This window comes from Rhizobium sp. X9, assembly GCF_018873185.1.
GTDB lineage: Bacteria > Pseudomonadota > Alphaproteobacteria > Rhizobiales > Rhizobiaceae > Agrobacterium > Agrobacterium oryzihabitans.
Genome location: NZ_CP071312.1, coordinates 2,128,874 through 2,184,980, shown reverse-complemented (window position 1 = coordinate 2,184,980; position 56,107 = coordinate 2,128,874). Strand labels below are relative to the sequence as shown.

Sequence of the window (56,107 nt, the reverse complement as noted above, 5' to 3'; positions counted from 1 at the left end):
CAGCAATAATTCGAAGCGACGTTCCGCAAGCCCTTCACCAGAACTTGCCATCAGGGGCCGCATCACCCGCGCCAGAAGCGTGACGACGGAGGCCAGCTGACCTTCGATCATGGCGTCGCGGCCGATTTCGCGGGCCTCATATTCCCCGGAAATATGTTCGAAGCCGCTGCGCAGCCGATCGCCATCCGTGAAGCCCTGCAATGGCAACAGGACCGGCTGCTGGAAATTCCTGAGCAGCAGCGCCTGCACGGATGCAGGAAGGGCACCGGGCAGCACCGTGACGATCACCCCGCCAATATCACGCGAAAACCGAAAGCCGTGTTCGAAACCCGGCGGCACGACAATGGCCACCGGCGGGCGGATGGCCTCGATGCGGCCGTCCAGCAGCGCATCGCCCTCGCCGCCCCAAATGTACAAGATTTGCAGAAACGCCGAATGGCGATGAAGACCGATTTCGAAGCGATGCAGGCTGCTTCGCGAAAAAAGCGTCTCGCAATGAAAACGAAAATCAGTGCCTTGTAGCGCTTCTTCGCCATATAGCCCTTCACTGGCCACAACCCGCATATGAACCCGCCTCCCAGCATCGTGGTCGAATTGTGCAATTTACGGATCAGAAAGTCCATTGAGCTTGTGAGCCGCCTTGGTCAATTTCCTGACAGGAGACAATTCCGGGAGGAAACAATGCGCACAAAAGTCGTCATCATCGGGTCCGGCCCCTCAGGCCTGCTTCTCGGCCAGCTGCTTGCCAAAGAAGGCATCGGCACCGTCATTCTCGACCGCGCCGGCAAGGACTATATCCTCGGCCGCGTCCGCGCCGGCGTGCTGGAAGAAGGCACGGTGCACCTTCTGGAAAAGGTTGGCGCTGATAAACGCCTGCATAGGGAGGGCCTGCCGCATGATGGTTTTTCGCTGACCTTCGACGGGCGCGATCACCGTGTGGACCTCTTCGACCTGACCGGCGGCAAACGCGTGATGGTCTATGGCCAGACCGAGGTGACGCATGACCTGATGGATGTGCGCGAAAAGGCGGGGCTCTCGACGATCTATGAGGCAGCGAATGTCGAGCCGCATGATTTCGATGGCGCCAGCCCCTATGTCACCTATGAGAAAGACGGCGTAACCCACCGGATCGATTGTGATTTTATTGCCGGCTGCGATGGTTTCCACGGCGTCAGCCGCAAATCGGTGCCTCAGGGCGCGATCAAGGAATTCGAGAAGGTCTATCCTTTCGGCTGGCTCGGCATTCTGGCAGAAGTGCCGCCCGTCAGCCACGAACTCATCTATGCCAACCATCCGCGCGGTTTTGCACTCTGTTCCATGCGCTCGCACACCCGCAGCCGTTATTACCTGCAATGTTCGCTGGAAGACCGGCCGGAGGACTGGAGCGACGAACGGTTCTGGGATGAAATCCGCCGCCGCCTGCCGGAAAACCATGCCGATGCCCTGGTAACGGGACCCTCGTTTGAAAAATCCATCGCGCCGCTTCGGTCCTTCGTCTGCGAACCGATGCGTTTCGGGCGGCTGTTTCTGGCCGGCGATGCCGCCCATATAGTGCCGCCGACAGGCGCAAAGGGCCTAAACCTCGCCGCCAGCGACGTGCATTATCTGAGCGAAGCGCTGATCGAATTTTACGGCGAAGGGTCAGAGGCGGGCATCGATTCCTATTCGCAGAAGGCGCTCTCCCGTGTGTGGAAGGCCGTCCGTTTTTCCTGGTGGATGACGACGATGATGCATCGTTTCCCAGATACCGGCGACTTCGGCCAGCGCATTCAGGAAGCGGAACTCGATTACCTCGTCCACTCCCGCGCCGCATCCACGGCACTTGGGGAGAATTATGTCGGGCTTCCTTATTAGGAGGTCCAGGCCGACAAAGCCGTATAAGACAGAGCAGCTTGTTAATCTGTAGCATTTCCGTCTCCGTCACCCCGGACCTGATCCGGGGTCCAGCGCGATCAAGTCCTTGATCGCGGAAGACTCTTTTCACGGCGCAGACGCGCCGTGGCTGGATTCCGGCTCAAGGCCGGAATGACGGCGAGGGATTGCTCGGACTTTGTCATCAGCCTTTGTTTGCTTCTCAGGAGGTCGCTTCCGATTTCGGTTCCAGCAACTCACTCGCGGTTTCGCGGATGGCCTGCATCAGCAGCGACAGCGGCAATGACGGCTGGGTATCGGCCCTGACCGTCAGCCCGACCGGCCCGCTGGTATCGCCGGTATCAACCGGCAGGATTGCCAGAATGCCGTCTGCCACGTCAGCGGCGATCACGCCTTCCGAAATGATCCAGACGGCATCGCTGGTGCGCAGATACGCCCGGCCGAAAGCATCCGATACCGTTTCGATGCGGATTGGCAGGGCTGGCACACCATTGGCGATCAGGAATTGCTCGACGATGGGGCCGATCACCGATTGCCGTGTCGGCATCAGCACGGGAAACTCGTGAAGCCGGTCGAAGATCGAAACGCCGTAAGCGAGCAGCGGATGGCCCGCGCGCACCACGAAACGCACTTTTTCGGAATAAAGATGCTCGAAGGAGAAGCCCGTCATTTTCTGCGGCGCGGCCAGACGCCCGACGACGAGGTCCAGATCGCCGACCCGCAACTGTTCCAGCAGCACCGCGTTTTCACCGGTAACGATCTTGACCGGGCTGCCGGTTTTTTCCGCGAGAAACCCCGCCATCGCCTTGGGCATGATCCGGACTGAAACAGTCGGCAATGCGCCGACCCGGACGGGAGGACCGGCGCGTGCGGCCTCCTGCGAGACCGAATCAACCGCCTGCCGCAGCGCCGTCATCGTCGCGCCCGCATGGCGCAGGAACACTTCGCCATAACGGCTGATGCGGATGCCGCGTCCTTCGCGATCAAACAGCGAGACACCGAGGATTTCCTCCAGTTCGCGGATGGTTTTCGTCACCGCCGGCTGGCTGACATGCAGGATTTCGGCGGCGCGGATGACGCTTTTCTGGCGCGCCACCTCCACGAAGGTTTGCAGGTGCCGGAACTTGATACGTTGATCGACCATCGCTCATATAATCCATGGGTTATGATTTTCATCGATAATGTCATTTTACTTAACCGGAACGCGCTTGCAATATCCTCGGCAGGAGGAGCACATCATGCATTTTCTGCGCTGTGGCGAAAACGCGATCCATTACCGTGCGCACGGATTGGAAAGCGGCAAGCCGGTCATCGCCTTCATTAATTCGCTGGGCACCGACTTCCGCATCTGGGATGCGGTGATCGAAACGCTTGGCGATGATTATGCCTTCATCCTGCACGACAAGCGCGGCCACGGGCTTTCCGATGTCGGGCACGCGCCCTATTCGATAGACGATCATGCCGGCGACCTGATCGCGCTTCTCGATCATCTCGGCGTCAAAAGCGCGATCATCTGGGGATTGTCGGTCGGCGGCCTGATCGCCCAGGGGCTTTATGCCCGCCGTCCCGATCTCGTCCGCGCCCTGATACTCAGCAATACCGCCCACAAAATCGGCACCGCCGAGATGTGGAATGCCCGCATCGACAAGATCGCCGCTGACGGCCTTGGCTCGCTGGTCGATCCTGTCATGGAGCGCTGGTTCACGCCCGCCTTCCGCCGGCCGGACAATGCCGCATATAGTGGCGCGCGCAATATGCTGTCGCAACAGCCGGAAGCCGGTTACAGCGGCACCTGCGCCGCTATTCGTGATGCGGATTTCACGAAAGAGGCAGGCCGCATCGCTGTTCCGACACTGTGTGTGGCGGGCGATCAGGACGGTTCGACCCCGCCCGCGCTGGTTCGGTCGCTGGCGGATATCATTCCCGCCGGCCGCTTCGTCACCATCGGCAGCTGCGGCCACATCCCCTGCCTTGAACAGCCGCTCGCCTACACACAGGCGGCCTCAATTTTTCTGAAGACCTTGCCGGAGCACTGACAGATGGCGGAAAATATCGACAAGAACGACAGATTTGAGCAGGGCATGAAAACCCGCCGCGCCGTGCTCGGCGATGCCCATGTGGATCGCGCGCAGACGGTAACGACCGGGTTCGACCAGCCTTTCCAGCAGCTCATCACTGAAGCGGCGTGGGGCTCGGTCTGGTCCGGCAACCACTGGACGAAGCGCGAGCGTTCGATGGTCACCATCGCCCTGCTTGCCGCGCTGGGCCAGGATGAAGAGCTTGCCATGCATGTGCGCGCCACCATCAATACCGGGGCTACAGAGGCGGATATTCGCGAGGCGCTGCTGCATGTGGCGATCTATGCCGGCGTGCCCGCCGCCAACCACGCTTTCAAGATCGCCAAGCTTGCCCTGACCAGCATGAAAGCCGATAGTTCCCCTGATAATTCTGACGATGGGGAGGAGACGAAATGAGCAACCAAGCGCCCGAGACAGGGCCGTTCTTCGCACGCGACCGCGATATTCATCCGCTACCCTATGCGCCGGGTTACAAGACCTCGATCCTGCGCTCGCCGCAGCGTGCGCTGATTTCGCTTGAAGGTACAAAAAGCGAAATCACCGGCCCCGTCTTCGGGCATGGCATGCTGAACGAGCTGGATAATGATCTCATCCTCAATTACGCCCGCCCCGGCGAAATGCCTGTTGGCCCGCGCCTCCTCGTGCATGGCCGGGTGCTGGACGAGCGCGGCCGCGGTGTGGATGGCGCGCTGGTGGAATTCTGGCAGGCCAATGCCGGCGGGCGCTACCGCCACAAGAAAGAAAGCTATCTTGCCGCCATCGATCCGAATTTCGGCGGCGTCGGCCGCACGATCACGGACGAGAATGGTTATTACTGGTTCAAGACCATCCAGCCGGGTGCTTACCCCTGGCCGAACGGCGTCAATGACTGGCGGCCCGCCCATATCCATTTCTCGGTCTTCGGCCATGGTTTCGCCCAGCGGCTGATCACCCAGATGTATTTTGAGGGCGATCCGCTGATCTGGAAATGTCCGATCGTCAGAACCATACCGGATGAAGATGCGATCAGAAGACTGATCGCGCCGCTGGACATGAATGCGACGCTGCCCATGGACATGCTGGCCTATAAGTTCGACATCGTTCTGCGTGGTCGCCGCTCGACCATGTTCGAAAACCGCATGGAGGGCAACTGATCATGGTCCAGTCCCTCGGTTATCTCAAGGAAACCGCCTCGCAGACGGCGGGCCCCTATGTGCATATCGGCTGCACTCCCAATTTCGTCGGCATCGAAGGCGTATTCGAAAAGGATCTCGGCTCCGGTGCGCTCTATAACGACAAGGCCCGCGGCGAGCGCATCAGCGTGCGCGGCACGGTTTATGACGGCGCTGGCATGCCGCTGAAGGACGCCCTGATCGAGATCTGGCAGGCGGATACGGACGGTTATTACAACAGCCCGAGCGAAACGCGCGGCAAGGCCGATCCGAATTTCATCGGCTGGGGCCGCTCGCCGGGCGACATGGACACCGGCGAATTCATTTTCGAAACGATCAAGCCGGGCACGGTGCCGTTCCGGGATGGCCGGCCGATGGCGCCGCACATCACCTTCTGGATCGTGGCGCGTGGCATCAATATCGGCCTGCAGACCCGCATGTATTTTCCCGAGGAAGAGACGGCCAATGCGGCCGACCCGGTTCTTGCCCGCGTCGAGCAGAAAAGCCGCATCACCACGCTTGTTGCCAGGAAGGAAGAGGGAAACATCTATCGTTTCGATATTCGTCTTCAGGGCGAAGGCGAGACGGTGTTTTTCGATATCTGAGCGAAAGCGAAACCTGAAATGAGCCTTTCCCCCTTCGAACATCCGTTTCTCTCCGGCCTTTTCGGCGACAGCGAGATCGTCGAGCTGTTTTCGGCGAGAGCGGATATCGACGCCATGGTCCGTTTCGAAAAGGCCCTGGCGCAGGCGGAAGCGCAGGCTGGCATCTTTGCGGATGACGTGGCGGAAGCCATCGTTTCGGGGCTTTCAGAATTTGCCGCCGATATGACCGCACTTCGCCATGGCGTCGCAAAGGACGGCGTCGTGGTTCCGGAACTCATACGGCAGATGCGGGCGGCGGTCGCCGGTCAGGCGGCGGACAAGCTGCATTTCGGCGCGACCAGCCAGGATGTCATCGATACCAGCCTGATGCTGCGGCTGAAGATGGCGGCGGAAATCATCGCTACCCGCCTTGGCCACCTCATCGATACGCTCGGGGACCTTGCCTCCCGCGACGGCCATAACCGGCTGACGGGCTATACCCGCATGCAGGCCGCCATCGACATTACCGTTGCCGATCGGGCGGCGAGCTGGACCAATCCGCTCGAGCGACATCTGCTGCGGCTCGAAACCTTTGTGCAGAATGGCTTTGCCCTCCAGTTCGGCGGCGCTGCCGGCACGCTGGAAAAACTCGGCGACAACGCCGGCGCGGTCCGCGCCGATCTCGCAAAGCGGCTTGGCCTTGCCGACAGACCGCAATGGCACAGCCAGCGGGACGGTATCGCCGAATTTGCCAATCTGCTGTCACTCGTCACGGGAACGCTCGGCAAGTTCGGGCAGGACATTGCGCTCATGGCCGAACTCGGCACGCAGATCCGCCTCTCCGGCGGCGGCGGTTCATCGGCCATGCCTCACAAGCAGAACCCGGTCAATGCGGAAACGCTGGTGACGCTTTCGCGCTTCAACGCCGTGCAGATTTCGGTACTGCACCAGTCCCTCATCCACGAACAGGAACGGTCCGGTGCGGCATGGATGCTGGAATGGCTGTCGCTTCCGCAAATGGTGGCGGCAACGGGAGCCTCGCTGCTGATCGCCGAACGGCTCGCCGGGCAGATTGACAGGCTGGGAGCTGACGAAAACTAGCCGGAAGGCCGGATGGTTTTTACTAGAAGACAGTTTCTCGGACGTTTTCGTGGCGGAGCCGAGGCAGCGTCGCCGCGCGTCTAAATTGCTTGCGCTGTTTCGCTTTAGCTATTGATATAAAACAACTTTCTTAAAAGAAGAAAACGAAGAAAAAACCGCTTTGAAGCCGTTTTTAACCGGACACGGCGCTTGACACAAAAATGAACTAACTGGTACAAACATTCACGTTAAAGCCTGCCAGGAAAGAAGAATAAGAGCTTCCGTGGCGGGACGAGACAAATGGAGGGCTTTGGGGCCACAGGGCTTCCAAGGCGATGCGAACAAGGCGAAACGCCTGTTCGGACCCGAATGGGTTTGGGAGGAAGAATGTCTTACAGTCTCGATTTTTCGGCGGTCATAGACCGCCTGCCCGAGCTGCTTTTGGCCTGTCTTGCGACGATCGGCCTTGCTATTGCCGGCATGTCGCTCGCAACCGTCATCGGGGTTCTCGGTGTCGTTGCCCGCCGCTCGCGGTATAAGCTGCTGCGCGGCCTGGTCATCGGCTTTGTCGAGGCCATCCGCAACACGCCGTTTCTGGTGCAGATATTCTTCATCTTCTTCGCGCTGCCGCAGATCGGCATCAAGCTCAACCCCACCGTCACCGCCATCATTGCGCTGGCTCTGAACGGCGGCGCCTATGCCATTGAAATCATTCGTGGCGGCGTGGATTCCATTCCCAAGGGCCAGGTGGAAGCGGGCCTCGCGCTCGGCCTGCACCGGTCGCAGATATTCCGCCATATCATTCTGAAGCCGGCGCTGCGCGCGGTTTATCCGTCGCTGACCAGCCAGTTCATCATGCTGACGCTGACCACCTCGGTCTGCACCTCGATTGCCGCTTATGAGCTGACCTCAGTGGCCCAGAAGATCGAGGCGGACACTTTCCGGTCGTTCGAGGTCTATTTCTCGATCACGCTGCTTTATCTGGTCATTTCCTCGCTGATGATGGGCGTCTTCTCGCTCGTCTCCCGCGCGTCGTTCAGCTATCCGGTCAAGTGAGGAAAAGACAATGGAAACCATCGGTCCCAACCAACTCTTCTTCCTTCTGCAAGGTCTGAAATGGACGCTTGCGCTGACCGTGATCGGCTTCATCGGCGGCGGTGTCTTCGGCCTTTGCGTGGCGCTTGCCCGCGTTGCCGATAATGCCATGATCCAGCGCGCCAGCACCGGCTATATCGCCGTCTTCCAGGGCACACCGCTCCTGATGCAGCTTTTCGTCGTTTATTACGGCGTGGCGCTGGCTGGCCTCAATGTCGACGCCTGGATTGCCGTCGCCATCGCATTCACGCTGCATGCCAGCGCCTTTCTCGGTGAAATTTGGCGGGGCGGCATCCAGGCCGTGCCGAAGGGCCAGACGGAAGCCGCCAATGCGCTCGGCCTGCATTATGTTTCCCGCATGAAGGATGTGATCCTGCCGCAGGCCTTCAAGATTTCGCTGCCCGCCACCATCGGTTTTCTGGTGCAGCTCATCAAGGGCACCTCGCTTGCGGCCATCGTCGGCTTCGTTGAGCTGTCCCGCGCCGGCCAGATCGTCTCCAACCAGACATTCCGCCCGCTCACCGTCTTCGCCATCGTCGGCATCATGTATTTCCTGATCTGCTGGCCGCTTTCCCTGTGGGGCGCCGGCGTCGAAAAGCGGCTGCAGGCCGCGTCCCGCTAAACGTCACTACCATCTCATCAGCTTTGTAAGGAGGAGCAAAAGATGAAAGCCAGGACTATGAAATTCTCACGTCGCACCCTGCTCGCGCTTGCCGCGGCAACGGTCGCCCTGCCCTTTGTCGCGCCGGTCGATGCTTTCGCCGGCACGGTGGAAGAGGCCAAGGCCAAGGGCAAGGTCGTCATCGGCATTCAAGGCGACAATTCGCCTTGGGGCTTCGTCAATTCGAGCGGCGTGCAGGACGGTCTCGATGCCGATATCGGCAAGGCCTTTGCCGATTATCTCGGCGTCAAGGCGGAGTTCGTGCCGCTTGCCGTGGCAAACCGCATTCCGGCTCTTCTGACCGGCAAGGTGGACCTGCTTTTCGCAACCATGGGCATGACCGCCGAGCGCGCCAAGACCATCCAGTATTCCAAGCCCTATGCCGGTAACGTTCTCTCCGTCTACGGACCGAAAGACAAGAAGATCGCCGGCTATGACGATCTGACCGGCGTTGCCGTTGGCGTGCCGAAGTCGAGCGCCATGGATACCTCGATCACCGCAGGTGCGGGCTCGAAGGCCAATATCCTGCGCTTTGATGATGACGCCGCCAATATTCAGGCGCTCATCTCCGGCCAGGTCGAAGTTGTCGGCGGCAACCAGTTTTATGGCGACCGCCTGAACAAGGCGGCCGAGGGCAAATACGAGCCGAAGTTCGATCTGACGACGCTTTATAACGGCGCCGGCACCCGTCCGGGTGAAAAGGACTGGAACGAGACCGTCAACGCCTTCCTCGACAAGATCAAGTCCGACGGTCAGCTGACCAAAATCTACGACAAGTGGATGAAGCGCGAAGTTCCGGCCTTCCCGGACAGCCTGCCTGACATCCCGTTCACCGTGAAGTAAGCAGGAGGTTTCCATGCCGCAATCCGCCACTGCCGAGGTTCCGCTTATCGCCCTTCAAGGGGTTGGAAAGTGGTATGGAGCCTTCCATGCGCTTAAGAATGTCAACATGACGGTTCGCAAGGGTGAGAAAATCGTCCTTTGCGGCCCGTCGGGTTCGGGAAAATCCACCCTGATCCGCTGCATCAACCATCTGGAGGAAATCCAGGAGGGCAAGATCACGGTGGAAGGGACCACGCTTTCGGATTCCAGCCGCGCCATCGATGCGGTTCGCCGCGAGGTGGGCATGGTGTTCCAGAGCTTCAATCTCTTCCCCCACAAGACCATCATGGAAAACTGCACGCTGGCGCCCATGCGCGTGAAGGGCCTGTCGAAAGCAGATGCGGAGGCGACGGCGCGCAAATATCTCGAGCGCGTGCGCATTCTCAATCAGGCCGATAAATATCCAGCCCAGCTTTCCGGCGGACAGCAGCAGCGCGCGGCGATTGCCCGGGCGCTCTGCATGGAGCCGAAAGCCATGCTGTTCGATGAGCCGACTTCGGCGCTCGATCCGGAAATGGTGAAGGAAGTGCTCGACACCATGATCGGCCTTGCCCGCGATGGCATGACGATGATCTGCGTCACCCATGAAATGGGTTTTGCCCGGCAGGTGGCCGACCGCGTCGTCTTCATGTCGGAAGGCGAGATCATCGAGGAAGGTCCGCCGGAAGAATTCTTCAGCGACCCCAAGCACCAGCGTACCCGCACCTTCCTCGGCGAGATTCTCGCCCACCACTGAGGTTCCATATCTGCCCTCAGACCTGTGGCGACCTCTCTGCATACACCACGTCATCCTCGGGTTTAACCCGAGGACGAGGTGACGAAGGAGAGGTTTCAAAACCTCGCCAGCAACCTGAAGGCAGGCGGAGCCCGCCCCGAACCGACGAACGACACCGGATCATGACAGAAGCAAACTCCTTCAAGGTCGGCCTGATTGGCGCCGACATACAGCTTTCCAAGTCGCCGGCGCTGCACATGCGCGAGGGTGCGGCCCACGGGCTCGACTATTCCTACGAGCTTGTCGACGTGACCCCCCGAAAACTGCCGACAAGCGCTCTTCCCGATCTGCTCGATGAACTGGAAGCGCGCGGCTTTGCCGGAACCAACATCACCCATCCCTTCAAGCAGGCGGTCATTGCCCATCTGGATGAATTGTCTGACGATGCCCGCATGCTCGGTGCGGTCAACACCGTCGTCTTCCGGGACGGCCGTCGCATCGGTCACAATACCGACTGGTACGGTTTTTACGAGAGCTTCGTGCGCGGCTTGCCGGATGCGAAGCGGGATCGCGCGCTGCTCGTCGGCGCGGGTGGGGCGGGCGTTGCGGTGGCCCATGCCGCGCTGAAGCTCGACATCGCCCGCCTCGACATCTTCGACCGCGAGTTTGAAAGGGCCGAACGACTGGCTCTGGAGCTCAATGCCCGTTTCGGCGAAGGCCGCGCCTTTGCCGTTCAAGACCCGGCTGCCTCCCTGCCCTTTGCCGATGGCCTCATCCATGCGACGCCGATGGGCATGCCCGCCCATCCCGGCATGCCTGTTGCAGCCGATCTCATCGAGCAGCGGCACTGGGTAGCCGATATCGTCTATATGCCGCTCGTCACAGAACTTCTGGCGACGGCGGCGAAAAAGGGCTGTCGCACCCTGCCCGGCGGCGGCATGACCGTGTTCCAGGCCGTCGGCGCATTCCGCCTCTTCTGCGGCCGCGAGCCGGATGCGGAACGCATGACGGCGCATTTCACTGAACTGTGCATGGCGGAGGGTGTGGCATGAGCCTTTTTACTGTTTTGAACGGACCCAATCTCAACCTGCTCGGCCAGCGCCAGCCGGAAATCTACGGCCATGAAACCATGGCCGATGTGGAAGCCAACTGCCGTGGGATAACGGATGCCACCGGCCATGAGCTGTTCTTTGCCCAGAGCAACCGCGAATATGAGCTGATCGACTGGATTCACGCAGCGCGGGGCAAATCATCGGGCATCGTCATCAATCCCGGTGCCTTTACCCATACGTCGGTGGCGATTCTCGATGCGCTGAATGCCTTCGAAGCGCCGGTAATAGAGGTTCACATTTCCAACATCCACAAACGCGAGGTCTTCCGCCATCATTCCTACGTCTCGACGCGCGCCGAAGGCGTGATCGCCGGTCTCGGCATCGAAGGTTACGAGGTGGCGCTGCGCCATCTCATCAACCGTCTTTCCCGTTCTTCGTGATATGGCCGGGCGTCAGTACATAACGCAACACCATGTCGCTGACATGCCGCGACAATGTTTCCTGCCCCTTATCGGTAAACAGGCCGTCGCCGAAGATGAACGAGAAGGTCGCGACGTTCGAGACATTGAAGAAGGACAGCGCACTGATCTGCCAGTGCAGTTCCAGCGCGTCGATGCCGTTACGGAAGATGCCGCGCTTCTGGCCGCGCAGCAGCACGCCTTCCAGCGCATCGATGGCCGGCCGGTTGAGCTGGCGGATCGTTTCGGACGTTTGCATGTGACGCCCGTGATGGATGTTCTCGATCATCACCATTCTTATGAAAGCCGGATTGCGGCGGTGATGGTCGAAGGTGAACCGACAGAGCTTGTCGAGTGCCGCAATCGGCTCAAGGCCATCCAGTTCCAGGTCGCTCTCGCCGCCACGCACCTTGGCGTAAGCTTCCTCAAGAACGCGCTGGTAAAGCCCTTCCTTGTCGGCAAAATAATAATAGATCATCCGCTTGGAGGTGCGCGTGCGGGCCGCGATCTCATCGATGCGCGCGCCAGACAGTCCGTTTTGCGAAAACTCCTCCATCGCGACCGAAAGAATGTCGCGACGCACCCCTTCCGGATCGCGCTTCGCCTGTCGGATTTCGCCGGTGCCGTTCGAAGTTGCGCTTTTTGCCATGATCCATCCATTCGCAGGGCGGGCGGCTTGCGGCCGCACCCTTACTATTAACCAATCAGTACATAACGCTGAAAAGGAACGCAATATGGCCAGCGACAACAGAGGCAAACAGAGCATGCCAATGCGGACATCCATCGCGACCGTCTCCATCAGCGGCGAATTTCCCGAAAAACTGGCGGCCATCGCCAAGGCCGGTTTCAGCGGCGTGGAGATTTTCGAAAACGATTTCCTGACCTATGACGCTTCCCCACGCGAGGTAAAGGCGCTTGTCGCCGATCACGGGCTGGATATCACCCTTTTCCAGCCTTTCCGCGATTTTGAAGGCATGCCGGAGCCGCACCGCGCCCGCGCCTTCGAGCGTGCCGAACGGAAATTCGACATCATGGGCGAACTCGGCACCGATCTGATGCTGATCTGCTCCAACGTGTCGCCCGTATCGCTCGGCGGCATCGACCGCGCCGCCGCCGATTTCCATCAACTTGGGGAACTTGCGGCAAAACACGGCGTGCGTGTCGGTTACGAGGCTTTAGCCTGGGGTCGCCACATCAGCGATCACCGTGACGCGTGGGAAGTAGTTCGCCGCGCCGATCACGCCAATGTCGGCATCATTCTCGACAGTTTCCACACGCTGTCGCGCAAGATAGATCCCAACTCGATCCGCTCCATTCCCGGCGACAAGATTTTCATCGTGCAGCTGGCCGATGCGCCGCTGATCGACATGGACCTGCTCTACTGGAGCCGTCACTTCCGCAACATGCCGGGTGAAGGCGACCTGCCGGTGGTGGATTTCATGCGCGCTGTCGCCGCGACCGGTTATAGCGGCCCGCTGTCGCTCGAAATCTTCAACGACCAGTTTCGCGGCGGCTCGGCCCGCCTGCTTGCCGAAGACGGCCACCGCTCGCTCATCAATCTCATGGACCAGGTGCGCCGGCTTGAACCCGACATCCGCATCGAAGTGCCCGTCATGCCGGAACGGGTCGAGACGCAAGGGGTGGAGTTCGTCGAATTCACCACGGCACCGGAGGAAAAGGCCAATCTGGAGACCTTGCTCGCCACGCTCGGCTTTGAAAAAACCGCAAGGCACCGCAATCGCGACGTCGATCTTTATACGCAGGGCGATATTCGCATCGTCATCAATACCGGCGGCACCGGCGACAGCTTCGCCGGCGCGTCCTATTCCATCCATGGCACCAACGCCTATGCTTTCGGCCTGAAGGTGAATGATGCGCAGGCAGCCCTTGCGCGGGCGGAAGCGCTCGGCGCACCGACCTTTGCAGAGCCGCGAAAATCGGGCGAGGTCGCCGTTCCCGCCATCCAGGGCGTGGGCAACGGCGTCATCTATTTCCTCGACGGTTCGCCGGCACTCGCATCCATATGGGACAAGGAATTCACGCCGACGGAAGGTCAGGCCGGGAAGGGTGATGCCCAGCTGACACGCATCGATCACCTTGCGCAAACAACGCATTACGATGAAATGTTGACCTGGCTTCTGTTCTATACATCGCTGTTTTCGACACGCCGCACGCCGATGGTCGATGTGGTCGATCCGGGCGGCCTGATACGCAGCCAGGCGATCGAAAGCGTGCCGTCGTCGCATTTCCGCCTGACCATGAACGGCGCCGACAATCGCAAGACCTTCGCCGGCAAATTTCTGGCAGAAGGTTTTGGCACCAGCATCCAGCACATCGCCTTTGCCACCGACGATATCTTCGCCACGGCAAGAGCAATGCAGTCACGCGGTTTTCATGCCCTGCCGATCTCGCGCAATTATTACGACGATCTGGAGGCCCGCTTCGGGCTGGCACCGGAATTCTCCGATGCGCTGCGGGAAGCGAGCATCCTCTATGACCGTGACGACAATGGCGAGTATTTCCAGATCTACAGCCGCACCTTCGGCGAGGGTTTCTTTTTCGAAATCATCGAAAGGCGCGGCGCCTATGCCGGTTATGGCGCCATGAACGCCCCCTTCCGCATCGCCGCGCAACGGCGTCTGGCGCCTCCGGTCGGCATGCCGAAGGAATAAGCCTACTCAAGCGTCGTTATATTATAGTCACGCGGAATGGCGGATGTCGCAGCAAACCATTCGGACGCGCGCGTTCGCTGCTGATGAAAGTCAAAGGCGGCGCGATCCACAAAAAGCTCTTCCACGCTCCAGATCAGCGGGTCGTCGGTCTGAGACACGTCAAAGGAAATACAGCCCGGCTCAGCCCTGGTCAGGCGGAGGTGGTCGGGAAGATGGGTTTTCACACATTGAACATCCTCCACCGATGCGCAACGCAGGAAGCCGGATAGCCTGACCGCACCCGTTCTATTCGTCATATATTCTGTATCCTTTATTCACCCTGTAACACGAGCAGCGGTACAATCGCCTACAATTGCGACATCGCGACAAAATTTGCCCGCTTATCCTTCCTCCGTCATCCTCGGCTTGACCCAAGGATACATCGACTTCAACGGGTTATGGATCCTCGGGTCAAGCCCGAGGATGACGTCGAATATATCGGAGCCGTTATCGATCTCCGACACCTCGCTCAAAATAAATGCACTTGCGCATTTGTAGAGCAGTACACAAAAATTGTTCAACACTCTGGACATGATTGTCCGGTTTTGTTAGCTTTTTTGTAAAACAAGGGTGGGGAATACAAGTTCATGCGCATCATCGATTCTGAGGCTGACGCCGGGCATTTTGCCGGCCCCGGTAAGGTTGCCCGTGAGGCTTGGTCGGCAGCGGCAGACGCGCATCGCGCTGATGGCGCGGCCTGAAACACCATGGACTTTGTTTTAACACTCCCATCCTCCGGTACGGCGTTTTATACTGCGCGCCTGCCCCGCACCCCTGCCCCTTCACTATTTCAGATGGCCGCGCCGGCATTGCCGCGCATGCCAAGCCGGAGACGCTGATATGACTGCCGCAAACCGCAACGCCCTCCTCTCGGTCGAAAGCCTGAGCGTTGAGTTCGGCGACAGCCGCGTCGTGGACGATATTTCCTTCACCGTGGAAGCCGGCAGGACGGTGGCGATCGTCGGCGAGTCCGGATCGGGCAAGTCGGTCACCTCGCTCTCGACCATGCGTCTTGCTGATATGATGGGCGCGAATTACCCGGCAGGTCGCATCCTGTTCGAAGGCAGGGACCTGCTGAAGGCCTCGCAGAAGGAGATGCGATCGATCCGCGGCAAGGAGATCGCCATGATCTTCCAGGAGCCGATGACATCGCTGAACCCGGTCTTCACCATCGGTGACCAGATCTGCGAAGTGCTTGTCCTGCACGAGAAAATGGGCAAGGCTGCGGCCATGGCCGAGGCAAAAAAGTTGCTCGACATGGTGCGGTTGCCGGATGCGGCTGAGCTTCTGCACCGTTATCCGCATCAGCTTTCCGGCGGCATGCGCCAGCGCGTGATGATCGCCATGGCGCTTGCCTGTCGGCCGAAGCTCTTGATCGCCGACGAACCGACGACGGCACTTGATGTCACCATTCAGGCGCAGATCCTCAACATCATGCGCGACCTGCAAAAGAAGCTCGGCATGGGCATGGTCTTCATCACCCATGATATGGGCGTGGTGGCGGAAATGGCCGATGACGTCGTCGTCATGTGGAAGGGCAAGAAGGTCGAGGAAGGTCCGGTCAAGGATATCTTCGCCAATCCGCAGCACCCCTATACGCGGGCGCTGCTCTCCGCCGTTCCACGTCTCGGCAGCATGACCGGCGAAGAGTTTCCCAAGCGCCTGCCGCTCACCGTGCTGCAGGATGGCCAGCCGGTCGTGGTTGGCGAGGAACGGGTGCAGAACACCGCGAAATACGACGAGAAGCCGCTGCTTTCCGTTCGCGACCTGTTCGTTCGTTTCGATATTCGCAAGAACCTGTTCGGCAAGGCGACGCACCGTTGCAGCGCCGTGCAGAAGGTCAGCTTTGACATTCATGCCGGCGAGACGCTGGCGCTGGTCGGTGAATCCGGTTCGGGCAAATCCACCATCGGCCGCACCATCCAGCAGCTGCAATCGGCGGTGTCGGGCGAGATATCCTTCAACGGCCGCAGCTATTCTGAGATGTCGGCGGCGGAACGTTTCCGCATGCGGCAGGAAGTCCAATATATCTTCCAGGACCCCTTCGCCTCGCTCGATCCGCGCAAGACGGTTGGCTTCTCGATTGCCGAACCGATCAACACCCATGGTTTGATCAATGATCAGAAGGCCGTACGGCGGCGCGTGGATGAACTGCTGGAACGTGTGGGCCTGAGTTCAGAACATGCATCGCGGTATCCGCACGAATTTTCGGGCGGCCAGCGGCAGCGCGTCTGCATTGCCCGCGCGCTCGCCTCCGATCCGAAGCTCATCATCGCCGACGAAGCGCTGTCGGCGCTTGATGTCTCCATCCAGGCGCAGATCATCAATCTGTTCATGGACCTGCAGGCGGAACGGGGTCTTGCTTACCTGTTCATCAGCCATGACATGGCGGTGGTGGAAAAGATGAGCCACCGTGTCGCCGTGCTTTATCTCGGCCAGATCATGGAAATGGGCAGCCGCCAGCAGGTCTTCGAAACGCCGACGCATGATTATACGCGCCGCCTGCTTTCCGCAGTGCCGGTTGCCGATCCCCTGATCGAGCGCCGCATCGCCATGATCGAGGGCGAAATTCCCAATCCCGTGCGCCGCGTCGGTGATGAGCCCGCCATTCTCGCCCATGAGGAAATCAATCCAGGCCACTTCATCGCGAAGAGCGCCTGAATAACCGCGAAAAAATCGCAACCATCTGAAGAGGAACAGGTAGATGACAAAGATCAAAAAGGGGATGACGGCAACGTTCGTCGCGCTTGCGTTGGCCGGCACGGCCTTCACCGCAGCGCCGGCTTTCGCCGCCGGCAAGATGACCATTTCCAGCCCGCAGGACCCCGGCAGCTGGGATCCGATCGACACCTTCCTCGTGCAATGGGCGGCTGTGGCCACCAACATCTTTGACGGCCTGACCTATCGTGGTCCGGACCTGAAGCTCGTGCCCGGCCTTGCCGAATCCTGGGAAGAGCTGGACGAAGGCAAGCGCATCCGCTTCAAGCTGCGCCAGAACGTCAAGTTCCATAATGGCGAGCCCTTCAACGCCGCTGCCGTCAAGTTCACCTTCGAGCGCCTTCTCGGCGAACAGGGTGCCAAGGGCCCGCAGCGCTCCAACTATGTCGCCATCGAAAGCGTCGACGTCATCGACGATTATACGGTGGACATGAAGCTGAAGGCCCCCGATCCGGTTCTTCTGACCAAGCTTGCCGGTTATGGCGGCATGATTGTTCCGCCGAAATACATTCAGGAAAGGGGTGAGGACAATTTCAACCTCAACCCCGTTGGCACCGGCGCGTTCAAATTCGTTTCCTATGCGCCGAAGACCAATATCAAGCTCGAAGCCAATGCGGATTACTGGGGCGGCGTGCCGAAGCTTTCCGAACTGGAATACCGCTTCATCGCCGAGCCCGCGACCGCCGTTGCAGAACTGCAGGCCGGCCGCGTCGATCTCGTCATTCCGCCCACCATCCCGATCGGCATGATCCCGGTTATCGAAGGCGATTCCAAGCTGGAGATCGTCAGCGTTCCCGGCCCGACGGTGGATGCGCTGCGTTTCAACACCCGTGACGGCATCACCGCCGATCCCAAGGTGCGCAAGGCCATCATCATGGCCGTTGACCGCGGCACGATCGTCAAGTCGATCCTTGCCGGTCAGGCCTCGGAAATCGCCAGCTTCCAGAGCGCGCTGTCCTTCGGTTACGACGCCGATCTGAAGCCGCTGCCTTACGATCCGGAAGGCGCAAAGAAGCTGCTCGCGGAAGCCGGCGTCAAGCCGGGTGCGGCGCTGCAGATCGATATCAGAGGCAACGACGCGACGATGAACGAAGTGGCGCAGGTTATTTCCAGCTACCTGTCCATGGTCGGCATCACCGCGACCATCAAGCCCTATGAAACCAACGTCCTCCTGAACGACATCATCCCGCAGGGCAAGACCGGCGCGATGTTCCAGCAGAAATGGGGCGGCTGGACCTTCGATTACGACAACACGGCCTATTCCATGTACCACTCGGGTGAAAAGTGGAATCCTTACGACAAGGACGAAAAGCTGGACAAGCTCCTGGAATCGCAGCGCCCGCTGACCGACCGTGCCGAGCGCGAAAAGATCCTCAAGGAAGTCGGCGCCTATGCTGCCGAGCGCGCGCTGGAAGTTCCGCTTTACAACACCAATGCCATTTACGGCATCAACAAGCGGGTCAAGGGTTTCGTGGCACCGCCGGATAACCGCCTGAAGCTGACCGACGTCACCGTCGAATAATCAGGCTTATCCTCCCTAAAAGCGCCTTGCCCGCCATTCCGCGGGCAAGGTCGGGTCTCTCTTCAAGGTAAAAAACGTGGCCGGTTTCCTCATCAAGCGATTGCTGCAGGCGATTTTCGTCGTCATCGCCATCACCCTTCTCGTTTCCTTCGCCATTCGCCTCACCGGCGATCCGGCTGTCACCATGTTCCAGGGCGGCGGCAGCATGACGGAAGACGATCTGGCGCGCATTCGTGCGGCGCTTGGAACCGACCGGCCGTTCTTCGTGCAATATTTCAGCTTCCTGAAAGGCCTGGTAACGCTGGATTTCGGCCGCAGCTTCACCGGCAGCACGCCGGTATCGCGGCTCATCGCCGATGCCCTGCCCGCCACGCTGCTTCTCGCCTTCATCTCCATGGCTGTGTCGATTGCGCTTTCCATTCCGCTCGGCATCAAGGCCGCGACCTCGCGCGGCAAGACGGCCGATCAGGTGATCCGCATCTTCTCGCTCGTCGGCCTGTCCTTCCCCAATTTCTGGCTGGCCACCATGCTGGTGCTTTTGTTCTCCATCACGCTCGGCTGGCTGCCGCCAAGCGGCATGGGCGGCTTTGCAAGCTACATCATGCCATCAGTCACCATGGGCGTGATCCTGACCGCCACCAATGTGCGCCTGGTGCGCACGGCCATGCTCGATACGCTGCGCTCGCAATATGTCATGGTGGCGCGCGCCAAGGGCCTCAGCGAAAACAAGGTGCTTTACAAGCATGCGCTGCGTAACTGCGCCATTCCGCTGATTACCTATTTCGGCCTGCAATTCGGCGGGCTTCTGGGCGGCATCGTCGTCATCGAGCGCGTCTTCAACTGGCCGGGTCTCGGCACGCTCGCCTTCGATGCGGTGGGCGCGCGCGACTATCCCGTGCTTCAGGCCGTCATCACCGTGCTGTCGCTGATGATCGTCGGCATCAACCTTCTGGTCGATATCGCCTACGGGCTGGTCGATCCGCGCATCCGCACGGAGTAATTGACGATGGCTGCCAAAACCTCGCGCCTGTCGCGCTTCAACAATCTCGAATTCATCCTCGGCGCCCTGCTTACCGTCGTCATCTGCCTTGCCGTTCTTCTCTCCGACGTGCTGTTTCCGGGCGGTGCCGAAAAGATCGACCTGATGGCGCGCCTTGCCAAGCCCTTCACTAGCGCCGCCCATCCGCTCGGCACCGATCCGCTCGGCCGTGACGTGCTGGCCCGTGTCGTGGCCGGCGGCAAGATTTCGCTGCTCGTCGGTTTCACCTCGGTCATCGGTGCCGTGGTCTTCGGCGTGATCGTCGGTCTGGTCGCCGGTTATTATCGCGGATTCTGGGATATGCTGGTCATGCGCTTTGCCGATATCCAGCTCGCCATGCCCTTCATTCTGCTCGCCATCACCTTCATCGCCATTGTCGGCGGCAGCCTCACCAACACCATCATCCTGCTGATCGTGTCTCAATGGGTGCAATATGCCAGGCTTGTGCGCGGCTCGGTGCTGACGCTTCGCGAACGGGAATTCATCCTGTCCGCCCGCGCCATCGGCGTGAAGGACTGGCGCATCATCCTCCAGCACCTGCTGCCGAACCTGATCGGTCCGGTGATCGTACTGATGACGCTCAACGTCGCCAACAACATTCTCCTGGAAAGCAGTCTCACCTTCCTCGGCCTCGGCGTCGATCCGACCATTCCGAGCTGGGGCGGCATGCTGGCGGATGGCCGCACCTATCTGCAGACGGCATGGTGGGTCAGCGTCTTCCCCGGTCTTGCCATCCTTCTGACCGTGCTTGGCCTCAACCTTCTCGGCGACTGGCTGCGCGACAGCCTCGACCCCACCGGCAGAACCTCGAGGTAACCCAGATGAGCCAGATTTTCGACCAGACCTTCAAGCGTACTCTGGATACGCTTCTCGCCGATGCCGCGCCCGGCCAGTCCTTCGAGGCATGGACCTTCGATGACGCCAAAAGCCGCCGCGAGGCCGAAGAAAGGCTGAAGAAAAAAGGCGTCAGCGCCCGCATCCGCAGCGCCTACAAGCCGCTTCTCTTCACCTTTCTGGAAGAGATCAATCTGCATGGCGTCGAAGCCATCGAGGTACATTACCCAGTGCACGCCAATGCACCCGCCAATCGTTTCCGGCTGGAGGCCTATCCGCTGGCGGCACTGGTCGGCGACGCGAAGATCGATTTTATCGCCCGCGACGACGATGCCTTCCATTATGACGTGACGCTCAAGCGTGGCGACCGGACGGAGAGGCTGACGGTCCTGGCGCCAAACCGCGTTCACGACGATGTCGTCGGCGAAACCAATGTCTCGCCAACCGGCTGGTTCCGTTTGGCCGGTGACGCTACGGGCGAGCGGTTGGAGACGGATTACGAGCAGCTTTTCGAAGCGGCAATCAATGCCGTTGCCAACCACGGCTGGGGCAATGAAGAGCCCTATTTCGAGGAACTGAACATCCGTGTCGCGCATCCGGCCGAAGACATGGCCCTGCCGGTTGGCGACGAGGTGGTCAGCCTGCGTGAAGCGCTGCACGAGGATTTCTATTTCTCGCTGCTGGAATTCTTCCAGAAGAAATCCGGCCGGCCGCTGGGTGACCGGGGCCTGAAACCCGGCCAGATCGTTCCGGAAATCGTCAGGAGCAACGGCGACGTTTCGGTCCGCATCGAAACCCGTGCGCTCACCACCACTTTCCTTGATGGCAAGGAGCAGCCGGTTGATACGGCCAGCGAACCGGTGGCGGCAGGCCAGATCGCCGCACTGCTGGAGAAAATCGGCGGCGAAGCCTTCGAGGCCCGCTCGCGGTCGGGCCGCGTCCTTGCGGCGCGTTATGTCGCCGGCAGCGATGCCGCGGTGATGATCAGCGGCGGCCAGCATCCCAATGAGACCACCGGCATTGTCGGCGCCATCCGCGCCGCCCGCACACTCGTTGAAAGACAGGGCGCGCATTTCACCATTTCACCGCTGGAAAACCCTGATGGTTATGCCCTGCACCAGCGGCTGCGCGCCGACAATCCGCGCCACATGCACCATGCGGCACGATACACGGCGCTCGGCGACGATCTCGAATATCGCACACGGGAAAATTCGGGCGTTCATCTCAACGAGAAGGAAATCCGTTTCAACGCGCAGGACATGAGCGGCGCCAGCCTGCATGTAAACCTGCACGGTTATCCCTCGCACGAATGGACCCGGCCACTTTCCGGTTATGTGCCGCGCAACTTCGCCATGTGGACCCTGCCGAAGGGCTTCTTCCTCATCATCCGCCACCATGCGGACTGGGAAAGACAGGCGGAAGCCCTGCTCGACCGGGTTACCCGCCATCTCGGCGCCATTCCCGGCCTCCTGGACTACAACAACCGCCAGATCGCGCTTTACGAAATCCACGCCGGCGAAACCGGTTTCCGCATCATCAACGGCTTCCCCTGCCTGTCGTCCATCGACGACCGCCACACCGTGCCGATGACGCTGATCACCGAATATCCCGATGAGACGATCTACGGCGACGACTTCATCACCGGCCATACGGCGCAGATGGAAACGGTTCTCTCCGCTTACGATGCTTGGCAGGAAATCCTGGTCGGCGAAGTGGCCTGATCCAGTAGCCGCCCGCAACGGACGGCTTACTTCTCCGGCGTGACCGCCAACTTGTGGTCACGCTGCTTCTGCAAAAGCCTCTTGCCCTTGCTCAGAATATGCAGATTGGCGGCATCAAGTTTGTTGTACCCGGCCTGAATAATATCGAGATCGGCCACGTGACCGACTGCTGCCAGTTCATGCATCACGTCGCCAATAGCGACATCGACGCTCGGCGTCGGCAGGTTCACCACATCCTCCACCGCAGCGCGCATGCCCTGCGCGTCTCCGCCCATGACGTGATACAGCGCCAGCGCCTTGCGAAGAAATGCTTCGCGGCGTTCGATCTTGTTGGTGAGTATACTTTCGCCAACGCGATTCCGCATCAACTCAACAACTCTATTTTGATATTCGCCCATCAGACACCAAATAAAGTTCACAATATGCTTCGGGAGACTACGGACAATCCCCTTAGAACTGGTTAAGGCACGTGGCTTGCGCGGGTATGACCGCCATTTTCGTGCCGGGCCGCCGAGGCCGTTTTTCATAACGGGACATTTCGATGCGGCGCGGCGAAACGACCCTCGTCGAGATGGCTGCGGCACCGCTGCACATTGAGAATCACGGGATGATCACTATTGTGCGATCTCGCATAGGAAAGACGCGACGGGGCAGGTATTGATAACCGTCAGGTTATTTATCATCCCCCTTATTTCATTTTACTTTGGCCATCGCACTCATCAATCTGACAACCTGGATCGGTGGAGGGAGCCACGGATCAATTGGGAGGAAATCATGAAATTACGGATCACCGCCGCAATCGCGGCCATCTGTTTCAGTTCTGCTGCTTATGCCGAGACGATCAAGGTCGGCGTGGTTGGTCCGTTCTCCGGCCCCTTCGCATTGCAGGGCAAGAACTTCAAGGCCGGCATAGACGCCTGGTTTGCGCTCCACGGCAACAAGGTCGGCGATGACACGGTCGAGGTCGTTTATCGCGACGTGCCGCAGGCCGATCCGGCGCAGTCCAAGGCGCTGGCGCAGGAACTGGTGGTGAAGGAAGGCGTGCAATATCTCGCCGGCTTCTATTTCACGCCCGACGCCATGGCCGTTACCCCGCTTCTGAAACAGGGCAATGTGCCGATGGTGGTGATGAATGCCGCCACCTCGGCCATCGTCACGAAAAGCCCTTATGTGGTGCGCACCTCGTTCACCACGTGGCAGACGTCGAGCCCCATCGCCAAGGTTGCCTTTGATGGCGGCGTCAAGAAGGTCATCTCGCTGGTCAGCGATTACGGCCCGGGCGTCGATGCCGAGAACGCCTTCAAGGCGGCCTTCACCGCCGCGGGCGGCGAAGTTGTCGAAAGCATTCGCATGCCGCTTTCAACCAATGATTTCAGCCCCATCATGCAGCGCGTGAAGGATTCCGGCGCGCAGGGCGTTTTCGCCTTCCTGCCATCCGGCCCGACAACGCTCGGCTTCGTGAAAGCCTTTAACGACAACGGCCTGAAATCATCCGGCATCAAGCTTTTCGCGCCGGGCGACCTCACGCAGGAGTCCGATCTGCCGGCGCTCGGCGAATCCGCACTCGGCATGCAGACGACCTTCCACTATGCCGTCTCGCACGATTCACCCGAGAACAAGACCTTCGTGGAAGCTGCGGCCAAGGCCATCGGCAACCCCAAGGAACTGTCCTTCCCCTCAGTCGGCGCGTTTGACGGCATGTATGTCATCACCAAGATGATCGAGGCGACAGGCGGGAAGCAGGATGCCGAAAAGGCGGTCGAGGCGGTGAAGGGTCTTTCCTGGACAAGCCCGCGCGGGCCTGTCAGCATCGATCCGGAAAGCCGCCACATCACGCAGAACATCTATCTGCGCGAGGTCGCCAAGGGCGATGACGGCAACTATTACAACAAGGAAGTCCAGACTTTCGAAAAACAGGGCGATCCGGGCCTCGCCGCCGCGAAGTAACAAGACATAAACGGCAGCTATTAAAAAACGGTCGAACCGCTCTCGCAGCGGTTCGGTTCCGGCCCGGGTCGGGCATTGCAGCACCGGGAGGAGCTTTTTCAGCATGCAGACGGTCTTCAGCATCCTTGTCGATGCGCTTGCCTATGGCATGGTGCTTTTCATCATCTCCATCGGCCTTTCGGTGACGATGGGGCTGATGCGGGTGGTCAATCTGGCCCACGGCGCCTTTGCCATGATCGGCGGTTATCTCGCCTCCTATGCCGCCCATGGCCTCGGCCTCGGTTACGCCGCGGCAATCCTTGTCGCGATCGTCGGAACGATCGTGATCGCCATACCGCTCGAACGTTTCCTCTACCGGCGTATTTACGGTGCTCCCGAATTGACGCAGGTGCTGATGACCATCGGCATCACCTTCTGCATCATCGGCATCGCCAATTTCGTATTCGGCCCGACGCTCAAGACCATTCCGCTGCCACAGCAGCTGGCCGGCCCCACCGATCTCGGCTTCCGCACCATCGCCACCCACCGCATCTTTGCCATCGTCAGCGGTCTCGTCGTTGCGGCAGCACTCTGGTTCACATTCGAAAAGACCGCCTTCGGCATCAAGCTGCGGGCGGCGGTGGACAATGCCGCCATGGCCGCGGCGCTCGGCGTGCGCACCGAAGTCATCTATGCCATCAGCTTCGCCATCGCCGTCGGCCTTGCCGCCATGGGCGGCGTCATCGGCGCAGAATTGCTGCCGGTCGAACCCTATTATGCGTTGCGCTACATGGTCACCTTCCTGGTGGTCGTTTCGGTCGGCGGCGCAGGTTCCATTCCCGGCGCTCTGATCGCCTGCCTGCTGCTTGGCGCGATCGACACGACAGGACGTTACCTCGCGCCGGAATATGGCGAATTCTTCTTCTATCTGGCGGTCATCGTGATCATCACCTTGTTCCCGCGCGGCCTTCTTGGAAGGGCGAAATGAGATGGCGGTGCTCATGAACGACCTCACTGAAACGGCAAAGCCCCTGAAGGCCCGCTCACCCTTGCGCGCACTTGGCGGCCCGCTCGTCATCATCGCTGCGGCCATCGCCGGATATTTCCTGTTTCCGGACAATCTGGCGCTTCTGACACGCATCATCGCGATTGCGCTTCTGGTGCTCTCCATCGATCTCGTCACCGGCTATTGCGGCGTCGCGACGCTCGGCCATGCGGCGCTGTTCGGCGCCGGCGCCTATGCAGCCGGCATTGCCGCTGCCCATTTCAATATAACCGATCCGCTTCTGATGACCGTCATCGGGGCTGCCGCCGGCGGCGTCGCCGGCCTCCTGTCCGGCACGGTTCTGTTGCGGGCGCATGGTCTGCCGCAGCTGGTGCTGTCCATTGCCGTCATCCATCTTTTCCATGAGGCCGCCAACAAGGCGTCGAACTGGACCGGTGGCAGCGATGGCCTGGCCGGTGTCTCGCCCGATGCGCTGTTCGGCACCTTCGAGTTCGATCTTTTCGGCCGCACCGCCTATATTTACGGCGTCGTCCTGCTGCTTGTCGTCTTCCTCGCGCTAAGGGTCGTCGTCAATTCGCCCTTCGGCATGCTCTGCCGTGGCGTCAAGCAGGATAGCATCCGCATTCAGGCCATGGGCGGTTCGGTCAACGGCACGATTTTGAAGATGTTCGTCATCTCTGGCATCGTCGCCGGCATCGGTGGCGCGCTGAACGCCATTTCGACCCAGGTGGTCGGTCTCGACAGCCTCAGCTTCACGCTTTCGGCAGAGGGGCTGGTCATGCTGGTTCTCGGCGGCGCAGGCTCGCTTTATGGCGCGCTGATCGGCACGGTCACATTCATGTGGTTCGAGGATGTCGTTTCGGCCGCCAACCCGTTCCACTGGCTCACCATTGTCGGCCTGCTGCTGATCGCCGTCGTGCTCTTTGCTCCGCGTGGCCTTTACGGCGCGGGCGAACAGATCATCACGCGCCTGCGGGGAGATCGCAAATGAGCGCCATTTTCGAAGTATCCGGCCTGCAGAAGAATTTCGGCGGCCTTGTCGTCACCAACAACGTCTCGCTGTCTCTTTCGCCGGGAGACCGCACGGTGCTGATCGGCCCCAATGGCGCCGGCAAGACCACCTTCGTCAACCTCGTGACCGGCAACATCAAGCCATCTGCCGGAAGCGTGCGGATTGCCGGAGAAGACGTGACCGGGCTCAGCGCCAGCCAGCGCGTGAAGCGCGGGCTTGTGCGCTCCTTTCAGGTCACGCGGCTGTTTCAGGACATGACGCCGGAGGAACATGTCGCGCTCGCCATCCTGCAACGGGAAGGCAAAACGGGCCGGATTTTCGGCCGTTACCGTGCCATGCCATCAGTCATGAGCGAGGCGCGCGACATTCTCGGCACGCTTGGCCTGCTTGGCCTTGCCGAAACCCGCGTTCGTGAAATCGCCTACGGTCAGCAGCGATTGATCGAGATCGCGCTTGCCATGGCGCTCAGGCCCAAAATCCTGCTGCTCGACGAACCCGCCGCCGGCGTTCCCTCGACGGAAACGGCGCGCATCGAACAGGCGCTCGACCGCCTGCCCGCCGACCTCGCGATATTGATGATCGAACACGACATGGATCTGGTCTTCCGTTTTGCCAAACGTGTGGTGGTGCTCGCAGCTGGCGCCGTCATCTTCGACGGTTCGCCTGATGAAGTGACCAGCAATGCCGAAGTTCGCCAAGCCTATCTGGGAAGTTACGCCGATGCCCGCAGCGCCGCTTGAAATCGCCAACCTGACCGCCGGTTATGGCCCCACCCGCGTCATCGAGGGGCTGTCGCTTTCCGTTCCCGCCGGTTCACGTTTCGCGGTGCTCGGCCGCAACGGCGTCGGCAAGACCAGCCTGTTCGCCACGCTTGCCGGGCAGACGAAGCGCTTTTCCGGCGATATCCGCATCGGCGGACAGGACATCGCTGCCTTGCCGAGTGCGGCCCGCGCCCGCGCCGGTCTCGGTTATGTGCCGCAAACCCGCGATGTCTTTCCGACGCTGACCGTCGAGGAAAATCTTTTCGTCGGCCTCAAGGGACGGCCGAAATCCGCCATCGAGGAAGCCTACACGCTGTTTCCGCGCCTGAAGGAAAGACGCCGCAATCTCGGCTCGCAACTCTCCGGCGGCGAGCAGCAGATGCTCTCGACCGCCCGCACCATCCTCGGCCAGCCCAAAGTGCTGCTTCTCGACGAACCGCTCGAAGGCCTCGCGCCCGTCATCTGCGAGGAACTGATGGCGGCCTTCTCCAAACTGGCGCAATCGGGCGAAATGACCATTCTTCTCGTCGAACAACGCATCCAGATGGCCATCGACTTCGCCGACCACGCCATCATCATGGAACGCGGCCGCATCGTCTGGGAAGGGGCGTCGGTCGATCTTGCGCAGAACCCGGATATTGTTGACACCCATCTTGGAGTGGGTGGGCTGCACTAAGTGCATCCGGTTGAAAACCAGAACAGTTTTTGGGTCGGAACGGCTTCTAGATTAAGGGACGCAGACAGCGCCTACATCTCCCCCTCATTCCTGTGCTTGTCACAGGAATCCAGCCAGCCCAAGTCCTTGGGCTGAAACGACCCCCTTCGACGCGCAGACGCGCGGCGGCTGGCAACTGTATTGTCAGGTTTTAGCAAAGACGGTTTTATCCCTGAGGATTGCGTTTGCGGCGACGAGGATTTTGCGGGCGATGGCAATGATCATGACCTTGAACGGTTTGCCCTTGGTCTGCATGGTTTGCGCCGTGCGGGCGAAGGCGGTCTTCAGCCTGTAAGCCACCAACGCCGCCATGTAGAGGGCATCGCGCACGCGCTTTCGTCCGCCGCGAATATGGCGCTGGCCGCGTTTGATGCCGCTGTCGGCATTGAAGGGAGCAAGTCCCGCCAATGCGGCCATGGCTTTGGAAGAGCTGCCGCCCAGTTCGGGCATATGCGCCATCAGCGTGAATGCGGTGACTGGCCCGACGCCCGGAATGGAACGGAGCCTGGTGCTTTGTTCGTTCAGTTCCGCGTTTTCCCGGACATGGGCGTGACAGGCTTTTTCGATCGCCTCGATCTCGCCGTCCAGCCAGATGAGATGGCGCTCCAGACTATCGTGCTCCATGGGCTCTGCGCTGGAAAGGCGAAGCCGCTCCTGCTGGCGCATGGCAACGAGCTGATCGCGCCTTGTATGGAAGCTGGCAAGCGCCTGCCGGGCCGGATCGGGTGGTGTGCTGGTTGCGGGGCCAAGCGTTTCGCCCATGTGTGCCAGCAGGCGGGCATCGATGGCGTCGGTCTTGGCCAGGCGGCCGGTGGCTCTAGCGAAGTCGCGCGCCCGGGCGGGGTTGACCCGGCAATACGGACGCTGTTGCCGATCGAGAGCCGCGCACAGCTGCCTGTCATAACGCCCGGTCGCCTCCAGAATGACCGTCGCCTCCTGCCCCTCCAGGCCTTGCAGCCATGCATGAATGGCGGCAGCGGTGTTGTCGATGCGGATATGCCGGGATGTCCGGCCGTCGAAAAGATCAAGATGCGCCTTGGCGACGTCGCATCCAATGAAAACAGGGTGTATCATGGCAAGCCTCATCCTGTGCTTCGAGGTCCGCGCTCACGGCCTCAATCAACTGTTCAGGTTGGGATATCAAAGGCGGACGGAGGACCAGAGCCAGCAAGCGGTCTCAAACGACCAGGATCCCGACGGCCTTCCGTCCGCTACCATTCTAGCACAGACGCAATACACAGGATCCCTGTGACAAGCACAGGGATGAGGAGAGTGTGCGGGAACCGTCAGTGGTTCGATCACAAGTCACAGGTCGTGCAAATGATTGGAGATGTCTCTCCACTCCGGGTTCGTTCGCTCGATCAGATTGAGCTTCCATTGCCTGGGCCATTTCTTGATGGTTTTTTCCCGCGTGATCGCACTCGTCAGCAGGTCGAATTCCTCAAACCAGACCAGCATTTTGACGCCATATTGTGAAGTGAAACCGGGCGTCGCTCGTTCTGGTGTTCGAAAAGCCTGGTCGGCAAATCCTTCGTCACGCCGGTATAGAGTGTGCCGTTGCGTTTGGACGCCAATATATAGACGTAGCCCTTCATGTGGAAGAAGATGCATTTTATCCCGGTGTTTCACAAGGGAGAACGCTCACCTCCTCATTCCTGTGCTCGTCACAGGAATCCAGCCAGCCCAAGTCCTTGGGCTGTCAGGACTCTCTCGCCGCGCGGACGCGCGTCGGCTGGATTCCTGTGACAAGCACAGGGATGAGGAGAGTATGCTGGTCACTCCTGCCCCTGCTCTCACCCATCACGCAAATCTCAAAAACACAATGGAATAAAAATTCCACAACAGTTAAAGTGCACACGATTTCACTCCGCACAAAGGAACGACAATGACGGCAATCGATGCGCCAGAATCGGTGAAGGCTTTTGAGGAGCGGCTGCTCCAGGTCGCGGAGGGGTTGCCCAAGCGATTACGCCAGTGCGCCGATTATGTCGCTTCCAATCAGGATCGCATCGCCGTTTCCACCGTCGCCGAAATGGCTGAAGGCGCCGGCGTGCAGCCTTCGGCCTTCATGCGGTTTTGCCAGATCATGGGCTTTTCCGGCTTTTCAGAGATGCAGCGCCTGTTCCGTGATTCCTATGTCGGCGGCTGGCCGGATTATGCGACGAGGCTCGACCATCTGCGCGAAAAGGGTGATGAGAGCGCGTCCGGTCTGCTTGCGGAATTTGTGGAGGCCGGTCGTTCCTCCCTGGAAATGCTGCTGAAATCGGTCGATACGCGGCAGCTCGACGAGGCGGTCGCGGTGCTCGCAAAGGCGCGCACCGTGCATATCGTCGGTTTGCGACGTTCCTTTCCTATTGCCAGCTATCTGGCTTACGCCTTTGAGAAGATGAAGGTTCCGGCGGTTCTGCACAGCGCCGTCGGCGGGCTCGGCAATATCAGCGCCATCTCCCGCGAGGACGCGCTGATCGCAATCACCTTTTCCCCCTATTCGGCGGAAACCTTGGAATTGGCGGAAACGGCCCGCGCCAACGGCATTCCGGTCGTCGCCATGTCTGATTCCGCCGTCAATCCGCTGCGCAAATCCGGCGCAACGCTTCTTACGGTGACAGAGATCGATTTCGGCGCATTCCGCTCGCTTTCGGCCACGCTCTGTCTCGCCATCACACTGGCCGTGGCTGTGGGAACCCGCAAAACTGCCTGAATATTTTTATTGAAAACGTAAAAAATAGAATTTATGATCCAAATCCATGAAACGGACATTCCATGATCGTCCGTCTCGTGACGGAGTTACGTGGGCGGAGGAGGCTCACCGGAGCGGGATGACGAAAGGTGCGGGCCAAGTCCCGCGCTGGAATGCCGCTCCACACATGTGAGGCTGACCGCCGCGATACGCGGTCCGAAGGAGGAACCTTTTGAAAAAACTTGATCTCATCACGATCGGGCGCTCGTCGGTCGACCTGTACGGTTCGCAGGTCGGCGGCCGTCTGGAAGACATGGCCTCCTTTGCCAAATATATCGGCGGCTCTCCCACCAACATCGCGGCGGGTGCAGCGCGCCTCGGCCTCAACAGCGCCGTCATCACCCGCGTCGGCGACGAGCATATGGGCCGCTTCATCCGTGAACAGCTGGTGCGCGAAGGCGTGGACGTGCGCGGTGTCAAAACCGACCCGGAGCGGTTGACCGCGCTGGTGCTCCTCGGCATTCGTGACCAGAACCAGTTTCCGCTGATTTTCTATCGTGAGAACTGTGCTGACATGGCGCTCAGCGAAGACGATATCGACCCCGCTTTCATCGCCGAAGCCGCTTGCGTCTGCGCCACCGGCACGCATCTGTCGCATCCGAAGACGGAAGCGGCCGTGCTGAAGGCGCTGAAACTTGTCCGTGAAAATGGCGCCAAAACCGCGCTCGATATCGATTACCGGCCCAATCTCTGGGGCGTGGCCGGCCATGGCGATGGCGAGAGCCGTTTCGTGGAATCGCAGAAGGTCACTGCCAAGTTGCAATCCACCCTGCACCTCTTCGACCTGATCGTCGGCACCGAAGAAGAATTCCACATTGCCGGCGGCTCGACCGATACGCTTGCCGCATTGAATGCCGTGCGCAAGGTCTCAAACGCGACGCTGGTGTGCAAGCGCGGGCCAATGGGTGCGTCGGTGTTCGCCGGCGAAATTCCTGCCAGCCTCGACGATGGCGAGACGGGTGAAGGTTTTCCGATCGAGGTCTTCAATGTTCTCGGCGCAGGCGATGGCTTCATGGCCGGGCTGTTCCGTGGCTGGCTGCGCGGCGAGGACTGGCCGACGACGCTGAAATACGCCAATGCCTGCGGCGCCTTCGCCGTTTCCCGCCACGGCTGCACGCCGGCCTATCCGAGCTGGGAAGAATTGCAATATTTCTTCAAGGCCGGCATTCGCAACAAGGCGCTGCGCAAGGACGAGGCGCTGGAACAGGTGCATTGGTCGACCAACCGCAAGGGCGACTGGGACACGATGCGCGTCTTCGCCTTCGACCATCGCATGCAATTGGAAGCCATCGCCGACGAACTCGGCGTGAAACACGAGCGTATCGGCGCTTTCAAGAAACTCTGCCTCGAGGCCGCGCAAACGGTCTCTGGCGGCAAGGCGGGTTACGGTATTCTCTGTGACGGACGCCTTGGCCGCGATGCGCTTTTTGCCGCCAGCGGCTCGGGTCTCTGGATCGGCCGGCCGGTGGAATGGCCGGGCTCGCGCCCGCTGACGCTGGAACCCGAACTCGGCAAGGATTTCGGCGGGCTTTCCGAATGGCCGCTTGAAAATGTCGTCAAGGTTCTGTGCTTCTACCACCCCGATGACAGCGACGAGATGCGCGCCGCACAGGAGGAGACGGTCATGCGTCTGTTCCAGGCGACACGCCGCAACCGTCTGGAAATGCTGCTTGAGGTGATCCCCTCCAAGGTCGGCCCAACCGACGATCTGACGGCCGCCCGCATCGTCGAGCGTTTCTACGAGATCGGCGTCTATCCCGATTGGTGGAAGCTTGAGCCGATGAAGACACGCGCAGCCTGGAAGAACGCCTGTGACGCCGTACATCGCAACGATCCTTACGTGCGGGGCATCGTCGTTCTCGGTCTCGACGCACCGCAAAGCGAGCTGGAGGAGAGCTTCCGCCTTGCCGCCGGTTTCGATCTGGTCAAAGGTTTCGCCGTCGGCCGCACGATTTTCGCAGATGCTGCCCGGGCATGGCTCGGTGGCAAGATGACAGATCAGGAAGCGGTGAAGGATATGGCGCAGCGCTACACCAGCCTGTGCCGCATATGGGATGAGGCGCGCGCCAAAAAGGGAGAGGCAGCGTGAAGACAATCAGAATGACGGCTGCGCAGGCTATGGTTCGTTACCTCGCCGCGCAGATGAATGAACATGGCGAGACCTATATCGCCGGTGTCTGGGCCATTTTCGGCCATGGCAATGTCGCCGGCATCGGCGAGGCGCTTTATGGCATTCGCGAGGAACTGCCGACCTATCGCGGCCAGAACGAGCAATCGATGGCGCATGCGGCAATTGCCTATTCCAAGCAGCTGCGCCGCCGGCGGGCAATGGCGGTCACCTCTTCCATCGGCCCCGGTGCCGCCAACATGGTGACGGCGGCAGCACTTGCCCATGTCAACCGCCTGCCGGTTCTGCTGATCCCCGGCGACGTCTTCGCCAATCGCGGTCCCGACCCCGTGCTCCAGCAGCTGGAAGATTTCGGCGACGGCACGATGACGGTGAATGACTGCTTCCGCCCGGTGAGCCGTTATTTCGACCGCATCATGCGCCCGGAACAATTGCTGACCGCCCTTCCCCGCGCCATGCGCACCATGACGGACCCGGCCGATTGCGGCCCGGTAACGCTCGCTTTCTGCCAGGATGTGCAGGCGGAAGCTTACGACTATCCGGTCAGTTTCTTTGAAAAGCGCATCTGGCGTCAGCGCCGCCCCGAGCCTGATGTGGTGGAATTCGAAGAGGCCGTCGCCGCGCTGAAGGCCGCGAAGAACCCCGTCATCGTTGCCGGCGGCGGCGTGCATTTCGCAGGCGCCACCGAAACGTTGAAAAACTTTGCCGAAAAACATTCCATCCCCGTGGTGGAAACGCAGGCCGGCAAATCGGCGCTCGCATGGGATCACGATCTCAATTTCGGCCCGGTCGGCGTCACGGGTGCCGAAAGCGCCAATATCGTCAGCGAGAAGGCCGATCTGGTCTTTGGTGTCGGCACCCGCTTTCAGGATTTCACCACTGGCTCCTGGGCGCTGTTCAAGAACCCGGACCGCAAGATTCTCGCCCTCAACGTGCAGCCGTATGACAGCGCCAAGCATGATGCCATCAGCCTGACGGCGGATGCGAAGATCGGCCTTGAAAAACTGTCGGCCGCGCTTGGCAGCCACCGCTTCACGGCACCGGATGCGGGCCTGAAGGCGGCATGGTTCAAGAAGGCCGATGCCGATACGGCAGCACCGGGTGAGGACAATGCCAACAGCCTGCCGACGGACATGCAGGTCATCGGCGCGGTGCAGCGCCAGTCGCGTGACAATACCGTCGTCATGTGCGCCGCAGGCACCATGCCGGGCGAGCTTCACCAGCTGTGGAAATCCAAGCTGCCGCTCTCCTATCACATGGAATATGGCTTCTCCTGCATGGGATATGAGGTGGCCGGCGGCCTTGGCATCAAGATGGCGGAACCGGACCGGGACGTGATCGTCATGGTCGGCGACGGCTCCTACATGATGATGAATTCCGAGCTTGCCACATCGGTCGCCATGGGCGTCAAGATCACGCTCGTCATCACCGACAACAGGGGTTACGGCTGCATCAACCGACTGCAGATGGAGACCGGCGGCGCGCAATTCAACAACCTCTACGCCCATACCAACGTCAACCCCATCGCCATCGACTTCGTCGCCCATGCCGGCTCGATGGGGGCGGATGCACGCAAGGTCTCCACCATTTCCGAGCTGGAAGCAGCGCTTGCTGCCGCCCGCGCGTCCACCCGCACGACCGTGATCGTCATCGATACCGACCCCTATCCGACGCCGCAGGCCGGTGGTCACTGGTGGGATGTCGCGGTGCCTGAAGTTTCCGAACGCGCCGAAATCGGACCGGCGCGCGCCCGTTATGAAAACCATATCAAGGAAAGACAGTAAGATGATCCGTTACGGAACCAACCCGATTGCCTGGTCCAACGACGACGATCGCACGCTCGGTGCGCATATCAGCCTCGAACAATGCCTCGATGAAACCGCAAAGATCGGCTTCGACGGCATCGAGAAGGGCCACAAGTTCCCGACGGAGCCGGAAGGCCTGAAGAGCGTGCTTTCGCCGCGCGGCCTGTCCTTCGTCTCCGGCTGGCATTCGCTGAACCTTTTGACCGACAGCATCGAATCCGAAAAGAAGGCGATGCAGCCGGCGCTCGATCTGCTGAAAGCCATGGGCTCAAAAGTCATCATCGTCTGCGAGACCTCCAACGCCATTCACGGTGCCGACGACACGGCGCTGGTCGACCGTCCGAGCCTTGCGGCTGAAGACTGGGCCAAGTTCGGCGCGGGTGTCGAGGCGCTGGCGGCTTTTGCTGCCGAACAGGGCATCACACTCGTCTACCATCACCACATGGGAACCGTGGTCGAGAGCGAAGACGAGATCGACCTTTTGATGAAGCACACCGGGCCGAAGACCCATCTGCTGCTCGATACCGGCCATTGCCTGTTCGGCGGCGGCGATCCCGTGCGCGTCGCGCAGAAATACATGCACCGCGTCGGCCATATCCACGCCAAAAACGTGCGGCCGGTGATAGCCGATCAGGTTCGGAACGAACGGCTTTCCTTCCTCGAAGGCGTTCGCCGCGGCGTGTTCACCGTGCCGGGTGACAGCGAGGGCGGCGTGAACTTCCCGCCGGTTCTGAGAATTGCCGCCGAGCATAATTACAGCGGCTGGCTGGTCATCGAGGCCGAACAGGACCCGGATGTGCGCAACCCCTTCGAATATCAGAGCCTCGGGTTGAAATCGCTGAAGGCTTTTGCCCGGGAAGCGGGGTTGGACAAGGCTCAGGCTGCCTGAACTGAGCAGGGGGCATCAGAGTGTATACGTCTGCGGATCATATGCTCCGGTGCAGCCCCCTCCACCCTCATTCCTGTGCTCGTCACAGGAATCCAGCCGACGCGCGTCGGCGCGGCGGAAAGACTCCAGTCAGCCCAAGGACTTGGGCTGACTGGATCCCTGTGACGAGCACAGGGATGAGGAAAACGCGTGAATAGCCGCCCGATAAATTAAACGACTGACCAAAAAGGAACACCACCATGACCTCACTTCTGCGCAAGCCGGTCGCGACAAGCGGCAAGGTGCACGATATCACGCCCCAAAGCGCGGATTGGGGTTATGTCGGTTTCGGCCTCTATCGCCTGAAGCCGGGCGAAGCAGCGGCAGAGAAGACGGGCGATACGGAAGTCATCCTCGTGCTGGTCGAAGGCAAGGCGACGATTTCCGCCGGCGGGAAGGATTTCGGTGAACTCGGCGACCGCATGAATGTGTTCGAACGCAAACCGCCGCACTGCGTCTACGTGCCCGCAGGCTCCGAATGGTCGCTGACCGCCACGACCGATTGCACCATCGGCGTCTGCACCGCACCCGGCGAAAAAGGCAGCCGCGAGGCGCAGCAGATCGGTCCCAATGGTGTGCAGCTGACGGAGCGTGGCAAGGGCGCCAATACGCGCTACATCTTCCCCATCGCCATGGAAGAGCGCGATGCGGCCGACAGCCTGCTGGTGACGGAAGTGTTCACCCCGTCGGGCAACTGGTCGTCCTATCCGCCGCACCGACATGATGAGGATAATTACCCTGATATGACCTATCTGGAAGAGACCTATTATCACCGGCTCAACCCAGCGCAGGGTTTCGGTTTCCAGCGTGTCTTCACTGAGGACGGTTCGCTGGATGAGACCATGGCGGTGGCGGACGGCGATGTCGTGCTGGTTCCGAAGGGCCACCACCCCTGCGGCGCGCCCTATGGTTACGAGATGTATTATCTGAACGTGATGGCCGGGCCGATGCGCAAGTGGCGGTTCAAGAACCATCCCGATCATGACTGGATTTTCAAGCGCGACAATCCGTGAGGCATGCCAGCGTCCACGGCACCCTCCTCATCCCTGTGCTTGTCACAGGGATCCAGCCAGCCCAAGTCCTTGGGCTGAGAGGAGTCTTTCCGCCGCGCAGACGCGCGTCGGCTGGATTCCTGTGACAAGCACAGGAATGAGGGGCGAGGAAGGTCCGTGCCGCGATTGCCGCAGAGAAACAAGCAATCGAACGTATTGATTTCATTCTAACAATTTAGGGAGGAAAGACCATGGCGGCTCTTGGCGTTGGCCTTATTGGCACAGGTTACATGGGCAAGTGCCACGCTTTGGCGTGGAACAACGTCACCAGCGTCTTCGGCGATGTGGAGCGCCCGCGGCTGGTCACGCTCGCGGAGGTCAATCCCGAGCTGGCGGCCAAGAAAGCGGCCGAATTCGGTTTCGCCCGCTCGACAGGCAACTGGCGCGACCTGCTTTCCGATCCGGAGATTGATGTGATCTCAGTCACCACACCGAATGCCTTTCACCCCGAAATGGCGATTGCCGCACTCGATGCCGGCAAGCATGTCTGGTGCGAAAAGCCGATGGCGCCCGCCTTTACTGACGCGGTGAAGATGCGCGATGCGGCCCGCCGGTCCGGCAAGGCGGCGGCCATGGGCTACAACTACATCCAGAACCCTATGATCCGCCATATGCGCCGCCTGATCGACGAAGGCGCGATCGGCAAGGTCTATCATGTCCGCGCCGAGATGGATGAGGACTTCATGGCGGATGCCACCCAGCCCTTCTACTGGAAGAGCGAAGCCTCATCCGGCTATGGCGCGCTGGATGATTTCGCCGTTCACCCGCTGTCACTGCTGTTTTCCCTGTTCGGCCATGCCGAAAGCGCGATCACCGATATGGTGAAACCTTATGCGACGCGGCCGCTGAGCGGCGGTGGCGAGCGCGCTGTCGAGACGCATGATCTTGCCAGCGTTCTCCTGAAGCTCGAAGGCGGCATTTCCGCTGTGCTGATTGCCAACCGCTCGGCCTGGGGCCGCAAAGGCCGCATCGCCATCCAGATTTATGGCTCCACCGGCTCGATCCTGTTCGATCAGGAGCGGATGAACGAATTCCAGCTCTACACAACGGACGGACGCCCGGAGGAGCAGGGTTTCAGGACCATCCTCGCCGCCCCGCACCATAAGCCCTATGACCGCTTCATCCCCGCCCCCGGCCACGGGCTCGGCTTCAACGACCTGAAAGTGATCGAATGCCGCGAACTCATCGCCGCCATCGAGGGCAAGAAGGCGCATATCATCGATTTCGAGGAAGGGCTGAAGATCGAGCGCAGCATTCATGCCATGGCCCGGTCGTTTGCCGAAGGGCGCTGGGTGGGAAGCGCGGAGATTGCGGAATAGAACGCCCACAAAGGGCGAAAACGTCTCCTCCGTCATGCCGGACTTGATCCGGCATCCAGCCACGGCGCATCTGCGCCGTGACAGGAGTCTTTTATGATCAAAGACTTGATCATGCTGGGCCCCGGATCAAGTCCGGGGTGACGGTGCGTGGAGGTTCCGGCCTCACCCCTTAACAGGCGTTTCCGGCACTGGCGTCAGTACCTTGCCGTCCTTAAACCAGCCGAGAATATTGTCGGCCACGAGATCGGCCATCGCATTGCGCGTCGGGATGGAGGCGGACGCCACGTGCGGCAGCAGGGAAACATTCGGCAGCGACAGGAACGCTTCCGGCACCTTCGGCTCGGCATAGAACACGTCGAGACCGGCAGCACCCACGGCACCGCTCTGAAGCGCCTGCAGAAGCGCATCTTCATCAACGCTGGAACCGCGGCCGACATTGACGAAAACGCCCTGCGGCCCTAGTGCGGAGAGGATTTCCGCGTTGATCACCTTATGCGTCTCCGGCGTGCCGGGCACGATGCAGATCAGGATGTCGACGGCTTCCGCCATCTCCTTCAGCGAGCCGTAATAGGTATAGTTGAGGCCATCGCGCTTGCTGCGGGTGTGATAACCGATCTCCACCTTGAAAGGCTCCAGCCGCTTGGCGATTTCCTGGCCGATGCGGCCCATGCCGAAGAGGCCGACCTTGCGGCCGCGCAGCGAGAATGGCGAAAGCGCAAAGGGCCCTTCACCAACCCATTTGCCGTCGCGAAGCCAGGTCTCGGCCTGATAGAGACGGCGCACGGTATTGATCAGCAGCGCAATCGTCGTATCCGCCACTTCGTCATTGAGCACGTCAGGCGTATTGGTCACCACGATGCCGCGTGTGGCGGCATGTTTGGCGTCGACGCCATCGTAACCGACGCCGAAATTGGCGATGATCTCAAGCTTCGGCAGCGCATCGATCCATTTGGCGTTGACGACACCGGACACGGCGATGGCGTTGATACGCTCAGCCGCACCTTCAGGCAGAACCGGCTCGGCACCGGCGGGCACTGTCACGATCTCGACCTTGCCTTCGAGGCGTTCGAGGACGCGCGGGTTTATCTTGCCGGGAACGAGAACGACGGCCTTTTTGTCAGACATGAGTGGATATTCCTCCTGATAACATTCCGATAGCCGGAGCAGGTTCCAGGCGAACCTTTCGCCATCCCACTCCTCTGGGCGGCGATCCTTTCAAACAAAGACGGCCGTGAAAAGGGCAATAAGGGGATGCTATGGGGGCAGACGGAAGTTTCATGCGGTTTTTTTTGCACCACATGCACATCCGTCATGCCGGACTTGATCCGGCATCCAGCCAGCCCAAGTCCTTGGGCTGAAAGGGCTCTTCCCGTCGCGCAGACGCGCGCCGGCTGGATTCCGGCTCAGGGCCGGAATGACGGAAGAAGGAAACGTCGCGAACAAACAGGAACAGGCAGCCTGCCGCATCCATACTCCCGGGCGATAGACTCAGACCCGCGGCCGCACCGGCCCCGTCGACTGGCGGATGCGCATCTCCGGCTTGATGAGGTGGATGCCATCCGGTTCGTGGCTGCCGGCCAGCCTGTCCAGCAGCGCCCGTGCTGCGAGACGTCCCACCTCGGCCTGTCCGTTGGACACGGTGGTCAGCGCCGGCGTGGCGATCGCCGCCTCCTCCAGATCGTCATAGCCGGTGACGGAAATATCGACACCCGGCACCAGACCGGCACGCGAAATGCCGTTCATGAGGCCGATTGCGACGAGATCGTTCCAGCAGACGGCGGCGGTCGGCTTCTGCGGCAGGGAGAGGAAATGCACGGCGGCCTCGAAGCCGCCCTGCTTGGAGCGGGGGCCGGGAATACGCAGGTTCGGATCGACCTCGATACCCGCCTTGCGCAGCGCGTTGACATAACCCTGATAGCGGTCACGGCCGGTGGATGTCTGGTCGGTGCCGCCAACCATGGCGATGGTGCGGTGGCCGAGGCTGATCAGATGATTTGTCGCCAGCGAAATGCCGTAGCTGTCGTCGCCGCGATAGGTCGGCATATCGACGCCATCCATGGAACGGGCCACCAGAATGGCGGGCATACCGTTCTCCTCGGCCAGCGTCATGTCCTCGATCGGCGTGCCGATGGCGGGCGACATGATGATACCGTCAGAACCCAGCTGCAGCAGTGTTTCGATGAAGGTGCGCTGCTTCTCCACCGAATCGTAGTGGTTGGAAAGAATGAAGGTCTGGCGGCTGCGGTCCAGCTCGCTTTCGATGGCTTTCAGAATTTCGCCGTAGAAGGGGTTCATCACATCGTGGAACACCACGCCGACAATGCCGGAGCGCGAGGTGCGCAGGCTGGCCGCCCGGCGGTTGTAGATGTAACCGAGCGCCCGCGCCTGTTCCTTGATCTTGTCGCGCGTGTCGGAGGCAACCAGCGGGCTGTCACGCAATGCAAGGGAAATGGTGGCGGTCGAAAGACCGAGACTTTCGGCGATCGTGGACAGTTTGACCTTTTGGGCCACGGCATTCCTCCCAAACGCATGTCGTTGACGACGTATCTGTTTAAATTGCAATTAAACAATTTAAACAAAATCCGCAACCCGTTTAAGAGATACCCACAAAACAGAGTTTTATTTTAAAAATTTCAACAAAATTATTGAAGATTGGTGTCGATCGCCTTGAGAAGTTTAACCACGGTTCTGATATCCTTGGCCGAAAGTCCTTCTATCGCCCGTGCACCACAATTGGCGATGGAAACATTGATATGCTCGACGCTTTTCAGCCCCGCCTCCGTCAGCTTCACCAGCGTGACACGGCCATCCTCGTCGTCGCCGCTGCGTTCCACGAAGCCCTGGGCCTCCATGCGGCCGATGGTGCGCGTCATGGTCGGCGCCTTGACGCCGAGTTTCTGGGCGATCTGCCCGGGCGTCAGGCTGCCTTCCTGCGCGAGCGCCAGGATAACGCCGTCCTGCCCGGCATAAAGGCCGCTTTCGGCAAGGCTGTGGCTCAGCGCCGTGCGCATGGAGCGGGCGGCCTGGGTGATGGATTGCGCCAGTTCCTCAGGGTTGAAATTCTCATCCCTTTTTTTGGCGTCCTTTACCTTCTTGCCGCTCTTTTCCTTCTTGGCGCCCTTGTCCTTATGCCCAGTTTTATCCTTGCTCATATGCGAGTGCCTTTTACCCTGTGGCGGAACCGATATATGTTGCTGGAAATCCTTACCGAATGCACGTGCGGACTGCCAGATGCCAAACTCATACACGCAATATCACGACGAAAACGTAACAGACCCGCATCTTCGCGCAACAGGTGTAATTTCCGTGCTGCCTCTGGGTGCGCATGAGCAGCATGGACCGCACCTGCCCTTCGAGACCGATACGCTGATTGCCGAAGGCATCGTCTCCCGTCTCACCGCTGCCTTGCCCGCCCATCTGCCCGTCTCCTTCCTGCCGGTAGAGCCCGTCGGATATTCCATCGAACACATGGATGTGCCCGGCACCCGGACGTTGCGTTACGATGAGGCCGTTGAGCGCTGGCTCGGCATTGCTAAGGCCGAATATGAAAAAGGCGTGCGCAAATTCGTGATGCTGAACGCCCATGGCGGCAATTCACCGTTGATGACCATCGTCGCGACCGAGGCCCGCGCCCGCTTCGGCATGCTGGCCGTCGCCACCAGCTGGACCCGTTTCGGCGTGCCAGCGGATATCGTGAGGCCGGAAGACAAGGCGATCGACATCCACGGCGGCGATATCGAGACATCGGTCATGCTGGCGCTTTGCCCGGAGCGGGTGGCGATGGAAAAAGCGGCCGACTTTCCTTCCCGGCAAAGCGATTTCGCCGACCGTTTCAGGCATCTGCGCGCCTATGGGCCGCATGCCTTCGGCTGGCTGATGAGCGATCTGAACCCTGACGGTGTCGCCGGAAACGCCACTGCCGCCTCAGCCGAAAAGGGCGAAAGGCTCATCTCCCATGCGGTCGGCGGCCTTGTCGAACTGCTTCAAGACGTCCACGATTTTGACATAACGTTATTTCATAACAAAATTTGAACAAGCTGGCAGAATTCGACCAAAATCTCTTTGAACTGCCCGGACGTCGCGCCTATATGGACGACAACACTTCTTCCTTGGGGCCTTCACGGCCTTTCTCCATGCGGGGTTTTCCATGACCGAAACAGCACCAGCCAAGCCCATTCCAGTCACCGTCCTGACGGGATATCTCGGCGCCGGCAAGACGACGCTTCTCAACCGTATCCTCTCCGAGAACCACGGCAAGAAATACGCTGTCATCGTCAATGAATTCGGCGAGATCGGCATCGATAACGATCTGATCGTCGAGTCCGATGAAGAAATCTACGAAATGAACAATGGCTGCGTGTGCTGCACGGTGCGCGGCGACCTGATCCGCGTCGTGGAAGGCCTGATGCGCCGGCCCGGCCGTTTCGACGGCATCATCGTCGAGACCACCGGCCTTGCCGACCCCGTTCCCGTTGCCCAGACCTTCTTCATGGATGACGACGTGCGCGCCAAGACCGAGCTTGACGCCGTTGTCGCGCTTGTTGATGCCAAGCACCTGCCGCTGCGCCTGAAGGACAGCCGCGAGGCCGAAGACCAGATCGCCTTTGCCGATGTCGTGATCGTCAACAAGACCGATCTCGTTTCGCCGGAGGAAGTGGCCCGCATCGAGGATATCGTGCGCGCCATCAATCCTTCCGCACGCATCTACAAGACCACCCGTTCCGGCGTCGATCTCGCCCGCGTTCTCGATCAGGGCGCGTTCAATCTGGAACGTGCACTCGAAAACGATCCGCATTTCCTCGAACACGGCCATGAGGACCATGCCTGCGGTCCCGATTGCGACCACCACCATCACGATCATGACCACCATCATCATGACCACGATCACGGGCATCACCACGATCATGATCATGGGCACGACCATGGGCATGACCACGGCCACCATCACCATGGCGCGGTTTCGGCAATTCACGACGTGACCGTGCAATCCGTTTCGCTGCGCGGCGGCGAGATGAACCCCGAGCGCTTCTTCCCGTGGATCCAGAAGGTGACGCAGACCGACGGTCCGAATATTCTGCGCCTGAAAGGCATCATCGCCTTCAAGGGCGATGCGGAACGTTACGTGGTGCAGGGCGTCCACATGATCATCGAGGGCGATCACCAGCGCCCCTGGAAAGACGGCGAAAAGCGCGAAAGCCGCCTCGTCTTCATCGGCCGCGAACTGGATCGTGAGAAGCTGGAAAAGAGCTTCAACGCCTGCCTCGCAACGGCCTGAGGTTTTAAGGGACAGACCGGGACGCTCCTGCTGCTTCCCGGTTCCCTTCCCCACACTCGACGTCATCCTCGGGCTTGACCCGAGGACCCATTGCCGCCAGCATGTGGATGGTCGGGCTAAGCCCGACCATGACGCCACGGGTTGAAACCGCGACAACGGGTCTTCCCGACCTGGTCAGCGACCGAAATCCACCAAACGAAAAACACATAGACGAAAGACCGATGCCCCATGCCGACTGTTGCCCCGCTTGATATCGAAGGCCACGTGGTCTCGACCCATTTTCTCGGCGACATTCCGCTGTTTGCCACCGCCGCCGGCACCATTCACCGGCTGGATGGGGGCGAGAAGGTAACGGAAGCGCATGAGGGACTGCTGACCTGTGTTCGCGATCCCTACAGCGCCACGCTGCTTTCCGGCGGCGAAGACGGGCGCGTGCTGCGCATCGGCCACGACGGCAGCATCAGCGAGCTCGCCAATGTGCCGCGCAAATGGGTCGGCGTCGTTGCCGGCGGGCCGCAGAAGGCGGTCGCCTATGGCGTTGGCAAGTCGAGCTTCGTGCGCCTCTCCGACGGCACGGTGAAGGAATTCAAGGAAGAACGCACGGTGGAGGCCATCGCCTTTGCGCCCAAGGGCCTGCGCATTGCGGTCGCACGTTATAACGGCGTGACGCTGCTTTGGGTGGCGAGTGCGGGCGATCCGGTGGATCTGGAATGGAAGGGCGCCCATACCGGCGTCACCTTCTCGCCTGATGGCAAGTTCCTGGTCACCACCATGCAGGAAAACGCGTTGCACGGCTGGAAGATGGAAGCGACCAAGGGCGGCATGGAAGCCCGCCACATGCGCATGACGGGATATCCCGCCAAGGTCAAATCCATTTCCTGGTCGGCCAAGGGCAAATGGCTCGCCTCATCAGGCGCGCCGGCCGCCATCGTCTGGCCATTTTCCGGCAAGGACGGCCCGATGGGCAAGGCGCCGGAAGAGCTCGGCAGCCGCGCCAACATCATGGTCACCAATGTCGCCTTCCACCCCGTGGAAGACGTGCTGGCCATCGGTTTCATCGATGGCATGGTGCTGGGCGTGCGCCTTGCCGACGGCAAGGAAGCCCTGCTTCGCCGCCCCGGCAAGGGCGCCATCACGAGCATGGACTGGAGCGCCACCGGCAAGCTGCTCGCCTTCGCGTCCGAAGCGGGCGATTGCGGCATTATCGACATTTCGGCGTAAGGCGGCGACGGGCGCGCAATGCGCCGGCTGATCTGCCCACTCCCCTCATTCCTGTGCCTGTCACAGGAATCCAGCCGACACGCGTCTGCGTGGCGAGAGAGCCCTTTCAGCCCAAGGACTTGGGCTGACTGGATTCCTGTGACAAGCACAGGAACGAGGGCGGCTGAATATTCCGCACCGGATGCAAAACCTCAGGGCTTTTACACCCTCTACTCGCCCACCTGGCGGCGCGTGAGGAACAGCAGCAGCAACCCGGCACCGGCGCCCACCGAGGCAAGCCGGATCGAGACGCCGAAGCTGGCATATTGCGCCACGAACCCCATTAGCGGCACCGCAAACAGCGCGGCAAGGAAGATGGAATTCATGTAAAGCGCCGTCGCCCGCGCCGTGCGGCCACGTGCAAAGCTCTGAATGAAGGTCAGGCTCGTGCCGGCGAAAAGGCCGTAATAGGCGCCTTCCATCGCCGCACCGAAAATCATGGCGGGCAAGGTCTGGACCGAAGCGATGATGTTGAAAGCAACGATCGCCATCACCGCCGCGATGCAGAGAAGAAGGCGGGCGCTGACCCGCCGCATGATCCTCGGCGCAAGCAGGATGAGCAGAACCTCCATCGCGCATTTGACGCTGAGCGACAGGCCCGGCGCGTAATCCGGCAGGCCCACTTCCCGCACCAGAAACACCGGCAGGGCAGAGGCGCACAGGGAGTGGGCGAAAGACATGCAGAAGCTCGCCGTCGCCGCCAGAAGCAGCGGCAGGTTACGCCCCGCATCGGCTTCCCCCTCCTCCCGCCGCTCCATCGGGCAAGTCTGGCCACGCGGCACGATGGCAAGCGCCAGCCCGCCCCAGATGGCGGCCATCAACATGGCATTCAGGAACACCGCCTTTGCGCCGGCGAGATCGACGATCAGATAGGCGGCAGCCGGAAGCAGCATCCATGCCAGCGACACCATCATCCGCAGAAAAGCATTGTAGGACGCCGTATCGAGCGCCTTTACCCGGCCGTGATACCGGCCATAACTGAAGACGAGCGTGCTGGCGGCGTTGGAAAGCCCCATGCCGATTGCCGTTATCGCCACCAGCAGCGCCAGATGACCGAAGGTTGCCGCCGCTGCCGCGACGAAGGCGCCAAGCACGGAGAAAAGCAGCAATGGCCGCACCCGCACGCCGGCATCGACACGCTCGCCATAAATGCGGCTGGCAATGATCGAGGCCAGCATCGCGGTCACACTGTAAAGACCGAGCGTCGCCGGCGCATGACCGAGAACCTGAATGATATAAAAGCCGATAAATGGCACGACGGCCGCATTCGTGCCGCCGGCAACGAAGACCAGTAGCGCGATCAAATAGGCCTGACGATCAAAAGCGTCCGGCGAAGCGCGTTTCTGTAACATGGGGAATCGACTGAAAGCTTGGAGGACGTGAAGCCCACCTTCACATCAAAACGGTGCGCGGTTCAAGCCTGCCCATAGCTTCATTTAAGCAGAGCACGAACAAAAAAAGGGGGCCACGAGGCCCCCTTCCAGTCTTGCGATGCACCGTTTGTTCTTGCCGGAAGCGCTATGCGTCATACACACGCAACTCGAGGCTTGTTCCCGGCTTATGTCCTGCGCGCATCGTTTCCGTCGAAAATCCCTGTCGATTTTCGATCTGGCTTATTCAGTGGCGACGCTTCTTGCCGCCGTCATTCTTGTTGTCGATGACATCGACGGAGGTCTTGTTGCCGTTGAGGATGCCGTTCAGGATACCGGTCTTGTTGCCGTTCAGAATCCCGTTATTGGACAGGATACCGCTGACACCCAGATCGATGCTGGGCGAGACGACAACGAGCGCGCCGCCCTTGTTGCTGTTTCCGGACAGGATGCCGCCCAGAAGACCGCCGGCATTGGCCTGACCAACGGAAGCGACAGTAAGAACAGCGGCTATGCAAGCAAACTTAGCAATCATTTCTCTCTCCTCTTATGTTTGATCACGCCCTCTGGCGTAGTCCAACTGTATAATTAGAGGATTCTAATTCAAGCAAAGCCTAATATTACAATAAACAATTAACGCTAATACTCATGAATTTAATAAAATTTTACATAGCCGGGCTTGTCTCTTCTGAAGGAATTACAGTGCCGCCTTCTATCTTTTACGGCTGCGGCAGTAAAATCATGACGGAGACTTTGTTAACCATCCAACTATAAGATATTGCTTAATTAGCAACCGGAGATGCAAATGCGGCTGGGGGGATGCATCGCACTTGTTCTTGGGCTTGCCTGCACCGGCATCGTGCGGGCGGGCGAGAAGGCCGATGAACACAACATCACCTACAGATCCGGCATCTCCAGCGACACCAATTATTTCGCCGACACCAATCGCCTGAAGGCGGTGTCGCTGCGCACCGGGCTCGGGCTCAATGGAAAGATCGCTCTGGAAGGGGCGGAACTGCGGTATTCGCTCGATCACGAGGAGGTCCGCCTCCCCCGCTACCGCTTCGCCAATGAACACAACACCATTGCCACGCTGGGGCTGACCAGGCGGTTTTCCGAACGGCTGGAATGGGCGGTGGAACTGCGGGGTACGCGCAGCGATGCCGGCGATATCTTCATACATCTGCCGGAGGAAGACATTGGTTACCGGCAACTGGATCACAAGCTGGAGGCCTCCTCCCAGCTCGGCATTCTCGCGCTCGGCGGCAAGACCACGCTGACGGCGAGCGTTGCCAGCCTGATGAAGGGCAAGGCACGGTTCAAGCCCGCCTATTTCGAACCCACCCGCCTGGAGGCCAATGAAGCGCTTCTGTCGTTCAAGGCCGAGCATGAAAGGCCGCTGGCCGGTGGCGAGGCCGGGCTGACCCTTGCTTATGACCGCATCCTCGTGCCGGAAAGCCAGCAGGAGAGATATGAGCGTTTTCCGGCCAGCACGCTGCGCGGCTCGCTTGCCTATGGTTACAAATTCTCCGAGCACTTCGCGGTTCTGGCCGAGGCCGGCCTGACATCCATCTCCGGCGACGAAATCAGCGACAAGGTGAAGCGCACCAGGCCCTACCTTCGGGCGGAAGCGGAAGTGAAGGCGAGTGAAAGCATCGCCTTAGGTGCGGGCTTCTCGCAGGACTATGCGCTTTTTGACCCTGATGACCCCATTGCCGAGTTCCACCGCCGCTGGCAGTTTGTCGTAAAGAGCAAGCTTACCGACAGGCTGGGGCTCGATCTTTCGCTGCGGCGCGTCCACAAGGACTGGATCTATTATAATTACGACAGCAGCGAGCGCAGGCTGGTCGCCACGCTCTCCTTCGATACCGGCAGAAACAGCAAGCTGGAGGTGGAGTTCAACCGCCTTCTGCATGGCGAGCGCGACACCGATCTCTCCTATAGCGGCTCCAGCGTCACCTCGCGTTTCAGCGGCACCTTCTGAAACATTCGCTGGTCTGCACCGGCGCATTGTTATGGAAGAGCGCGGCAGGTCGAAATTCGGTCCCATTTTCTGCTAGAGTCAGACCTTCAAGATTCGAAGGCAGGACAGACCGGATAATGAAAAGACGTTTTTTGCTTCTCGCGGCCGGCCTGACCTCCGTTCCCGTCGCCGCCGTGGCGCATCCGCATATTTTCGCCGAAGCGCGCATGGAAATCGTCGAGGGGCCGAACGGCACCATTCAGGAAGTGCGCAACATCTGGCGCTTTGACGAGATGTTCTCTGCAAGCGTGGTGATGGATTACGACAAGAACAGCGACCTGAAGCTCGACAAGGACGAACTCGCCGAAATCGGCAATACCGTGCTGGAATCGCTTGCCGAATATTCCTACTACACCTTCATTACCGCCGACAGCAAACCGGTTGCGTTCGGAAAGCCGGAGGCCATTCACGTCGATTACAGGGACAACCAGATCCTGATGTTCTTTTCCGTGAAGCCGACCAAGCCGCTCGCCATCAAGGGCAAGCTCAGCTTCGGCGCCTGGGATCCGACCATGTATACGGCGATCGATTTTGCGAAAGACGCCGATCTGGCAACCGAAGGCAAGGATTTGAACGCCTGCAAGCACCATGTCGTCCGCCCCGATCCGGATGAAGTGCTCGCCCAGAACCAGAGCACCCTGACCGACGCCTTTTTCAACGATCCGACCGGCACCGACATGACCAAGATGTTCGCCACCCGGCTGGAGGTGACATGCTGAGCCGCAACGGGCGCCTGGCCGGCCAGCTGATGATCGTCGCCATCGGTCTCATTGCCGTTACCGGCGCCGCCCACGCCCAGTCACCGCTCGGCATCGGTTCGGCCGAACCGTCCTTCTCCGTCGGCGGCCCCTTTGCGCCGCTGATGCAGTGGATCAATGTGCACCAGCAGATGTTTTACCGGGCGCTGACCGGCGCGTTGAAAGCCATGCGCGAGGATGGCTGGGCGCTTGGCTCGCTGATCGGCCTTTCCTTTGCCTATGGTGTTTTCCATGCCGCCGGCCCCGGCCATGGCAAGGCGGTCATCTCCTCCTACATGATCGCCAATGAAACGCAGCTGAAACGCGGCATTCTCATTTCCTTCGTTTCCGCACTCCTCCAGGGTGCGGTGGCCATCGGCCTCGTCGGTGCTGCCTGGCTGGTGCTGCGCGGCACCTCCATCACCATGACGAAGGCCACGCAGGCCATGGAGATCGCCAGTTTTGCCATGGTGGCCCTGTTCGGCGCCTGGCTGCTGGTGCGCAAACTCTGGTCACTGCGCATCAGGCGCGAACCGGTCGCGATTTTCGCGGCGGCAGGGCAAGCGGCGGCAGCCAAGACCACCGGCATGGGTACGGGTCTAAGGTTTCAGGGCAAGCCGGTTTTTGCCGACCACGACCACAACGGCACCGGTGATCTCTGCACGGCGTGCGGCAAATCCCACGCGCCCGATCCCATGCTTCTGAAGGGCAAGAACTTCAGCCTGCACGAAGCATGGTCGGCCATCATCGCGGTGGGCCTCAGACCCTGCTCGGGCGCCATCATCGTCATGAGCTTTGCGCTCCTGAACGGGCTCTATCTCGGCGGCGTGCTCTCGGTCCTCGCCATGTCGCTCGGCACCGCCATCACCGTGTCGCTGCTTGCCATCATGGCCGTATCGGCCAAGGGTCTTGCCGTGCGCTTCGCCGGCCCCGGAAGCCGCAAGGCGGCGGGCATCAGCCACGCGATCGAGATCGCCGGTGCGCTGTTCGTGTTGCTGATGGGCCTGATGCTGCTCGGCGCGTCGCTTCAGCTCTAGGGCATTTCCAGTAAAACTGCGCAGCCTGCCCTAGCCGTCACGACGGCGCTGATAACGGGCGCGCAGCCAGAACAGCAGGAAGAAACAGAGCACCGCCACCGTGCCGAAGGCGGCCGCAAGCCAGGGCGAATAATTTCCCAGCCACAGCATGATTTTCGGCATGACGTAAAACACCAGTCCGAAGCCGATGATGATGAGGACGGCGGCAACGGCCGGGGACCCGTCCTTTTTCTGCGGCGTGGGCTTGTCAGGCGCTGGCATTGGCAAGCTCCGCACGAATATCCTCAAGCTTGCGCTTCTGTGTGCCGTCAGCGGAGAAATTTTCCGGCGAAAGCCAGATTTCAAAGGCCCTGCCGATCAGCGGCCATTCACCGTCGATCATCGAGAACCACGCCGTATCGCGGTTTGCACCCTTCGAGATCATATGCTGGCGGAAAACGCCCTCGAAGGTGAAACCATACCGTTTCGCCGTGATCTTGGAGGGTTCGTTGTCGTTATGGCATTTCCACTCGTAGCGACGGTAACCCAGATCCTCGAAAACATGTTTCGCCATCAGGTAATGGGCCTCGGTGGAAAGCGGTGAACGCTTCATCTTCGCGCCATGGGCGACTGAGCCCACCTCGACGACGCCATTGGCGGGATCGGGCCGCATGTAGCTCGCCATGCCGACGATATCGCCGGTGGCGTTTTCAATGAAGACCAGCGTGACCCAGTTGAGCTTCTCACCCGCGCTCAACAACCAGTCGCCGAAAGCGTCGGCATTGGGAAAGGCGCTTTGCGGGAAATATTTGAGGAGCGTATTCGTCCCCTCGCCGCCAAGGGCCGCCCAGAGTCTCGCAAGATGCCTGTCGCGATCAAACGGCTCCGCCGTCACATAATGGCCCTTCAGCGTCACCGGCTGCGGCGCCGGACATCCCCTAAAATCATTCAGATCGCGCATTCTCTTCCCCATTGTCTGGGAGAAGGATTAGGCCAAGCGGGGCGGGATGACAACCGGGAAGTGGCGTGTATTGCTGTGGCCGTCGGCAGTTGGGGTTATGCCTTGGTGGGTGCGGCTCACCCCGCTCTGCCCTGCCGGGCATCTCCCCCTCAAGGGGGGAGATCAGCCAGAATGAAACGCTCGCTCCCTCGCAACGTTGAAGATGGCCGAGAGGTCGCTCCGGGTCGATCCCCCCCTTGAGGGGGAGATGCCCGGCGGGGCAGAGGGGGGTGAGCCACACGCTCAAACCCTCATGCTCAAGCCCAAAGCACTACCTCAAACCTTCGCAGCCACCACCGTCGCCTCGATATGATCGACCAGCGCATCCGGCAGCCCAAGCCGTCCGGCGAGAAGGTCGAGATAACCGCGTTCCGCCCGCGTATCGGCCTCAATGGCAAGGCGCGAGGCGGTGTAGATTTCCACCTTCTGCTCTTCGGTGCGGGCAGCGGCGACCAGCGCGTCAATATCGAGCGGGTCGGCCAGTTCCTTTTCGAGGAAACGTTCCGCTTCCGTGTCGAGGCCGGAGACCTGCACCTTTTCCATGATGTTGGCGCGCTCGTTCTCGTCGATATGACCGTCGGCCTTGGCCGCAGCAATCATCGCCTGAATGAGCTTCAGCGCAAAATCGTTGGAAAGGGCGGGAGATTGCGGATGGAAGGCGGAATCGGCCGGCGGCGCCAGAAGCTCCGGCTCGGGTTTCGGCGCGACTTCCGGCTTCTCACCGGATTTGTAGTTCTTGTAGGCGAGATAACCTAGACCGGCGATGGCCGCGACGCCGCCGATGGTGGCGACATTGCCGGCAAGCTTGCGGCCGGTCTTGGTGCCCAGAATGGCGGCGGCGAGCGCACCGGCCTTCAAGGGATTGTTCTTGGCGATATCGGCGGCCTGCCCGGCTCTGTCACGGACGCTTCCCGAAAGGCCCGGCACCTGTGAGCCGAGGAATTGTTCAAGAAGCTTCTTGGCGTCGAACATCAAAATCTCCTGTAAGGGTCAAATCTACAGGGGAGATAGGAAGTCGTGGCGCGAATACAAATGTCAAACCCGCTCACGCCTTCGTGAACGGGTTTGAAGACGTGCAGATCAGCCGCGCAGGGCTGCGGCTTCGGCGGCAAGCTTGGTAATACCAGCCCAGTCGCCGGTCGCCACCAGTTCACGCGGGGCAACCCAGGAACCGCCAACGCACACCACATTCGGCAGAGACAGATAATCATTGGCGTTCTTGAGCGAGACGCTGCCGGTCGGGCAGAACACCGTGCCGGCGAGCGGCGAGGACAGTGCCTTGAGATAAGGCGCGCCACCGGCCTGTTCGGCGGGGAAGAACTTCAGCACCTTGTAGCCCTCGTCGCGCAGCGCCATGACCTCGCTTGCGGTGGCAGCGCCTGGAAGCAAAGGCACCTTGGAGCCGCGTGCGGCCTCGAGCACGCTTTTGTTGATGCCGGGGCTGACGATGAAGGTGGAACCCGCTTCCGCCGCCGCTTCGAAATCCTTCGCATTGAGGATGGTGCCGGCGCCGACATTGGCGCCTTCCACTTCCGCTGCGACCGCGCGGATAGCGTCGAGTGCGGCGGGCGTGCGCATGGTGATTTCGATTGCCTTCAGGCCACCTGCGACGAGGGCGCGCGCGAGCGGCACGGCGGAAGCGGCATCATCCACGATCAGCACCGGAACGACCGGCTGGAGTTTGAGGATGGAGAGCAGTTTTTCGGAGTCCTGGGCCAAGATGAGCCTCCCTTACGCGATTGAACCGATTGAAATCCCGTTTACCGATTAGCCTGCCCCGGCTTTGATGTCGAGGCATGACGGGGCCATTTTTTATCCAGATACTTCAATCAATTCGCTTCTTCGCGACCTCATCTTGCGATAATCTGGCGCACCAGTTTGCGGAGACAGCATGGCCAAGGAAATTGAACGGAAGTTTCTTGTTGCAGGCGGTGAATGGCGCAATGAGGTCACGCATAGCATGGCTTTTCGGCAGGCATATGTCGCCTCGCTGGAAAATCGTTCCGTCAGGGTCAGGATCGTCAACGGACGTGACGCGACACTGACGATCAAGATCGGCGCAAGCGCGCTTGTCCGCGACGAATATGAATATTCCATTCCCCTCAAAGACGCGGAAGAGATGATGGCAAGCGCGCCGGGGGTGGTGATCGAAAAGACGCGCCACACCGTCGATCACGGCGGCTTCACCTGGGAAATCGATGTTTTCGAAGGCCGATATCAGGGACTGGTGGTGGCAGAGGTGGAGATGGACGACGAGAATGCCGATCCGGATCTGCCCTCCTGGCTTGGCAGGGAAGTGACGGGCGACCGCCGCTTTTCCAACCAGTCGCTGGCCACGGACAATCCGCATGGAGAATTGTCGGATGCCTTTCAGAATTGACCCTAAAAAGCCCTTTGACGACGAAATCCGTCGTGCCGGGCTGGAACTGATCGACGATGCGATAACCATCCTTCGTGACCGGCCGTCCGGCCCGCACGAAGCGGTGCATGACGCCCGCAAGCGGTTCAAGCGGCTGCGCGCGCTCTACCGCCTCGTTGCCAGGGGTGCGCCCGATTTCAGCCGTGAGGAAAACGCCCGTTTCCGCGACATCGCCCGCTCGCTCGCCTTTGCGCGCGATGCGACGGCACTGGTGGAGACGGCGGATTATCTCGAACCTTTCGCGCTCTCCGATGCGCAGGGCAAGGCGCTGCGTTCCATCGCGGCGATGCTGCGCAAGCGCCGCGATCACGCCATCGAACATGAGGCAGGCCTCGACGACGCCATTTCGGCGGCCATCGCCGGATGCGAGGCGGGACGCGAGAGGCTGAAGGCGCTGTCGCTGACGGACGAGGTGAAAGACACCACGCGGCTGGTGAGAACCAGCTGGTCAAAGCAGAGAAAACGGGCGCGCCAGGCGCTTGCCGACTGTCACGACCATGCCGACGTCGAGCATTTCCATGAATTGCGCAAGGCCGGGCAGGCCTACTGGATGCATCTCGGCCTGCTGCGCCGCATCTGGCCCTCCGCCATGCGCGCAAAAAGGGCCGATACCAAAAGGCTGGTCGACATACTCGGCCATGAGCACGATCTCTCCGTCCTTGCCGCCGTCGCCGATCGGGAGCCGGAGCGTTTCGGCAATGGCGAAAGGCTCGCCCTGCTTCTCGATGCGATCATCCAGAGGCAGCAGGCGCTGCGCACAGAAGGTCTTCAGCTGGCAAACGAAGTCTTCTCCGAATCCGCTGGCACGGAAAGCCGCATCGTCGGCCTCCTGTGGCGGCATGCGGGGAAATAGGAGGGAAGGCGACGAAGGGAACGCCCCACCCACTCGACGTCATCCTCGGGCTTGTCCCGAGGATTTGCAACGTTTCGATTTTGCGCGGCGTGATTAGATCCTTGGGACAAGCCCAAGGATGACGGAAGAGGGGTTTTGCGGTCTCACCAACGCGGATTTAAGTGACGAACCGCCCCACATTTTGCTCCCTTTGTCCGATATCTGACGATTTTCAAAATACCGGCGATGGCGGATAAATATTGCTTTGCGGCCGCCGTCGCTGTATTTCAGCGCCCATGACCGACACCACCATTCTCCCCCGCCCGGACGTCGCCCCTGGCATTATTGGCGATTTCCTTGTGGCAGCGCTTTATCATTTCGCCCGCCTGCCGCGGTTCGAAAGCCTGCGCGAGCCATTGTTCGAGCTCTGCCAGATAAATGGCGTCAAGGGCACGCTGCTTCTGGCGGCCGAAGGCATCAACGGCACCATTGCCGGGCCGGATGCGGGCGTTCGCGCCGTGCTTGCCTTCCTGCGCGCCCAGCCGGAATTTGCCGCTCTGGAGCACAAGGAAAGCCGCGCGTCGGGCATGCCCTTCGTGCGCATGAAGGTGAAGCTCAAGAAAGAGATCGTCACCATGGGCGTGCCGGATATCGATCCGAACCGCATCGTCGGCACCTATGTCGAGCCGCGCGACTGGAACGGGCTGATCTCAGACCCCGATACCATCGTCATCGATACGCGCAACGACTACGAGACCGCCATCGGCCTCTTCAAGGGCGCGGTCGATCCGAAGACCAAGACGTTCCGCGAGTTTCCCGACTGGGTGAAGAACAATCCCGGCCTGCACAACAAGCCGAAGATCGCCATGTATTGCACCGGCGGCATTCGCTGCGAAAAGGCGACCGCCTTCATGAAGGAACAGGGCTTCGACGAGGTCTATCACTTGAAAGGCGGCATCCTCAAATATCTGGAGGAAGTGCCGGAGGAAGAGAGCCTGTGGGAAGGCGCCTGCTTCGTGTTCGACGAGCGCGTCTCGGTGGTTCACGGGCTGGCGGAAGGCGACCACAAGCTCTGCCATGCCTGCCGCAACCCGATCACGCCGGAAGTACGGTTATCCCCGCTGTTCGAGGAAGGCGTTTCCTGCCCGAGCTGTTACGACGACCGGACAGAAGAGGACCGCCAGCGCTTCCGCGACCGGCAGCAGCAGATCGAACTGGCCAAGAAGCGCGGCGAGCGGCATCTGGGTCGGTAACGGGTCGGCAGTAAACGCAGCCGGACACCAGATGGTTAACCTTTCCTGCGTCATCCTCGGGCCTGACCCGAGGATCCATTGTCGCGGTTGATGTGGGTCCTCGGGTCAAGCCCGAGGATGACCTCGAATATGGAGGAAGCGCCTGTCCGCCGTAAGCCTGCGCAAGTAAAGCCAGCTGCTTACGCCCCTGCCCGAAGCGCAAACAGCGGCGCCGTCTGCTCCTCCAGCATGGCGGTGACGACTTCGGCGGCGACGGGTTTCGAGAACAGGTAACCCTGCAACTCGTCGCAACCGCACAGATGCAGGATGGCCGCCTGTTCTTCCGTCTCGACACCCTCCGCGGTGACCGGGATATCGAGCGATTTCGCCAGCGCCACCGTCGCCTGCAGCATTTGCAGAGAGCGTCCGCCCTTTTCGAGCGCCATGATCAGCGAGCGGTCGATCTTCATGCGGTCGAAACCGAAGCGGCGCAGATAGCCGACACTTGCAAAGCCGGCCCCGAAATCATCGAGCGCTATGTGCAGGCCAAGCTGTTTCAGCTTGTCGATCGCCGCACTTGCCCGTTCCGGATGCTGGATGAAATATCCCTCCGTCATCTCCAGCCGCAGCCTTTCGGTCGGCGTCTGCGTGGCGGCGAGAATATCCGCCACATGGCGGGAGAAGGCGGGATTGCGGAACTGCACGGGTGAGATATTCACCGAAAGCTTGATGGAGGGCCATTGCGCCGCCGTCTCGCAGGCCTTGTGCAGGACGATAAGGCCGAGCCGGTCGATGAGGCCGCTGGTCTCGGCAGCAGCGATGAAGATATCCGGCGGCACGAAGCCGTATCCCGGTCTCTGCCAGCGGGCTAGCGCTTCCACCCCGGTGATGCAGCGCGTGGCGGCGCTGACGACCGGCTGGTAGACCACCGTTATTTCGTCATTCAGAATGGCGTGGCGCAGATCCGCCTCAAGCTGCAGCTTTTCTTCGCGCAGCGCATCCATTTTCAGCTCGTAGGAGACGTAACGCCCGCGCCCGTTTTCCTTGGCCTGATACATGGCCATGTCGGCGCGGCGCAGCAGTTCCTCACCATTGATATCGCCGGCCCTCGAAACCGAGGTACCGATGCTGCAACCGATGCTCGCCACCCGCTCCCCGATGCTGAAGGGCTCGGTGAAAAGTTCAAGCAGCGCCTGACAGAGTTTGCGGCCCTCCGACCATACGTCATTGCCCTGAATGGCAATGGCGAATTCATCGCCGCCAAGCCGCGCCAGCACGGCACCTTCCGGCACCAGCACCCTCAGCGCCGCCGCCACGCCCTTGATCAGCCTGTCGCCAGCAGCATGGCCGTAGGAATCGTTGATCTCCTTGAAGCCAT

Annotated in this window: 54 protein-coding genes and 1 pseudogene (2 of these 55 cut by a window edge); 38 read left to right on the top strand and 17 right to left on the bottom strand. The window is 60.4% G+C overall.

All coding sequences use genetic code 11. The annotated features are described in order from the left end of the window. Positions 1–564, bottom strand: partial view of a helix-turn-helix domain-containing protein gene (locus JZY08_RS24880; RefSeq protein ID WP_216332093.1) — the 5' portion only. Its footprint begins 360 nt before the window's first position; only the first 564 of its 924 coding nucleotides appear in the window; its start codon is at positions 562–564; its stop codon lies beyond the left edge, outside the window. A 117-nt stretch (positions 565–681) separates the two neighbouring features. Here JZY08_RS24880 and pobA point away from each other — a divergent pair, with 117 nt between their 5' ends. Continuing rightward, positions 682–1,854 carry a 4-hydroxybenzoate 3-monooxygenase gene (gene pobA / locus JZY08_RS24875; protein ID WP_216332091.1) on the top strand — a complete coding sequence of 391 codons (1,173 nt, stop codon included), beginning with the start codon at positions 682–684 and terminating at the stop codon, positions 1,852–1,854. 220 nt (positions 1,855–2,074) lie between these two features. Here pobA and pcaQ read toward each other — a convergent pair whose 3' ends face one another. Beyond that, a complete protein-coding gene (pcaQ, locus tag JZY08_RS24870) occupies positions 2,075–3,016 on the bottom strand; it encodes a pca operon transcription factor PcaQ (protein WP_216332089.1) in 942 nt (313 codons plus the stop codon). A gap of 94 nt (positions 3,017–3,110) precedes the next feature. Between pcaQ and pcaD the strand changes: the two genes are divergently transcribed. The 11 genes from pcaD (at position 3,111) to aroQ (ending at position 11,610) form a co-directional block, all read left to right on the top strand. Continuing rightward, positions 3,111–3,908 carry a 3-oxoadipate enol-lactonase gene (gene pcaD / locus JZY08_RS24865; RefSeq protein WP_216332087.1) on the top strand — a complete coding sequence of 266 codons (798 nt, stop codon included), beginning with the start codon at positions 3,111–3,113 and terminating at the stop codon, positions 3,906–3,908. Positions 3,909–3,911: 3 nt separating this feature from the next. Beyond that, complete coding sequence (gene pcaC, locus JZY08_RS24860) at positions 3,912–4,346, top strand: 4-carboxymuconolactone decarboxylase (protein ID WP_216332085.1); 435 nt, start codon at positions 3,912–3,914, stop codon at positions 4,344–4,346. After that, positions 4,343–5,083, top strand: coding sequence for a protocatechuate 3,4-dioxygenase subunit beta (pcaH, locus tag JZY08_RS24855; RefSeq protein WP_216332083.1), 741 nt, complete (start codon positions 4,343–4,345; stop codon positions 5,081–5,083). Before pcaC ends, pcaH begins: the two co-directional genes overlap by 4 nt. Positions 5,084–5,085: 2 nt before the next feature. After that, positions 5,086–5,706: a protocatechuate 3,4-dioxygenase subunit alpha gene (gene pcaG, locus JZY08_RS24850; RefSeq protein ID WP_216332081.1), complete on the top strand. Its 621-nt coding sequence runs from the start codon at positions 5,086–5,088 to the stop codon at positions 5,704–5,706. A gap of 18 nt (positions 5,707–5,724) precedes the next feature. Continuing rightward, positions 5,725–6,786 carry a 3-carboxy-cis,cis-muconate cycloisomerase gene (locus JZY08_RS24845; protein WP_216332079.1) on the top strand — a complete coding sequence of 354 codons (1,062 nt, stop codon included), beginning with the start codon at positions 5,725–5,727 and terminating at the stop codon, positions 6,784–6,786. Positions 6,787–7,152: 366 nt separating this feature from the next. Next, positions 7,153–7,821, top strand: coding sequence for an amino acid ABC transporter permease (locus tag JZY08_RS24840; protein WP_216332077.1), 669 nt, complete (start codon positions 7,153–7,155; stop codon positions 7,819–7,821). Between the two features lie 10 nt (positions 7,822–7,831). Continuing rightward, complete coding sequence (locus tag JZY08_RS24835; RefSeq protein WP_082184848.1) at positions 7,832–8,482, top strand: amino acid ABC transporter permease; 651 nt, start codon at positions 7,832–7,834, stop codon at positions 8,480–8,482. A 42-nt stretch (positions 8,483–8,524) separates the two neighbouring features. After that, positions 8,525–9,364: a transporter substrate-binding domain-containing protein gene (locus JZY08_RS24830; protein ID WP_137039661.1), complete on the top strand. Its 840-nt coding sequence runs from the start codon at positions 8,525–8,527 to the stop codon at positions 9,362–9,364. A 13-nt stretch (positions 9,365–9,377) separates the two neighbouring features. Next, complete coding sequence (locus JZY08_RS24825; protein ID WP_137039660.1) at positions 9,378–10,139, top strand: amino acid ABC transporter ATP-binding protein; 762 nt, start codon at positions 9,378–9,380, stop codon at positions 10,137–10,139. Positions 10,140–10,300: 161 nt separating this feature from the next. Continuing rightward, the gene (locus JZY08_RS24820; RefSeq protein WP_216332075.1) at positions 10,301–11,170 is read left to right on the top strand and encodes a shikimate dehydrogenase; all 870 of its coding nucleotides are present in this window, start codon (positions 10,301–10,303) and stop codon (positions 11,168–11,170) included. After that, entirely contained in the window at positions 11,167–11,610 is a 444-nt protein-coding gene (aroQ, locus tag JZY08_RS24815; protein WP_216332073.1) for a type II 3-dehydroquinate dehydratase, read from the top strand. The genes JZY08_RS24820 and aroQ overlap by 4 nt, the downstream gene beginning before the upstream one ends. Here aroQ and JZY08_RS24810 read toward each other — a convergent pair. Further along, on the bottom strand, positions 11,585–12,277 hold the full coding sequence (locus JZY08_RS24810) for a TetR/AcrR family transcriptional regulator (RefSeq protein ID WP_216332071.1): 693 nt from the start codon (positions 12,275–12,277) through the stop codon (positions 11,585–11,587). The genes aroQ and JZY08_RS24810 overlap by 26 nt on opposite strands. A gap of 121 nt (positions 12,278–12,398) precedes the next feature. Here JZY08_RS24810 and JZY08_RS24805 point away from each other — a divergent pair, with 121 nt between their 5' ends. After that, the gene (locus JZY08_RS24805) at positions 12,399–14,300 is read left to right on the top strand and encodes a bifunctional sugar phosphate isomerase/epimerase/4-hydroxyphenylpyruvate dioxygenase family protein (RefSeq protein WP_216333517.1); all 1,902 of its coding nucleotides are present in this window, start codon (positions 12,399–12,401) and stop codon (positions 14,298–14,300) included. A 2-nt stretch (positions 14,301–14,302) separates the two neighbouring features. On the opposite strand, the gene JZY08_RS24800 is transcribed toward JZY08_RS24805, so the two are convergent. Continuing rightward, positions 14,303–14,596, bottom strand: coding sequence for a putative quinol monooxygenase (locus JZY08_RS24800; RefSeq protein WP_082184852.1), 294 nt, complete (start codon positions 14,594–14,596; stop codon positions 14,303–14,305). 583 nt (positions 14,597–15,179) lie between these two features. Here JZY08_RS24800 and JZY08_RS24795 point away from each other — a divergent pair. The 5 genes from JZY08_RS24795 (at position 15,180) to JZY08_RS24775 (ending at position 22,173) form a co-directional block, all read left to right on the top strand. Further along, on the top strand, positions 15,180–17,000 hold the full coding sequence (locus tag JZY08_RS24795; protein WP_082184853.1) for an ABC transporter ATP-binding protein: 1,821 nt from the start codon (positions 15,180–15,182) through the stop codon (positions 16,998–17,000). Between the two features lie 43 nt (positions 17,001–17,043). Next, entirely contained in the window at positions 17,044–18,579 is a 1,536-nt protein-coding gene (locus tag JZY08_RS24790) for an ABC transporter substrate-binding protein (RefSeq protein WP_216332069.1), read from the top strand. Positions 18,580–18,655: 76 nt separating this feature from the next. Beyond that, entirely contained in the window at positions 18,656–19,579 is a 924-nt protein-coding gene (locus JZY08_RS24785) for an ABC transporter permease (protein ID WP_003499197.1), read from the top strand. A 6-nt stretch (positions 19,580–19,585) separates the two neighbouring features. Beyond that, on the top strand, positions 19,586–20,434 hold the full coding sequence (locus tag JZY08_RS24780; RefSeq protein WP_004430999.1) for an ABC transporter permease: 849 nt from the start codon (positions 19,586–19,588) through the stop codon (positions 20,432–20,434). 5 nt (positions 20,435–20,439) lie between these two features. Continuing rightward, positions 20,440–22,173 carry a M14 family metallopeptidase gene (locus JZY08_RS24775; protein ID WP_216332067.1) on the top strand — a complete coding sequence of 578 codons (1,734 nt, stop codon included), beginning with the start codon at positions 20,440–20,442 and terminating at the stop codon, positions 22,171–22,173. 26 nt (positions 22,174–22,199) lie between these two features. Here JZY08_RS24775 and JZY08_RS24770 read toward each other — a convergent pair whose 3' ends face one another. Beyond that, positions 22,200–22,571, bottom strand: a complete 372-nt coding sequence (locus tag JZY08_RS24770) for a hypothetical protein (RefSeq protein WP_035243172.1) — start codon at positions 22,569–22,571, stop codon at positions 22,200–22,202. Between the two features lie 376 nt (positions 22,572–22,947). On the opposite strand from JZY08_RS24770, the gene JZY08_RS24765 reads away from it, so the two are divergent. The 5 genes from JZY08_RS24765 (at position 22,948) to JZY08_RS24745 (ending at position 27,554) form a co-directional block, all read left to right on the top strand. Continuing rightward, positions 22,948–24,120 (top strand): ABC transporter substrate-binding protein, encoded by a 1,173-nt coding sequence (locus JZY08_RS24765; RefSeq protein ID WP_003499193.1) that lies wholly within the window; start codon positions 22,948–22,950, stop codon positions 24,118–24,120. A gap of 103 nt (positions 24,121–24,223) precedes the next feature. After that, on the top strand, positions 24,224–25,087 hold the full coding sequence (locus tag JZY08_RS24760) for a branched-chain amino acid ABC transporter permease (RefSeq protein WP_137039651.1): 864 nt from the start codon (positions 24,224–24,226) through the stop codon (positions 25,085–25,087). Position 25,088: 1 nt separating this feature from the next. After that, the gene (locus JZY08_RS24755) at positions 25,089–26,096 is read left to right on the top strand and encodes a branched-chain amino acid ABC transporter permease (protein ID WP_082184857.1); all 1,008 of its coding nucleotides are present in this window, start codon (positions 25,089–25,091) and stop codon (positions 26,094–26,096) included. Next, entirely contained in the window at positions 26,093–26,857 is a 765-nt protein-coding gene (locus tag JZY08_RS24750; protein ID WP_003499190.1) for an ABC transporter ATP-binding protein, read from the top strand. Before JZY08_RS24755 ends, JZY08_RS24750 begins: the two co-directional genes overlap by 4 nt. After that, the gene (locus JZY08_RS24745; protein WP_216332065.1) at positions 26,838–27,554 is read left to right on the top strand and encodes an ABC transporter ATP-binding protein; all 717 of its coding nucleotides are present in this window, start codon (positions 26,838–26,840) and stop codon (positions 27,552–27,554) included. The genes JZY08_RS24750 and JZY08_RS24745 overlap by 20 nt, the downstream gene beginning before the upstream one ends. 183 nt (positions 27,555–27,737) lie before the next feature. Here JZY08_RS24745 and JZY08_RS24740 read toward each other — a convergent pair whose 3' ends face one another. Both JZY08_RS24740 and JZY08_RS24735 read right to left on the bottom strand, forming a co-directional pair. Next, positions 27,738–28,667, bottom strand: a complete 930-nt coding sequence (locus JZY08_RS24740; protein WP_216330675.1) for an IS110 family transposase — start codon at positions 28,665–28,667, stop codon at positions 27,738–27,740. A gap of 231 nt (positions 28,668–28,898) precedes the next feature. Then, positions 28,899–29,188, bottom strand: a pseudogene (locus tag JZY08_RS24735) (GIY-YIG nuclease family protein). Between the two features lie 290 nt (positions 29,189–29,478). Between JZY08_RS24735 and JZY08_RS24730 the strand changes: the two are divergent. The 6 genes from JZY08_RS24730 (at position 29,479) to JZY08_RS24705 (ending at position 37,565) form a co-directional block, all read left to right on the top strand. Next, positions 29,479–30,294 (top strand): MurR/RpiR family transcriptional regulator, encoded by an 816-nt coding sequence (locus tag JZY08_RS24730; RefSeq protein ID WP_082184861.1) that lies wholly within the window; start codon positions 29,479–29,481, stop codon positions 30,292–30,294. 211 nt (positions 30,295–30,505) lie between these two features. Next, positions 30,506–32,422, top strand: a complete 1,917-nt coding sequence (iolC, locus tag JZY08_RS24725) for a 5-dehydro-2-deoxygluconokinase (protein WP_216332063.1) — start codon at positions 30,506–30,508, stop codon at positions 32,420–32,422. Beyond that, a complete protein-coding gene (gene iolD / locus JZY08_RS24720) occupies positions 32,419–34,245 on the top strand; it encodes a 3D-(3,5/4)-trihydroxycyclohexane-1,2-dione acylhydrolase (decyclizing) (protein ID WP_216332061.1) in 1,827 nt (608 codons plus the stop codon). Before iolC ends, iolD begins: the two co-directional genes overlap by 4 nt. A gap of 1 nt (position 34,246) precedes the next feature. Beyond that, positions 34,247–35,155 (top strand): myo-inosose-2 dehydratase, encoded by a 909-nt coding sequence (gene iolE / locus JZY08_RS24715; RefSeq protein ID WP_216332059.1) that lies wholly within the window; start codon positions 34,247–34,249, stop codon positions 35,153–35,155. 239 nt (positions 35,156–35,394) lie between these two features. After that, positions 35,395–36,207, top strand: a complete 813-nt coding sequence (gene iolB / locus JZY08_RS24710; protein WP_216332057.1) for a 5-deoxy-glucuronate isomerase — start codon at positions 35,395–35,397, stop codon at positions 36,205–36,207. A gap of 230 nt (positions 36,208–36,437) precedes the next feature. Continuing rightward, positions 36,438–37,565: a Gfo/Idh/MocA family protein gene (locus JZY08_RS24705; protein WP_216332055.1), complete on the top strand. Its 1,128-nt coding sequence runs from the start codon at positions 36,438–36,440 to the stop codon at positions 37,563–37,565. A gap of 162 nt (positions 37,566–37,727) precedes the next feature. Here the strand turns inward: JZY08_RS24705 and JZY08_RS24700 are convergent, their stop codons facing one another. The 3 genes from JZY08_RS24700 to JZY08_RS24690 form a co-directional block, all read right to left on the bottom strand. Continuing rightward, on the bottom strand, positions 37,728–38,690 hold the full coding sequence (locus tag JZY08_RS24700; protein WP_003499173.1) for a 2-hydroxyacid dehydrogenase: 963 nt from the start codon (positions 38,688–38,690) through the stop codon (positions 37,728–37,730). Between the two features lie 363 nt (positions 38,691–39,053). Then, on the bottom strand, positions 39,054–40,076 hold the full coding sequence (locus JZY08_RS24695) for a LacI family DNA-binding transcriptional regulator (protein ID WP_004433466.1): 1,023 nt from the start codon (positions 40,074–40,076) through the stop codon (positions 39,054–39,056). Positions 40,077–40,207: 131 nt separating this feature from the next. Then, on the bottom strand, positions 40,208–40,717 hold the full coding sequence (locus tag JZY08_RS24690; protein ID WP_003499167.1) for a MarR family winged helix-turn-helix transcriptional regulator: 510 nt from the start codon (positions 40,715–40,717) through the stop codon (positions 40,208–40,210). Positions 40,718–40,796: 79 nt separating this feature from the next. On the opposite strand from JZY08_RS24690, the gene JZY08_RS24685 reads away from it, so the two are divergent. The 3 genes from JZY08_RS24685 (at position 40,797) to JZY08_RS24675 (ending at position 44,061) form a co-directional block, all read left to right on the top strand. Next, positions 40,797–41,597, top strand: coding sequence for a creatininase family protein (locus JZY08_RS24685; protein WP_216332053.1), 801 nt, complete (start codon positions 40,797–40,799; stop codon positions 41,595–41,597). Positions 41,598–41,712: 115 nt separating this feature from the next. Further along, entirely contained in the window at positions 41,713–42,840 is a 1,128-nt protein-coding gene (locus tag JZY08_RS24680) for a GTP-binding protein (protein WP_003499162.1), read from the top strand. Between the two features lie 228 nt (positions 42,841–43,068). Next, positions 43,069–44,061, top strand: a complete 993-nt coding sequence (locus JZY08_RS24675; RefSeq protein ID WP_216332051.1) for a WD40 repeat domain-containing protein — start codon at positions 43,069–43,071, stop codon at positions 44,059–44,061. Between the two features lie 209 nt (positions 44,062–44,270). On the opposite strand, the gene JZY08_RS24670 is transcribed toward JZY08_RS24675, so the two are convergent. Continuing rightward, positions 44,271–45,452 (bottom strand): MFS transporter, encoded by a 1,182-nt coding sequence (locus JZY08_RS24670; protein WP_216332049.1) that lies wholly within the window; start codon positions 45,450–45,452, stop codon positions 44,271–44,273. A gap of 265 nt (positions 45,453–45,717) precedes the next feature. Then, complete coding sequence (locus tag JZY08_RS24665) at positions 45,718–46,005, bottom strand: hypothetical protein (protein ID WP_003499157.1); 288 nt, start codon at positions 46,003–46,005, stop codon at positions 45,718–45,720. A 270-nt stretch (positions 46,006–46,275) separates the two neighbouring features. Between JZY08_RS24665 and JZY08_RS24660 the strand changes: the two genes are divergently transcribed. The 3 genes from JZY08_RS24660 (at position 46,276) to JZY08_RS24650 (ending at position 49,267) form a co-directional block, all read left to right on the top strand. Then, positions 46,276–47,454, top strand: coding sequence for a hypothetical protein (locus JZY08_RS24660; protein ID WP_216332047.1), 1,179 nt, complete (start codon positions 46,276–46,278; stop codon positions 47,452–47,454). A 116-nt stretch (positions 47,455–47,570) separates the two neighbouring features. Beyond that, the gene (locus JZY08_RS24655) at positions 47,571–48,212 is read left to right on the top strand and encodes a DUF1007 family protein (RefSeq protein WP_003499153.1); all 642 of its coding nucleotides are present in this window, start codon (positions 47,571–47,573) and stop codon (positions 48,210–48,212) included. Further along, positions 48,206–49,267 carry a nickel/cobalt transporter gene (locus tag JZY08_RS24650; protein WP_216332045.1) on the top strand — a complete coding sequence of 354 codons (1,062 nt, stop codon included), beginning with the start codon at positions 48,206–48,208 and terminating at the stop codon, positions 49,265–49,267. The genes JZY08_RS24655 and JZY08_RS24650 overlap by 7 nt, the downstream gene beginning before the upstream one ends. Positions 49,268–49,297: 30 nt before the next feature. Here the strand turns inward: JZY08_RS24650 and JZY08_RS24645 are convergent, their stop codons facing one another. The 4 genes from JZY08_RS24645 to JZY08_RS24630 all read right to left on the bottom strand — a co-directional run bounded on the left by JZY08_RS24645 (position 49,298) and on the right by JZY08_RS24630 (position 51,965). Continuing rightward, positions 49,298–49,528 (bottom strand): hypothetical protein, encoded by a 231-nt coding sequence (locus JZY08_RS24645; RefSeq protein ID WP_003499149.1) that lies wholly within the window; start codon positions 49,526–49,528, stop codon positions 49,298–49,300. Then, a complete protein-coding gene (locus tag JZY08_RS24640) occupies positions 49,515–50,207 on the bottom strand; it encodes a GNAT family protein (protein ID WP_216332043.1) in 693 nt (230 codons plus the stop codon). Before JZY08_RS24640 ends, JZY08_RS24645 begins: the two co-directional genes overlap by 14 nt. Before the next feature lie 315 nt (positions 50,208–50,522). Further along, complete coding sequence (locus JZY08_RS24635; protein WP_082184874.1) at positions 50,523–51,218, bottom strand: tellurite resistance TerB family protein; 696 nt, start codon at positions 51,216–51,218, stop codon at positions 50,523–50,525. 108 nt (positions 51,219–51,326) lie between these two features. Then, the gene (locus JZY08_RS24630; protein WP_003499143.1) at positions 51,327–51,965 is read right to left on the bottom strand and encodes a 2-dehydro-3-deoxy-phosphogluconate aldolase; all 639 of its coding nucleotides are present in this window, start codon (positions 51,963–51,965) and stop codon (positions 51,327–51,329) included. 172 nt (positions 51,966–52,137) lie between these two features. Between JZY08_RS24630 and JZY08_RS24625 the strand changes: the two genes are divergently transcribed. The 3 genes from JZY08_RS24625 to JZY08_RS24615 all read left to right on the top strand — a co-directional run bounded on the left by JZY08_RS24625 (position 52,138) and on the right by JZY08_RS24615 (position 54,750). Continuing rightward, complete coding sequence (locus JZY08_RS24625; protein ID WP_216332041.1) at positions 52,138–52,626, top strand: CYTH domain-containing protein; 489 nt, start codon at positions 52,138–52,140, stop codon at positions 52,624–52,626. Beyond that, positions 52,610–53,518: a CHAD domain-containing protein gene (locus tag JZY08_RS24620; RefSeq protein WP_003499138.1), complete on the top strand. Its 909-nt coding sequence runs from the start codon at positions 52,610–52,612 to the stop codon at positions 53,516–53,518. Before JZY08_RS24625 ends, JZY08_RS24620 begins: the two co-directional genes overlap by 17 nt. A 275-nt stretch (positions 53,519–53,793) precedes the next feature. Further along, positions 53,794–54,750 (top strand): rhodanese-related sulfurtransferase, encoded by a 957-nt coding sequence (locus JZY08_RS24615; RefSeq protein WP_082184876.1) that lies wholly within the window; start codon positions 53,794–53,796, stop codon positions 54,748–54,750. Positions 54,751–54,929: 179 nt separating this feature from the next. On the opposite strand, the gene JZY08_RS24610 is transcribed toward JZY08_RS24615, so the two are convergent. Beyond that, positions 54,930–56,107: the 3' portion of an EAL domain-containing protein gene (locus JZY08_RS24610; protein ID WP_216332040.1), read on the bottom strand. The gene runs 1,066 nt beyond the window's last position; the window shows 1,178 of its 2,244 coding nt (coding positions 1,067–2,244); the start codon falls outside the window, past its right edge — the gene reads right to left on this strand; the stop codon is at positions 54,930–54,932.

Excerpts from the sequence above, each read along its gene's own strand:
- pobA (WP_216332091.1), top strand. The coding sequence starts at position 682 with ATGCGCACAAAAGTCGTCATCATCGGGTCCGGCCCCTCAGGCCTGCTT.
- pcaQ (WP_216332089.1), bottom strand. The coding sequence starts at position 3,016 with ATGGTCGATCAACGTATCAAGTTCCGGCACCTGCAAACCTTCGTGGAG.
- pcaD (WP_216332087.1), top strand. The coding sequence starts at position 3,111 with ATGCATTTTCTGCGCTGTGGCGAAAACGCGATCCATTACCGTGCGCAC.
- pcaC (WP_216332085.1), top strand. The coding sequence starts at position 3,912 with ATGGCGGAAAATATCGACAAGAACGACAGATTTGAGCAGGGCATGAAA.
- pcaH (WP_216332083.1), top strand. The coding sequence starts at position 4,343 with ATGAGCAACCAAGCGCCCGAGACAGGGCCGTTCTTCGCACGCGACCGC.
- pcaG (WP_216332081.1), top strand. The coding sequence starts at position 5,086 with ATGGTCCAGTCCCTCGGTTATCTCAAGGAAACCGCCTCGCAGACGGCG.
- JZY08_RS24845 (WP_216332079.1), top strand. The coding sequence starts at position 5,725 with ATGAGCCTTTCCCCCTTCGAACATCCGTTTCTCTCCGGCCTTTTCGGC.
- JZY08_RS24840 (WP_216332077.1), top strand. The coding sequence starts at position 7,153 with ATGTCTTACAGTCTCGATTTTTCGGCGGTCATAGACCGCCTGCCCGAG.
- JZY08_RS24835 (WP_082184848.1), top strand. The coding sequence starts at position 7,832 with ATGGAAACCATCGGTCCCAACCAACTCTTCTTCCTTCTGCAAGGTCTG.
- JZY08_RS24830 (WP_137039661.1), top strand. The coding sequence starts at position 8,525 with ATGAAAGCCAGGACTATGAAATTCTCACGTCGCACCCTGCTCGCGCTT.
- JZY08_RS24825 (WP_137039660.1), top strand. The coding sequence starts at position 9,378 with ATGCCGCAATCCGCCACTGCCGAGGTTCCGCTTATCGCCCTTCAAGGG.
- JZY08_RS24820 (WP_216332075.1), top strand. The coding sequence starts at position 10,301 with ATGACAGAAGCAAACTCCTTCAAGGTCGGCCTGATTGGCGCCGACATA.
- aroQ (WP_216332073.1), top strand. The coding sequence starts at position 11,167 with ATGAGCCTTTTTACTGTTTTGAACGGACCCAATCTCAACCTGCTCGGC.
- JZY08_RS24810 (WP_216332071.1), bottom strand. The coding sequence starts at position 12,277 with ATGGCAAAAAGCGCAACTTCGAACGGCACCGGCGAAATCCGACAGGCG.
- JZY08_RS24805 (WP_216333517.1), top strand. The coding sequence starts at position 12,399 with ATGCGGACATCCATCGCGACCGTCTCCATCAGCGGCGAATTTCCCGAA.
- JZY08_RS24800 (WP_082184852.1), bottom strand. The coding sequence starts at position 14,596 with ATGACGAATAGAACGGGTGCGGTCAGGCTATCCGGCTTCCTGCGTTGC.
- JZY08_RS24795 (WP_082184853.1), top strand. The coding sequence starts at position 15,180 with ATGACTGCCGCAAACCGCAACGCCCTCCTCTCGGTCGAAAGCCTGAGC.
- JZY08_RS24790 (WP_216332069.1), top strand. The coding sequence starts at position 17,044 with ATGACAAAGATCAAAAAGGGGATGACGGCAACGTTCGTCGCGCTTGCG.
- JZY08_RS24780 (WP_004430999.1), top strand. The coding sequence starts at position 19,586 with ATGGCTGCCAAAACCTCGCGCCTGTCGCGCTTCAACAATCTCGAATTC.
- JZY08_RS24775 (WP_216332067.1), top strand. The coding sequence starts at position 20,440 with ATGAGCCAGATTTTCGACCAGACCTTCAAGCGTACTCTGGATACGCTT.
- JZY08_RS24770 (WP_035243172.1), bottom strand. The coding sequence starts at position 22,571 with ATGGGCGAATATCAAAATAGAGTTGTTGAGTTGATGCGGAATCGCGTT.
- JZY08_RS24765 (WP_003499193.1), top strand. The coding sequence starts at position 22,948 with ATGAAATTACGGATCACCGCCGCAATCGCGGCCATCTGTTTCAGTTCT.
- JZY08_RS24760 (WP_137039651.1), top strand. The coding sequence starts at position 24,224 with ATGCAGACGGTCTTCAGCATCCTTGTCGATGCGCTTGCCTATGGCATG.
- JZY08_RS24755 (WP_082184857.1), top strand. The coding sequence starts at position 25,089 with ATGGCGGTGCTCATGAACGACCTCACTGAAACGGCAAAGCCCCTGAAG.
- JZY08_RS24750 (WP_003499190.1), top strand. The coding sequence starts at position 26,093 with ATGAGCGCCATTTTCGAAGTATCCGGCCTGCAGAAGAATTTCGGCGGC.
- JZY08_RS24745 (WP_216332065.1), top strand. The coding sequence starts at position 26,838 with ATGCCCGCAGCGCCGCTTGAAATCGCCAACCTGACCGCCGGTTATGGC.
- JZY08_RS24740 (WP_216330675.1), bottom strand. The coding sequence starts at position 28,667 with ATGATACACCCTGTTTTCATTGGATGCGACGTCGCCAAGGCGCATCTT.
- JZY08_RS24730 (WP_082184861.1), top strand. The coding sequence starts at position 29,479 with ATGACGGCAATCGATGCGCCAGAATCGGTGAAGGCTTTTGAGGAGCGG.
- iolE (WP_216332059.1), top strand. The coding sequence starts at position 34,247 with ATGATCCGTTACGGAACCAACCCGATTGCCTGGTCCAACGACGACGAT.
- iolB (WP_216332057.1), top strand. The coding sequence starts at position 35,395 with ATGACCTCACTTCTGCGCAAGCCGGTCGCGACAAGCGGCAAGGTGCAC.
- JZY08_RS24705 (WP_216332055.1), top strand. The coding sequence starts at position 36,438 with ATGGCGGCTCTTGGCGTTGGCCTTATTGGCACAGGTTACATGGGCAAG.
- JZY08_RS24700 (WP_003499173.1), bottom strand. The coding sequence starts at position 38,690 with ATGTCTGACAAAAAGGCCGTCGTTCTCGTTCCCGGCAAGATAAACCCG.
- JZY08_RS24690 (WP_003499167.1), bottom strand. The coding sequence starts at position 40,717 with ATGAGCAAGGATAAAACTGGGCATAAGGACAAGGGCGCCAAGAAGGAA.
- JZY08_RS24685 (WP_216332053.1), top strand. The coding sequence starts at position 40,797 with ATGCCAAACTCATACACGCAATATCACGACGAAAACGTAACAGACCCG.
- JZY08_RS24680 (WP_003499162.1), top strand. The coding sequence starts at position 41,713 with ATGACCGAAACAGCACCAGCCAAGCCCATTCCAGTCACCGTCCTGACG.
- JZY08_RS24675 (WP_216332051.1), top strand. The coding sequence starts at position 43,069 with ATGCCGACTGTTGCCCCGCTTGATATCGAAGGCCACGTGGTCTCGACC.
- JZY08_RS24670 (WP_216332049.1), bottom strand. The coding sequence starts at position 45,452 with ATGTTACAGAAACGCGCTTCGCCGGACGCTTTTGATCGTCAGGCCTAT.
- JZY08_RS24665 (WP_003499157.1), bottom strand. The coding sequence starts at position 46,005 with ATGATTGCTAAGTTTGCTTGCATAGCCGCTGTTCTTACTGTCGCTTCC.
- JZY08_RS24660 (WP_216332047.1), top strand. The coding sequence starts at position 46,276 with ATGCGGCTGGGGGGATGCATCGCACTTGTTCTTGGGCTTGCCTGCACC.
- JZY08_RS24655 (WP_003499153.1), top strand. The coding sequence starts at position 47,571 with ATGAAAAGACGTTTTTTGCTTCTCGCGGCCGGCCTGACCTCCGTTCCC.
- JZY08_RS24650 (WP_216332045.1), top strand. The coding sequence starts at position 48,206 with ATGCTGAGCCGCAACGGGCGCCTGGCCGGCCAGCTGATGATCGTCGCC.
- JZY08_RS24645 (WP_003499149.1), bottom strand. The coding sequence starts at position 49,528 with ATGCCAGCGCCTGACAAGCCCACGCCGCAGAAAAAGGACGGGTCCCCG.
- JZY08_RS24640 (WP_216332043.1), bottom strand. The coding sequence starts at position 50,207 with ATGCGCGATCTGAATGATTTTAGGGGATGTCCGGCGCCGCAGCCGGTG.
- JZY08_RS24635 (WP_082184874.1), bottom strand. The coding sequence starts at position 51,218 with ATGTTCGACGCCAAGAAGCTTCTTGAACAATTCCTCGGCTCACAGGTG.
- JZY08_RS24625 (WP_216332041.1), top strand. The coding sequence starts at position 52,138 with ATGGCCAAGGAAATTGAACGGAAGTTTCTTGTTGCAGGCGGTGAATGG.
- JZY08_RS24620 (WP_003499138.1), top strand. The coding sequence starts at position 52,610 with ATGCCTTTCAGAATTGACCCTAAAAAGCCCTTTGACGACGAAATCCGT.
- JZY08_RS24615 (WP_082184876.1), top strand. The coding sequence starts at position 53,794 with ATGACCGACACCACCATTCTCCCCCGCCCGGACGTCGCCCCTGGCATT.